The following is a 57,671-nucleotide window of genomic DNA, read 5'->3' on the forward strand; positions in this document are numbered from 1 at the left end:
AAACGAGTCAATTAAGCATTAAAGCGAAGCGTAGACGAATATGGATGAAAACCCAATTTTTGGAGCGAGTATTACAGGCGGGTTTTGCTAATGTGAGTGATATTTAATCATTCATGCGGTTGCCCTGTAAGATTACCCAACACATAACTTAAAGAGAGCATTATATAGGTGTAACCAACATATTTTTCTGGTAATCCCATAGCTGTAAGAATAAATGGAGATTCAATCAAATAAGAAAAATATGCCGTATAAGCGAAGCAAGGTATTGCTGCATAGTAAAGAAACTCTTTATTTATTATCACTTGGTAAGTACTAACCAATACATTTTTAATACTTAATTTTTTGCGTTTATTTATTGGTAGTGATTCTTTCAGAACTAGCAAGCACAATATAAGCGTGACTGTTATAAATAAAATAAGAAATAAAAAACAGGATTTCCAGCCATAATATTCACTTAACATACCGCCGATCATTGGTGCGATAGCGGGTGACATTCCCACAAAAGGGAAAATAATCAGATACAAATTGGCTGCCTCTTCTTTCTCCATCAGATCACTAATAATGGCACGACTTAATGTAATACCAGCACAAGCGCCTATTCCCTGGAATAAACGCAATAATAGTAACTCACTAATATGCGTACTGTAAAAAATACCGATTGTTGAAATCAACCATATAATCATCCCAGAAATAAGAACCGTTTTTCTTCCTAAACAATCACTTAATGGTCCATAAATAAGTTGAGAAAAGGCTATACCAAATAGAAATATAGTTATTGTACTTTGTATACTAGATTCGCTAACGTGATAATAGTTTCCCATTTTACTCAAAGCGGGTAGGAATATATCCGATGAAACCAGCCCCCCCATAGAAAGAAAAGCCATTAAAACGATAAATAATAAAGATTTATTTTTCATGGACCATAACCAATCAATATAATAAACATTATCCCAGAATAAATTATGTATAAAAACCACGCGCCAATTAAATTTATATTAAATGCATACAATCACTTATTTAATGAAAAGATCAAGATCTTGCATGTGAAAAGGTAACAAATTAATTTGCATATCACCTTGTGCTGCAAGAATTGAAAGATTTTCATAACAACATGAAAATTAAATCCCATTTACGCTTTAGATTAATAATTTTTTACTCTATAAATACCCCCTCCAAATATTGAGATACTTTTACACAACTTCTTTAAGAATTAACTTTTACAAAAATAAATTCATGTAAATATTAATTAAAAAAATAGTAACACTAACATCACTTTTAGCAAACAAAAAAACATAGAATTTAAGTTCAAAAATGAATAAAAAAAATACAAAACACAACATATAATACTAAAAAAATCATTTTGAGATTCCAGCACGAACATGTACTTGCCCTTTTTGTACCAAGCACAATGCTGTCTGGACATCATTCGTCAGTGCGGAGTAGTGCCTGTTGTCATCAGTCAAATTAACGGTCGCGATTATGCCGTAGTTAACGTCAATACCTTTGAAGACGTTGACTCTGCGCTGCTTAAATATTTCCTGAATGAATTCGCATCTTGCCGTACAATCCTTCCCTTCCCATCTTATTTTATTACCGGAAGAACGAATGGACAGACGATTTGTTCAATCCCATAAAGAAGCACTTTGGGCCGTGTTCCTAACGCTTGCTTATCTTATTGGCTGGCTATTGACAGCCTATTTACCCAGTGATGCTCCCGGTGTCACCGGCTTACCTCGCTGGTTTGAAATGGCATGTTTGTTACTACCAGTTGTATTCATTATCCTCTGCTGGTTAATGGTGAAGTTTATTTTCAAAGAAGTCCCGCTGGAGGATGAGAATGCAAAGTGAAGTTATCTTACCTCTGCTTGGCTATCTTGCATTGGTATTTCTCCTGTCAGTTTACGCTTATCGACGCCACCAGAAAGGCACCTTCCTGACTGAGTATTTCCTTGGCAACCGTTCAATGGGCGGCTTTGTATTGGCAATGACCATTACTGCCACCTATATCAGTGCCAGCTCATTCATCGGCGGGCCAGGAGCAGCCTATAAATATGGTTTGGGATGGGTATTACTATCGCTGATTCAGTTGCCAGCAATATGGCTTTCCCTGAGTGTGTTAGGTAAAAAATTTGCCATTCTTGCCCGTCGCTATAATGCCGTCACCCTTAATGACATGTTATATGCCCGTTATGGCAGTCGTTTTCTGGTTTGGTTTGCCAGCCTAAGTCTTTTAGTCGCTTTTATTGGCGCGATGACCGTTCAGTTTATTGGCGGCGCACGCCTGCTGGAAACTGCTGCGGGTATCCCTTATGGCACTGGATTAATGATTTTCGGTATCTCTATCGCTCTCTATACCGCATTTGGGGGGTTCAGAGCGAGTGTTCTCAATGATGCCCTACAAGGGCTGGTAATGTTGCTAGGCACTGTTCTACTGCTGGTGGCGATTATCTATAAGGCAGGAGGTCTGTCAGAGGCGGTCGCCACATTACGAACAATTAATCCTGAGCTGGTTTCCCCACAAGGCGCAGGCCATATCCTTAGCGGACCTTTCATGGCATCGTTCTGGATACTGGTCTGTTTTGGGGTAATTGGATTACCTCATACTGCCGTTCGTTGCATCTCCTACCGCGATAGCAAAGCTGTTCACCGTGGGATCATCATCGGAACCATCGTCATGACGATCCTCATGTTTGGTATGCACCTAGCAGGCGCAATTGGTCGAGCCATTATTCCTGATCTGACCATTCCCGATCAGGTGATCCCAACATTGATGATCACTGTATTGCCACCATTCGCTGCTGGAATTTTTCTAGCCGCACCGATGGCCGCCATTATGTCCACAATTAATGCACAACTGCTGCAATCTTCTGCAACAATCGTCAAAGATCTCTACCTAAACCTGTTTCCACAACAAATCGTACAGGAAAAAAGACTCGCCCGAATTTCCAGTTTTTCTACCCTGATTCTTGGTTTGTTGCTACTTTTAGCCGCCTGGCACCCACCCGAGATGATTATCTGGCTGAATCTATTGGCCTTCGGTGGCTTACAGGCCGTATTCCTCTGGCCATTAGTACTGGGCCTGTATTGGGAAAAAGCCAATGCCTATGGCGCTGTCAGTTCGATGATTACAGGGGCAACAAGCTACACTCTGCTCGCGAGTTTCAATATCCATCTATTGGGCTTCCATCCGATCGTGCCATCGCTGCTACTCAGCCTGCTAACTTTCTGGATGGGCAATACCATCAGTCAGCGATTACCGCTAAAAGCGGCCAGACCACACTAAGTCGGTTTCTTTACCCTATTTTTTCAATTAAGGAAAATTTTTTATGCCTTGGATACAACTTCGATTAAATACTACAGGACAGCTCGCTGAATCCCTTGGAGATACTCTAATGGAAAATGGAGCAGTATCAGTCACCTTTCAAGATAGCCACGATAATCCCGTATTCGAACCCTTACCAGGCGAGACTCGTTTATGGGGAGATACAGATGTCATCGGGCTTTATGATGCTGAAACGGATATGAAAGCAGTTATCAGCCAACTCGAACAAGTTCCTCAGTTGGGTGAAGGATTTATTCATAAAATTGAGCAGTTGGAAGACAAAGACTGGGAACGTGAATGGATGGATAACTTCCACCCAATGCGTTTTGGCAACCGCTTATGGATCTGTCCAAGCTGGCGCGACATCCCTGATCCAGATGCTGTCAACGTTATGCTAGACCCTGGACTGGCTTTTGGTACAGGTACTCACCCAACTACATCGTTATGCCTGCAATGGCTAGACAGACTCAATCTGGAAGGTAAAACGGTTATCGATTTTGGTTGCGGCTCCGGCATACTCGCAATTGCTGCGCTAAAGCTCGGTGCAACGCACGCTATTGGCATAGATATCGACCCACAAGCTATTCAGGCCAGCCGAGACAACGCAGAACGTAATGGCGTTCTGGAGCGTTTAACGCTATATTTGGCGAAAGATGCACCAACTGATCTTGAATCTGATGTAGTAATTGCTAATATTTTGGCAGGCCCTCTACGTGAACTCGCCCCTGTAATTGGTGCATTACCAAAACCGGGTGGCCTGTTAGGTCTATCGGGCATTTTAACGAACCAAGCAGAAAGTGTTATTCAGGCTTATACAGATAAATTTGTAATCGATCCTGTTGCGGAACAGGAAGAATGGTGCCGGATATCTGGGGTAAAAATAACAACAAATTAGAATTATTTTATTTTGTTATAATTTCAAGTGCAAATTTTGATCGCTTATTGATGATAATCCGTGCTGTCAGCAAACTTGCTGGTAGAAAAATCCTAAGTGATAAACTTTACCAATAACATATAACACCATGTTATTTATGAATAATTATATTTACCACAGAAGAGAAGCTGGAAAAAAGTTGTGACAAATGACGATTTGCTCAAAGTTTGGCCTTTCATATTTTGCGAAAAATGCGTAATATACGCGCCCTTGCAGTCACAGTATGGCCACTCTTTCTTCGTCTATGCGTATCGGACAATACCAGCTGAAAAACTGTCTTATTGCGGCCCCAATGGCTGGCATAACTGACCGCCCGTTTCGGTCACTATGTTACAAAATGGGTGCAGGTATGACAGTATCGGAAATGCTTTCTTCCAACCCACAGGTCTGGAAGACAGACAAATCCCGGCTACGTATGGTTCACAGTGACGAACCGGGAATTCGTTCCGTGCAAATTGCTGGCAGTGATCCCAATGAAATGGCAGCGGCAGCGAAGATCAACGTCGCTAATGGTGCTCAGATCATTGATATCAACATGGGGTGTCCAGCCAAGAAAGTGAATCGTAAGCTAGCAGGTTCGGCTTTACTACGTTACCCTGAATTGGTGGAAAAAATTCTTTCTGCCGTTGTAAACGCAGTAGATGTTCCTGTTACGCTGAAAATCCGCACTGGATGGTCGCCAGAAGAACGAAACTGTGTAAAGATTGCCCAATTGGCCGAGCATTGTGGTATCCAAGCTCTGACGATCCACGGCAGGACTCGTGCCTGTTTGTTTAACGGAGAGGCAGAGTACGACAATATTCGGACAGCTAAGCAGACTGTTGCCATCCCGGTTATTGCCAATGGTGACATTACTGACCCGCTTAAGGCCAGAGCAGTGCTTGAATACACCGGGGCTGATGCCCTGATGATAGGCCGCGCTGCTCAGGGAAGACCCTGGATCTTCCGGGAAATCCAGCACTATCTGGCAACAGGAGAACTGCTGTCACCGATGCCGATTGGCGAAGTGCAGCATTTAATGAACGAGCATATACAGGAATTGCACGACTTTTATGGTCCAAGCAAAGGAGCCCGTATAGCACGTAAGCATGTATCCTGGTATCTCCGGGAACATGCTCCTGATGACCAGTTCCGGCGCACATTCAACACCATAGAGGATGCCAGCGAACAGCTGGAGGTGTTGGGGGCATATTTCGAAAATTTTGCGTAATATAAAGAAAAGAGCTGACAGAACTATGTTCGAACAACGCGTAAATTCTGACGTACTAACCGTTGCTACTGTAAATTCACAAGATCAGGTAACCCAAAAACCTTTACGTGATTCAGTTAAACAAGCACTGAAGAACTATTTTGCTCAATTAAACGGTCAAGATGTTAATGATCTGTATGAGTTGGTATTGGCTGAAGTGGAACAGCCATTGTTGGACATGGTGATGCAATACACCCGTGGCAACCAAACGCGCGCTGCCCTGATGATGGGCATCAACCGTGGCACACTGCGTAAGAAATTGAAAAAATATGGCATGAACTAATTAATTAACCGTTAGTTCATTAAAAAAGGCGCTGTACCTCTTGGTAAAGTGCCTTTTTTGCCAAATTCACCGGTAGAGGATTGATGCTACTGGAATAACAGCATTGCAATGCTCTTTAGCCATTGCATGAGGCTATATTGATAAAATATAACTTAGAATCTAACGCTTTCCCTTGTGCGTGGTAGCGATTTCACCATCTTTTTCAAGAAAATGACCGATCGATCCCCAAGAGAATATATGTCTGCTTATAGGGAACGTCGTTATTGAGGTAAGTCGTTATTGAGATAATATACAAAAATTGCCAACATCAAAATAGCTATTCATCAAAAGAACTATCCACCATATGAACATAGACGTCGGCAATTGCATCAAATAAAGAAGATAGCTAATAACATTCTACGTACATAAATATACCTTGTTAAAAGCTATTATTTTTCATCATCATTTATCAACTGATAAGATACAGCAATATTTGCTGCCTGACCAGCTAATGGGTTGTAATCACTGGACAAATATATCCCTGCAATATAGTGGCTTTCACCAACATAAAACTTCCTATATCGAGATGTTCCAGGCGAGCCCAATGACAATGAACGACCATCATTTAAAGTAAAGACCGCTTGATCAACAGCACCATTTCCCCATACTTCCAAACTGGTAATTCGACTACCATTCAGAGAAATAGATGACGTCTCACCAGATATTGTACCTAATTGATGGCGATTACCATCATCAAATACAACTGTCAGCCCTCCTACCCTCGCAGCCCCTCCAATACGCACAATATGTCCCGTTAACGAATCTATCTTTCTTCTTTTTCCTCCATTAAGAGCCGGTTTGAGAGGTGGAGTCATATCTTTCTCTGGAGTCAATGCCTGAATTCTGGCTTTTGCTGTTTGACGGTCAAAGAAAGTAGAATAACTTAAAACATCAACATAGATTTTATTATTTACCGACTCAGCTTCACTTAATTTATCCCAAATACTGATATATTCAATCCCATGTAAACGACAGTGACCATGAACAGACATAACATTATTTGCAACAGTGTCAGCCGTCGAGTTATTAAGAGCATCATTAAGCTCTCTATCATATATATTGTTAATATAACTATTAGCCTGTTCTACCGTCTTTTTAATTAATCCTCGGACTTTTTCAACATCAATATTACTAAGCCCAATTTCATCTTTTCTCTCTAAACCAGCAACCCAATATGTTATCTGCATCATAACCGTAGTAGAAAACATGGGTAATATCTGATAATTAACATCATCCGAAAAATTACTAAACTTTTTGTGATAGCCATCTATATTTTCTGCCAGGTTATTAAAAGCACTCCTCGCTTCTTCTGATCCTGGATGCTTATCAAGAAGATCAGCAACGGTTGCCATTCGTTCTTGTATATATGCAATATCACCAGCAAGGATACCTTTAATCGTCTTTAACGCAGACTCCTCTATCATCCTTTCAATTTGTTTGACAATCCCTTCCCATATATTTTCTTTCGATTGAGGCCAGAATAAACCGACTAAAAAAGATATAGCGGGACCAACCGAAGGGATAAAGGATATTCCCCCTATGATTGCATTTTTTACAATATCAGTAACATCCCACTCTAATGCACTCGTTTTTACAGCATATTCATTAGCCACAATGGTTCTTATGTCTAAAACATTTTCTGTATGCATAATGGAACCCTTCAATTAAAATAAGATGCTTAAACCAAATTTGCCGTCACATAAGCAACTTTGTCCGTGTTATTATAGATAACAAATTTACTATAATAAAAAGAGTTGCTAGGCACGTTTAACACCTTCTCTTCTCCTAATCCTACATCTATAGAACCAGACTCAAACCATTCAGAGGTAAAACTATGAGACCAGTAAAATTTAGCCGTAACACTATTTGATAGCCCTGTATTTACAACTCTCAGAGAGCTTCTGGATTCTGGAATTACTGGTGTATCTATTCTAAACACTTCCACACTGGCATGAGGTGATATAGTCACATCACTCAAAGGACCAACTGCATTTAAATCTTTATATACTGGAACAGGAGAATTAGAATAAAATTCTGCTTTCTGATCATCTGAATCAACAACAATGGTTATTCTAGACATATTTATTTTCCTCATTAAAATTTAAATAAAATATACTCAACTTGCATATAAATATTTTCAAAAACAGCATTACCACTTAATTAAAGATACTCTTTAACTATCATAGAACTACTATACCCGTCATCTTTCAAATTGCCTCTTTGTTGGCTGCACTCGCTCCCCCCGGTCACATAGTTACCTATGCTCCCAGGGATTCACTCCCTTGCCGTCGCGATCCATCTTGAAATCCATAGGGTATATTACCTTTGAAAATTAATTCCCCAATATATTACGTGGACTTTACATACCACAATAACTCATCAGAATATTAATATATCCATATTATAAGTAAGTTATTAATGAGACATATCTAAAAAAATCACAATAATATAAAAACTATAGCAGAGATAAAGTTCATGTCAATGCCCCTCTTCAATGAAATCACTATTATTTAAGAGTTAATAAAATTATATGAGATATAAACAACACATACAAAAATATTAAAATGGGAATTATTGGCATTACGTTATTCACCTGAGATTAATAATATGAATATTGGTTGCTATAGTACTATATGATTCTATTTTTATTTTCCAATTTCACCTTTATACAGTGACTGTAATAATTCACAAATTCACTCGCAATGTTAAAATGATAATAAATAAATCAACTTCATAATAACAAAATAATTTTGACTGTAGATTTTAGCTATTCAAATATGCTGAATACAATTAATTAACCTTCCATTACTCCACCAATAAACTATATCCGTTATCTTTCAAGTTGCCTCTTTGTTGGCTGCACTCACTCACCCCGGTCACATAGTTACCTATGCTCCCTGGGATTCGCTCCCTTGCCGTCGCGATCCATCTTGAAATCCATGGGGTATATATCGCTTAAAATATGACGAAAAAACACAGAAAAAAATAAGGGCAGATTTCAAAGCATTTGAAACCACACTCGTTGCCGCGCCCCCAGATAATACCAGACTTAAAGCGTTATTAATGGCATCCTCACCTTGGGAAAAACAACCTTCCCAGTACTACGAGGATAATCAACCATCTTAATTCCCTTCCTGTGAAAAAGAATACGCCTCTATCCTCCCAAATACGCATTTCTCACAGCTTCATTAACCAATAATGCAGACCCGCTGTCTTCTAGTACGATCTTACCGTTTTCCAATACATATCCTCGGTCAGCCAATTTCAATGCCTGATTTGCATTCTGTTCAACTAAAAAGATTGTCATCCCCTCTTCCCTCAACTGCTGTATAGTATCGAAAATCTGAATGATAACTATCGGTGCCAGTCCCAATGAAGGCTCATCCAGCAACAATAATTGTGGCTGGCTCATTAAAGCGCGGCCAATTGCCAACATTTGCTGTTCACCACCGGACATCGTTCCAGCCCGCTGGTTACGTCTTTCCTGTAAACGCGGAAATAAATCATAAACCCGCTCAATGCGCCGCTGATACTGAGTCTTATCAGCAAAAAAGCCGCCCATTGCCAAATTCTCTTCCACTGTCATACGAGCAAACACTCTGCGACCTTCAGGAACAATCGCGATGTCCTCACGCATAATACGAGATGTCGACCATTGGGTGATATCCTGACCACGAAAAATAATGGAACCTTCAGTTGCTCTGGGTTCACTACATAAGGTGCTGAGCAATGTTGTTTTTCCTGCGCCATTTGCACCAATCAGAGTGACAATTTCTCCCTGCTGAATATTCAGGCTAACCTGATGCAACACCTGAACTTCCCCATAGTGGGCGGATACCCGCTTAAATTCCAACATAATTAATACACCTCGCCCAGATATGCCCGGATAACATCCGGGTTGTTACGAATCTCTTCTGGCCTCCCTTGCGCCAAAGACATTCCCTGATTAACAACATAGATACGATCTGAAATTCCCATCACCAATTTCATATCATGCTCAATCAGCAATACAGAAACTTGATGATGTTCCCTTAGTTCAGCAATTAAAGCATTAAGCTCTTCTGTCTCTTTCGGATTCAGACCCGCAGCAGGTTCATCCAGCATCAAAATTTCCGGGCGAACCACCATGCAGCGAGCAATCTCCAAACGCCGTTGCTGACCGTATGCCAGATTACCTGCCTGTCTGTTTGCCAGTGGTAATAAACCAATCCGTTCTAACCAAGTTATGGCCCAATCTACGGCCTTAGATTCTGCCCGGCGGAATGCCGGCGTTTTAAAAAGGCCGGCAAAAAGGCCCCTTTTAAGATGCTGATGCTGCGCCACTAATAGATTCTCAATCACCGTCATCTCTCGGAATAACCGCACATGCTGGAATGTTCTGATAACACCCATACGAGCAATAGCCTGCCCAGATAACCCTTCCAGATGTTTTTCCCGCAGCTTTATCGTACCGCTTGTCGGACAGTAAAATCCTGTCAGACAATTAAAGATCGTGGTTTTCCCTGCTCCATTAGGGCCAATAAGAGAAACAATTTCACCCTGATTTAGCCTCAGGGCAACGTTATTAACCGCCAGCAAGCCACCGAAGCGCATGGTCAGATCGGAAACTTGCAATAATGGTGTTGTACTCATGCTTGCTTTCCTCCCTGTACCTGTCGTTCCAATTTGACATGACGGCGTTTTGTCGGTAGCAACCCTTGCGGACGCCAAACCATCATCAATACCATCATTGCCCCTAGCAGCAACATACTATAGGCATTCAGATCACGCATCATCTCACGGGAAACCACCAACAAAATGGCGGCTAGAATCACCGCAGTCTGTGAGCCCATCCCTCCGAGTACCACAATCGCCAGCACAAAAGCAGATTCAGAAAAAGTGAAGGACTCTGGGCTGACGAAACCCTGCCGGGCAGCAAATAAAGTACCCGCAAAACCGGCAAATGCCGCACTGATAGTAAACGCAGCCAGTTTAATACGGGTTGGACTCAGGCCAAGAGAGCGGCAAGCAATCTCATCTTCACGCAGCGCTTCCCATGCGCGACCTAATGGCATACGCAGTAGTCGATTAATAATAAATACTGTCAGTATTACCAACAGTAACGCCACCAGATAAAGGAAGATGACCCGATCACTGGGATCGTATTTCAAGCCAAAGAAATTGTGGAAAGTATCCCAACCACCCTCTTTCACACTTCGGTTAAATTCCAGCCCGAAGAAAGTCGGTTTTGGGATCTGGCTGATACCATTCGGGCCACCGGTTATTTCAGTATTATTCAACAGTAGAATGCGAACAATTTCACCAAAACCAAGCGTAACAATTGCCAGATAGTCACCTCGCAATCGCAATACCGGAAAGCCCAACAACAACCCCGATAAAGCAGCCGTTAACCCCGCCAGCGGCAAACTCTGCCAAAACCCTAATCCGTAATAGTGACTTAGCAAAGCGTAGGTATAAGCACCGATAGCATAAAAACCTGCATACCCAAGCACCAGCAACCCCGACAAACCAACCACGACATTCAAACCCAACCCTAGCATGACATAAATTAACGTCAGTGTAGCAATATCAACACTACCACGGGAGACAATAAACGGCCAGAAAATTGCAGTAATAATGACCAATATTGCCAGTAACTTTTGTCCTTTGGTTGAGCCATCGAAATCCGGCAACGACCAGCTTTTAATCGGTACTTTCTTCATTATCTGCTGAACAACCGGACGCAATAGCTGGAACAGAAAAACAACCGCACAGCCAATACCAATCCATAACCATCGCACTTCATCGGCACGATGGACGACCAACTTCGTACCCTCCAGCGACAACTGCATCCCCATCATAAAGGCAGACAACACAAATAAAGCGACTGAGGCGATAATGGCATTCACCCAATTAGCATGTTTCATACCTTTTCTACCTCTGGACGGCCTAAGATTCCAGTCGGCATAAACAACAGCACAACAATGAGCAGAGCAAAAGAAACGGCATCTTTATATTCTGTGCTCAAGTAAGCAGAAGTTAAGGCTTCAGAAATTCCCAAAATCAAGCCACCAATCATCGCCCCTGGAATACTGCCAATTCCTCCCAATACTGCTGCGGTGAAAGCTTTCATGCCTGCCATAAAACCGATATACGGATTTATTACACCGTAGAACTGCCCCAACAAAACACCGGCTATTGCAGCCATAACTGCACCGATAACAAAGGTTAAGGAAATCATTCGGTTAGTATTGATCCCCAACAAACTGGCCATTTTCAGATCTTCCGCACAAGCACGGCAGGCACGTCCCATACGGGAGTAGCGAATGAATACTGTCAATATCAGCATGGTAAGAAATGTCACTATCCAGATGGTCAGTTGCATTGCGCTAATACTGGCAGAAAATCCATCACTTTCGCCTAATACCCACTGCCCGGTAATCAGGCTAGGCAATGCCAGATCGCGAGAACTTTGTGACAGACTGACATAGTTTTGCAAGAAAATAGACATCCCAATCGCCGAAATCAGCGCAATCAAGCGTTTGGAATGACGAACTGGCCTGTAAGCCACTCGCTCAATACTCCAACCATAAGCAGCAGCAATGACAATTGATGTTAAAAAAGCCGCAGTAATCAGCAACCAGCCCAAATCAACGCCCATCATGATCAGAGCCGCAATCACAATAAAGGAGACATAGCTACCAATCATGTAAACTTCACCATGAGCGAAGTTAATCATCCCGATAATGCCATAAACCATCGTATAACCAATGGCAATCAATGCATAAGTACTACCCAGAGTCACTCCATTTAACATCTGTTGTAAAAAATAGAGAAATTGCTCTGACATACCTTGTACCTCTGGAATAACAGCTCCTGACAAACAGAAGCTGACGACTGTTCTGATGACTTTACTTCACAGAAGTAGAAGAACCATCTGCATGCCATTCAAAAATACCAAATTCGAACCCTTTTAGATCGCCAACGGCATTCCAGCTTAGTGTTCCCATTACGGTATCTACTGGATTCGCTTTCAGGTCTTTCACCAAATCAATCGGTTCCATACTACCGGTACGGTTCATTGCCGCAGCCAGAGATTGCAGAGCAGCATAGGTTGTCCAGACGAACGGACCTGTCGGATCACCTTTCTTACCTTTGATCGCCTCAACAATAGCTTTGTTCACCGGTACCTGATCGTAACGCTTAGGGAGGGTGACTAACATTCCTTCAGAAGCAACTCCGGCGATATTAGATAGCGAGGAGTTACCTACACCTTCCGGTCCCATAAAACGAATATTCAGACCAGCCTGTTTAGCTTGACGCAGAATTTGCCCCATTTCAGGGTAGTAGCCACCAAAATAGACAAAATCCACATTCTCTTTTTTCAGGCGGGCAACCAGAGCCGAAAAGTCTTTGTCACCAGCAGTAACGCCTTCAAACAAGACAATATTGGCTCCCGCTTTTTTCAATTTATCGAGAACAGATCGAGCCAACCCTTCACCGTATTGCTGTTTATCATGAACAATAGCTATACGCTGAGGTTTAATCTTTTCAGCAATATATTTCGCTGCCGTTGGTCCCTGATCAGAATCCAGCCCGGTAGTACGCATAATCATTTGGTAACCACGAGTTGTCAGATCGGCATTGGTTGCTGCTGGTGTAATCATAATGACACCTTCATCTTCATAGATGTCAGATGCCGGTTGAGTAGAGGAAGAGCATAAATGGCCGATAACATAGCGAATGTTGTCATTAATCACTTTATTCGCGACAGCGACAGCCTGTTTCGGGTCACACGCATCATCATATTCAACCCCCACCAGCTTATTACCATTAATACCACCATTAGCATTGATATCTGCAATCGCCTGACGTGCGCCAGTAAATTCCATATCACCATATTGCGCAACTGGACCAGACATTGCCCCCACAATCGCCACGTTGATCTCTTGTGCCCACAGTGAGTAACTCATCATCATGACAATACAGCCGGCTAATAGGTTTTTACCTGTTATGACTTTCATTTTATTTATCCCCGTGTCGTTATTGGTCTAATTTATTGTGTTTACCTTTTAGATCTCCGATTATCTAATGGGATAACCGTGATCTTTTGTGATCGCTGATTAGATAAAGTAATTTTTATGAATAAGATTTTATTTTTCATGCTATTAAAATAGCATTTCATGCTTAAAATCAAATTAACAAGGTAGATAAAAGCATTAATTACAGCATAAAATACCGCCAAAGTTGATTGGAATTTAGACAAAACATAGTGTGATATTCTGGTTAAATATTAGTAAAGCAATCTTTAACTCGAAATATCGATCATGTTAAAAACATTTTTCCAGTAACGTATAAAAGCGGTTACGCGACACTCCACTCTATCGATCTATGCAACTAAAATTGATATGGAAAAACCATGAAGCTAACTATTGAACAACTTACTGTTTTGTCCGCACAAGATATGATTGATCTGAAAAAAATCTGGCCTCAGCAAATACCTGAACAGTGGCAAATCCATCTAAAAAACGGAAATAAACTGTTCGCTGCTCGTTTTAATGATAGATTACTGGCCGCAGTAAAAGTGACTTTCAGTGATCAATCCGGCCTGCTTAAAGATTTATGTGTCCGTGAAATAACACGCCGCCGGGGAGTGGGTTTATATCTGATAAATGAAATAAAAGCTCAGCATCCCACCATTAACCAGTGGAAGTTAAGCCTTGAAGGGTTCTCCGATGCTAACGAACCAGCATTAAAAGGTTTTATGAGTGCCTGTGGTTTTTACTACGATCCCAAATCAAATTCTTATTCTAGCTGACCCATTTTCCAGACCGCAGCCACATTGCGGGCAGTCACCCTCAAATTCTCATGCCCGCAAGCAAGAGCGTCAGAAAGAGAACAAACGCCGGGCATAATTGAGAAAACGGCATCCAATCCGTGCTCATGAACGATGCTATAGTTCTGACTTATACTGCCAACTAATGCAATGGTTGAAATAGCATACTTTTTGGCGATACGAGCAACACCAATCGGTGTTTTACCGTAAATAGTCTGGCTGTCCATTCGGCCTTCACCAGTAATAACCAGATCAGCGCCTTGTACTGCCTTTTCCAATTCCAGCGTGGAGATAACAATATCAATTCCCGGTTGCAATTTAGCGTCCAACCAACCAAGTAAAGGAACGCCCATTCCCCCTGCTGCTCCTGCACCCGGTACGTCAATGACCTTAATGCCGGTCAGTAACTCAATTTTCTCACCATAATGGCGCAAGGCTGCATCCAACTCTTTCACCATCTCTGGTGTCGCTCCTTTCTGTGGCCCGAAAATAGCAGATGCACCAAACTCGCCGCATAATGGGTTAGTCACATCACAGGCAACGATAATTTCAGTCCGACTCAAACGAACGTCCAAACCAGAAAGATCGATTTTAGCGAGCCGACTTAGCGCAGCCCCGCCAGCTTCCAACGCTTTACCATCAGAATCAAGCAAACAAGCCCCCAACGCCTGCATCATACCGGCACCGCCATCATTAGTCGCGCTACCACCAATGCCTAAAATTATCTTTCTGACACCTTGATCCAAAGCAGCCAACATCAGCTCGCCGGTACCATAAGTCGTGGTTATCAGCGGATTACGCTTTTCCATCGGCACCAGATGTAAGCCAGAAGCCGCCGCGATTTCAATAACAGCGGTTTCTCCATCACCTAGCACGCCGAAAAAGCTATCCACCGGCTGATTTAACGGACCAGTAACCGACAGGTGTACAACTCTCCCATTGGTGGCTGCAACCATCGATTCAACCGTACCTTCACCGCCATCAGCCATCGGCAATTTAATGTATTCTGCTTGTGGATAGATTTCCCGAAATCCTTGCTCTATCGCTTCAGCGGCCTGTAAGGCACTGAGACTTTCTTTAAATGAGTCAGGCGCAATAACAATTTTCATAGGATTAGATGACAACAATGAAAAATAAAACAAAAAAGGCGATAAACCATTATCGCCTTTTTAATTTATTCATTGCGAATGCATTAACGCAAAATCACTCTATTTATGCCTCAATGGCTACACGCAATTTTTTCATGGCATTTTTTTCAAGCTGACGTACACGCTCCGCAGAAACACCATACTTATCCGCCAGTTCTTGCAGGGTAGATTTATTGTCATCATCTAACCAGCGGCAACGGATAATATCCTGACTGCGCTCGTCTAAACTTTCCATCGCTACCGATAATTTATCAGCCGCATGGTTTTCCCAATTGTCCTCTTCAATGCCGTCTGCAAAATCAGATGCTTTATCCTGAAGATACAGCACTGGCGCAACCGGTTGACCTTCCTGACTATCATCATCGGCAGACATATCAAACGCCATATCCTGCGCTGACATACGAGATTCCATCTCACGCACATCTTTACTGGTCACACCAAGTTCTTTGGCGACCATTTCTACTTCGTCCTGATTGAACCACCCTAAGCGCTGTTTAGTTTTACGCAGGTTAAAGAACAGCTTACGCTGTGCTTTAGTTGTTGCAACTTTAACAATACGCCAGTTACGCAGTACATATTCATGGATTTCAGCTTTAATCCAGTGGACGGCAAAAGAAACCAGACGCACCCCTACTTCCGGGTTAAAACGACGTACTGCTTTCATCAGGCCAATATTCCCTTCCTGAATTAAATCCGCCTGAGGTAGCCCATAACCAGCATAGCTACGAGCGACATGAACAACGAAGCGCAGATGAGACAGAATCAGCTTCTTAGCTGCATCCAGATCTCCCTGGTAATGCAGCCTTTCAGCCAGTTCCTTCTCTTCCTCTGCTGTCAGCATTGGATAAATATTAGAGGCACGGATATAGCCCTCTAGACTTCCTTGAGGAACTAACGCTAAGGTTTGCATTTCTTTGGCCATTCAAATCCTCTCAAATAAGGCTCAAATCGTTAGTATGGATTAGATTACATCAGTGTATATGAGAACCTACGTTCAACATACAGCGGTACAGTCTATCACCAGAATGTGCATATTCAAGTTACAGATCCGTGGAAGAGTAATAATTTCAGTACCGACCATCCCGATAATGGGTCCACAGAACAAAAAATAACAGATAGTTTTATATTTATGCAACTACCTTTATTTGTACTATCCCCGACAAATATTAATCCCATTTCACAAAAGCGCCCGCCAGGTTCACCGGGAGAGTACAAGCACCTTTTTAATTAATTCTACACAGAAGAAAATCGAAAATTACCGTTTTATTCTGGCGTAAAATGACGCAAATGCTGAGTTGTCGCCAACCAAGCAGCGACCCAACCAATCATTGCGGAGAGCAAAACTAGCAGCAGGGACTCATCCCATGAAAGCCCATGTAAATTAAATGTCGTGCCAAATACACTGGCAACCTGTGTGACAACATCAGAAAGTTTCCACACCAACAGCGCAGACAAAATTAACGATAAAATTGCCCCCAAAGCCCCTAACAAAGCACCACCATTGAGGAACGGGCGCAAAATAAAGCCATCCGTTGCACCAATAAGCTTCATCACGTTAATCGTATCACGATGACTGAAGATGCTGAGACGCACACTATTACCGATGACCAAAAACAGCGCAACGATCATCAGAATACCGATTACTGTCACAATCTGACCGATAAGACCTGTCAGCGCCGCCAGACGAGCAAACCAGCTATCATCCATCCGAACTTCTTCAATACCTTTAACCTGAGAAACTCTATCACGCAGCGTGGTCAGCGTCTGTGAACTCTGAAAATCGATTTTCGGTGTGATAATAGCCACCGCGGGCAACGGATTCTCTTCCAGCATATCCAGTGCGCTACCAAAGCCAGACCAGGCGCGGAATTCTGTCATTGCTTCCTGACGTGAGAGATAGTTGACATTATCCACACCATCAAGTGCTTTCAGCTCACTTATTAATTTCTGAGCACTGCTATCATCCAGTGATTTATCGAGATATACCGTCAGTTGAGGGGAGGGATACCATGTCTCCGCAGCCTGGCTGACATTCTTCCACACAATGTAACAAACACTTGGTAATGTCAGGGAGATAGCAATCACCATCACGGTCAACAAAGTTGCCAACGGCTGACGCGACATATCTGTCAACGTATTCATCCAAGCATAGCGCCACTGCTCACGCCATCCTCCTTGTAAAACTTTACTTTTCGATCTTGTTACTTTCCCCGCTGCCTTACGCACATTTTTAACCATGATGCTCTCCCGCCATACGGCCTTGGCTCAGAGTCAGAATACGATATTTCCGTCTTTCAATCAGTGCCATATCATGGGTCGCTATCAGCACTGTCACCCCAACCCGATTAAATTCTTCAAACAGTCGTAAAATACCCTCTGACAACTCACCATCCAGATTACCGGTAGGTTCATCCGCCAACAAAACAGTCGGCTTATTCACAACCGCACGAGCAATGCCAACTCGTTGTTGTTCTCCCCCTGAAAGTTGAATTGGGAAATTTTTCGCTTTGTCCAGCAGACCAACCTTATCCAAAGCAGCGGAAGTCCGACGACGGATATCTTCAGAACTTGCACCTGAAATAATCAGTGGCATTGCCACATTATCGTATACCGTCCGACCCAACAGCAGATGATGATCTTGGAAAATCATACCAATCTGACGACGTAGAAAAGGTACCTCACGGCTTTTTAACCGGCTGATATCATGACCGGCAAACCAGATATGTCCGGCACTAGGCCGCTCAATGCCACAGATAAGTTTCAGCAAGGTACTTTTACCTGCCCCTGAGTGACCGATTAGAAATGCCATTTCCGCAGGGCGCAAATGAAAATCCACCCCTTGCAGGGCTTGCCGTCCCCCCAGATAAGCTTTACTGACCTGTTCAAAGCGAATCATAGGTAATTAATCCTCTCGGGCAAAAAGTGCCTCTATAAAGTCGTCTGCCTTAAATGGCCGTAGATCTTCAATTCCTTCACCAACCCCAATATAACGAATAGGAATTTCAAACTGATCAGCAATGGCGAAAATTACTCCACCTTTGGCAGTACCATCCAGTTTTGTCAATGAGATGCCTGTCAACCCAACAGCTTCATGGAATAGTTTAGCCTGATTTATCGCATTCTGACCGGTACTGGCATCCAATGTCAGCATAATTTCATGTGGAGCATTTTCGTCCAGTTTTTTCATCACTCGGACAATCTTCTTCAATTCTTCCATCAGATGAGATTTATTTTGCAAACGACCTGCGGTATCTGCAATCAGGACATCGACACCTTTGGCTTTAGCTGACTGAATAGCATCGAAAATCACAGAAGCGGGATCAGCGCCAGTATGTTGCGCCACTACCGGAATATGGTTACGTTCCCCCCACACCTGTAACTGTTCAACGGCGGCTGCACGGAAAGTATCTCCGGCTGCCAGCATGACAGATTTACCTTGTGCCTGAAATTGACGCGCCAATTTACCAATTGTCGTGGTTTTTCCAACACCATTAACACCAACCATCAGAATGACGTACGGCGTTTTTCCTTCAATGTCCAAGGGTTTATTCACTTTAGTCAGAATACCAGACATCTCTTCTTTCAGTTTGGCATACAACGCTTCTGCGTCTTTTAGCTCTTTACGGCTGGCATGTGTTGTCAAACTGCTAATGATTTTACGGGTAGTATCGACACCAACATCAGCAATCAATAACTGCTCTTCCAATTCATCAAATAGGTCATCATCGATCTTTTTGCCACTGAATAGACTAAGAAAACCGGACCCTAAATTCTGACGAGTTTTAACCAAACTGCGTTTCAGGCGAGAGAAAAAGCCCTCTTTAGTCGGACGCTCTTGCTCTTTTGATATAACTAGCTCTGTCTGTTCAGTTTGTACCTGCTCTGCCGCCAACCTTGCGGCTTCCTCGGCAAGACGCTGTTGTTCCGCCTGCTCCGCCGCCAATCTTGCGGCTTCCTCGGCAAGACGCTGTTGTTCCGCCTGCTCCGCCGCCAACCTTGCAGCTTCCTCGGCAAGACGTTGCTGTTCCGCCTGCTCCGCCGCCAATTGTTCTTCTTTTTGCTGCTCTTCCTGACGGCCACGCCCGAACCAGGAGAAAAAGCCTCTTTTTTTCTCTTTTGCCATTAGCCACTGCTCTCCTCAAGGTTAAATCATGGCGTTACAACAAGGAATAATAACGAAATTAGAAACAGTCTAACATTTTCGTAATAGCTCAACACATATCAATCATGAATTTCATGGTAAATTAATGCCTGTAAGTCTTAACAACTGTTACGCAAATTATGGCAAAGAAATCACAACGGCAATCGATGGGACAAATCCGCATTATTGGCGGAAAATGGCGAGGCCGAAAATTACCTGTACCGGATAGCCCTGGATTACGTCCAACGACAGATCGTGTCAGAGAGACGCTATTTAACTGGCTAGCCCCAGTTATTCAGGAAGCACACTGCTTGGATTGCTATGCAGGAAGCGGAGCACTTGGATTAGAAGCGCTTTCTCGTTATGCAGCCCAAGTTACCCTAATTGAATATGAACGTAATATAGCCAAACAGCTTTCCGCGAATTTGGATCTGCTCAGTACCCAAAACGCCGAGGTCATTAACGACAGTGCATTAACCTATTTATCCCAATCAGGAAAACCCTACGATGTCGTTTTCCTTGATCCTCCTTTTCGTAAAGGAATGCTTAGCGAAACTATAAAATTGTTGGAAGAGCAAAATTGGCTGGCAGATGAAAGCTGGATTTATGTTGAGGCTGAATCTGAATCAATGGCGATTGATGTGCCTGTTAACTGGCAACTTCATCGTGAAAAAGTCGCCGGACAAGTCGCATACCGGCTCTATATCCGTTACTTACCTGCATAACGCTTACTTTGGAGTATACACTGATGTTTATTCAATTGGGCAAACTGTTAATGATCTGCGTTTGGGGATTTCTGATCTTTAACCTGATCCATCCATTTCCAAAACCATTGAAGTATTTTATGGATGTCGCCATGATTTTCATGGTGGTCATGCATGCATTTCAAATGCTGCTTCTGAAAACCAGTCAGCCCAAAGACCAAAAACTCTCTAGCCTGATGCAAACCAAGATCTTCTTTTTTGGTGTTTTTGAACTACTGTCAATGCAGAAAAAACAACGGAAAGAGAAAAGCCATCACCTCAAATAGTAGACACACGCCCCAACACCCGGAAAGTATATATACCCGTCATCTTTCAAGTTGCCTCTTTGTTGGCTGCACTCGCTCACCCCGGTCACATAGTTACCTATGCTCCCGGGGATTCACTCCTTGGCCGTCGCGATGCATCTTGAAATCCATAGGATATACAATTATGTGAGGAATGATTCATTTCATTCCTCTTTCCGGTTATGAGGAGGGCGTTCAGAATTCTGTCTCAACACAACTTATTGCCTGCTTTCTTTGCTGAACAGATAAATCATTTCTTAATTTATTGCCTATTTCCGCACAGATACTTAAACCAATCTCTATTATTTAAGTCTATATTTTGATAGTAAAAGAGTAGAACCCTTATCCATTACTTATTTAAGGAACAAAGATGAGCTGGCCATTTATTGCAGTATTTCTTTCTGGTTGGTTGTATGTTGATGCAGCTTACCGTGGTCCAAACTGGCAAAGATGGCTATTCAGGCCAGTCACTCTGCTATTGTTGTTATTGTGGGCATGGCAAGCGCCTGAGCTGCATATTTCAGGTTATTTAATCTGTCTTGGGTTATTCACTGCTTTAATATCAGATGCTCTGCGCATGCTCCCCAGTAAGTATTCACTACTCTCCCTAAGCACATTATTCCTCTGTTATCTGCTCTACACGATAAGCTTTGTAATGCAGATGAATTTCAGTTTCTTCTTCCCGCTGCCATTAATTTTACTGGTTCTGGGCTCCGTTATTCTGCTGGTTATTTGGAATAAACTGGAGGAAATGCGCTGGCTAGTCGTTGCCTCAATTGTCATGCTCCTGATAATGGTGTGGATGGCAGGTGAACAATATTTCTCCCTTAATACAGCGTATGGTTTCTCCCTGTTAGCAGGCACTATCTTGTTGTTACTGTCACATAGTGTCTGGTTGATTAACCATTACCGTTTCCAGTTCAAATCTTCTAAGGCGATTGTAGCAACCTGTTATTTTATCGGCCATTTTCTGATTATTCGTTCTATTTATCTTTAATAAAAAGATTAAGTTGAAAATAGATATCAGCACTCAGTCGTACAATTTGACAACTTTATTTTTTCTTTTTATTGACTCTGGAGTAGGCTCCAAAGTGTAGAGTTTAATCATTATCTTTGAGTTAACTCTATTCAGGGGGAGTCCATGTACTCAAATTCAAACAAAAATAGTGCTCATCAACATAACCACCAGCATGGAAGCTGTTGCGCGACGACTACTTGTTCAGATCAGGCTAAACAAGTTAGTGAACATTTACATCATCATGAACATGAACATGGTAAGGCTTGCTCACATAAGCATCACCCTTCCCATGATACACAAGAGACACAAGCACCTGCGCTTTTGGCAAACCAACGTTTCAGTTGGGTGGTTAATGGTATGGATTGTCCAAGTTGTGCCCGTAAAATTGAAACCGCGGTTAGCAAAATTCCAGAAGTGAAACAAGCCAAGGTTCTATTCGCAACAGAAAAACTAGTTGTGGATGCGGATACCGATATACGTTCAGCCGTTATTCAAGCCGTTAATCAGGCTGGATTTACTCTACGCAATTCCGATTCAAGTCAGAAAGCAGAAAAAAGCAGCCGCTGGAAAGAATTTGCCCCAATCATCACTCTTTCACTGATGATGCTGATAAGTTGGGGAATCTCTCACATCAATCCCTCATTTGGCCGTATTGCCTTTATCATCACCACCGTGATTGGATTGGTACCTATTGTCACCAAAGCCTGGCAGCTCATACGATCAGGCACGCCATTCGCCATTGAAACATTGATGAGTGTTGCCGCCATTGGCGCACTGTTTATTGACGCCACCGCTGAAGCAGCAATGGTACTACTGCTGTTTATGCTGGGTGAAATGCTGGAAGCTTATGCTGCCGGCCGTGCTCGTCGAGGGGTTAGCGCATTGATGGCACTGGTGCCGGAAGAGGCTCTACTGATAAAAAATGGTGAAAAAAGAACTGTCCCAGTTTCAGACCTTCGCCCTGGCGATATCATCGAGATTGCTCCAGGCGGACGTTTACCCACTGATGCCGAATTACTCAATTCATTCGCTAGCTTTGATGAAAGTGCACTGACAGGCGAATCTATTCCGGTTGAACGAATGCAAGGAGAAAAAGTTCCGGCAGGTTGTTTATCCGTGGATCGTGCAGTCCAAATGAAAGTGCTGTCCGAACAGGGCAACAATGCCATTGACCGTATTCTGCAACTGATTGAAGAAGCCGAAGAACGCCGCGCACCGATTGAGCGTTTCATTGACCGTTTTAGCCGGATTTACACTCCGCTGATTATGCTGTTTTCTGCGTTGGTTATCATCATTCCACCTACTGTATTCAGCCAACCTTGGGACACATGGATCTACCGTGGTCTTACTTTGCTACTGATCGGTTGCCCTTGTGCTTTAGTGATTTCCACACCCGCCGCAATTACCTCTGCCCTTGCAGCAGCAACCCGCCGAGGTGCCTTGATTAAAGGTGGTGCGGCACTGGAACAACTGGGACTAATCACCACTATCGCTTTTGATAAAACCGGTACGCTGACCGCCGGTAAACCACAAGTCACAGATATACAACCAGCAGAAAACATCAGCGAATCTCAGTTATTAACTTTAGCTTCCGCAGTAGAAAGCGGCTCCCACCACCCACTGGCTAAAGCCATTTTGCAATATGCAGAAAGTAAAAACGTTAGTATTACCGAAGCTGAACACCGTAAAGCGCTGGCGGGTGTTGGTGTTGAAGGTCAGTTGGACGGTAAACGTATTCTCGTCAGTGCGCCCGGAAAACTGCCAGCAAACACGTTATCTGAGCATTGGAAACAAAAAATTGTTCAGTTAGAAGATTGCGGTAAAACCGTTGTTGCCGTGATGCATGATGAACAATTTGCTGGCCTTATCGCGATGCAAGATACGTTACGTCAAGATGCAATTGATGCTATCCGTTTACTGAAAGATCAAGGTATTAAATCGGTGATGTTGACAGGGGATAACCCACGTGCAGCAACTGCAATTGCCGGTCAGTTAGGGATAGATTTCCGCGCCGGGTTAATGCCAGAAGATAAAGTCAAAGCGGTCATTGCATTGAATAAAGATCACAGCACAATGATGGTCGGTGACGGCATCAATGACGCACCCGCAATGAAAGCTTCCAGTATCGGTGTAGCGATGGGAAGCGGTACCGATGTCGCTCTGGAAACCGCAGATGCAGCATTGACTCACAACCGTCTGACAGGTTTGTCGGAAATCATCACCCTTTCCCGCGCAACGCACAATAATATCCGTCAAAACATTGCTATTGCCTTGGGGCTAAAAGGGATCTTCCTTATCACTAGCCTATTGGGTATTACAGGCTTGTGGATGGCAGTACTGGCGGATTCTGGCGCAACCGCTCTTGTGACGGCAAACGCAGTAAGGTTATTGAGGATTAAGCTGAAATAACGAAAATTGCCTAGCTATACCCTATGGATTTCAAGATGCATCGCGACGGCAAGGGAGCGAATCCCCGGGAGCATAGCGAACTATGTGACCGGGGTGAGTGAGTGCAGCCAACAAAGAGGCAGCTTGAAAGATAACGGGTATATTAAGGATATGAGTCTTATTTCCAGCTCATATCCTGTGCTATAGCAAGATAAATTCAGTGGTGAAAACTCATTGACGTTCGAAGGCATGGTAAAAAGTAAAAGCGTTCATTTCTCAACTTGGCTGTTATATTCAATTCAGAGTTGACTCTCTTTTTTCCGAACCAGATAGCGGTAAGGCATTTGTTCCGTTTCTTGCGCAATCAGTTGATGCTCCATAAAATGGCAGAAACTGGGAATATCACGCGTAGTTGCCGGATCATCAGCAAGAATTAATAACATCTGCCCTGCTTCCATATGACGCACAGTTTTCCGCACCATCATTACTGGTTCAGGACAGCGAAGCCCTTGTGTATCAAGGGTCTGGTCTGGATGAGTAAACACATCGGGCATAACTTATCTCTACAATTTCAGTCAGTCTATTAGACCGAATTATATTATAAAAAAGCCAGCAAAAATTAACTTTACATACCGGCATTTTGAATTCGTGCACAACCGACGTATCATGTGAGGTGCCGTCAGTTAAAACGGCAGATCTTTCATTGGGTTCCCTCACCCCATATTCCAAAAAGGTACAATATGTTTTTATCAACTACGATTACACAACAGCGTGCTATCGCTTTAATTTGGCTTTCGTTATTCCACATTCTGATTATTATTTCCAGTAATTATCTGGTGCAGCTACCCGTCTCTATTTTCGGTTTTCATACCACTTGGGGAGCCTTTACTTTTCCATTTATTTTCCTTGCAACAGATTTGACGGTTCGTATCTACGGCGCACCACTGGCAAGGCGGATCATTACCACCGTTATGATCCCCGCATTGCTGATCTCTTATATAATTTCTGCCCTATTTTTCCAAGGAGAGTGGCAAGAGTTTACCGCGCTACTTGAATTCAATCTCTTTGTTGCCCGTATTGCCTGCGCCAGCTTTATGGCTTACTTCCTTGGGCAGATATTGGATGTATACGTCTTCAATCGTCTGCGCCGGAGACGCAATTGGTGGGTCGCTCCCGCAGCGGCGATGTTCTTCGGCAACTTACTTGATACCCTAGCCTTTTTCTCTATCGCTTTCTATCGCAGTACCGATGCTTTCATGGCCGCTAACTGGATCGAGATTGGGTTAGTCGATTACTGCTTTAAGCTATTAATTTATTTAATCTTTTTCTTGCCAGCTTACGGCATTTTGTTGAACCTGATTCTCAAGTACTTCTTTAACTATCAAATTAATAATAGCCACATTCAAGTTCGCTGATTTTTATACACCCAACCGATAGCTGTCTCTTAATCAGATCGCCTGATTAAGAGATCGGTAAAGCAATACCTGCCACTCTGTCCGCTTTTTACCTGTCCAACCCACTAGCTTCCCCAAACGCAGCTATGAAGAAAAAGGGCCTGTTCCAGTACAGAGATCCGGGTATAGATCAAAAAAACACACATTTCCCACGACAAAATGGGCATAACAACTTTATTTATCCATAACCAACCATTAATTTTTATAGATGGTGTTAGTCTGTGAAGTAATTTAAGTACTTTTTTCATCCGAAGATAGTTTACCAGTCTGTCACATTTTGCTCCTTGTTCATTAGGAAAATTGATGCGACAAACAGACATTGAGTTTCCACAAAAGGAATATTCTTATGCTGAAAATTATTCAATCCCCATCCAAATATATTCAGGGACCTGATGCCCTGCTCCATATTGGTAAATACACAAAAACTATCGCCGACCACGTTTTGGTTATCATCGGTAACTCCGCGATGAAATTGGTGGGAGATACTGTTCATAGCAGCCTGGAACAGCATGAAATCACTCGTCATTTTGAAGTGTTTGGCGGCGAATGTAGTTGGAATGAGATTAAACGCCTGTCTGACATTCTTAAACAACATGAATGCCAAGCCGTTATTGGTATCGGTGGCGGCAAAGTACAAGATACCGCAAAAGCGGTCGCTTACGAATCCAGATTGCCGGTTCTGATTGCTCCCACTATCGCTTCCACTAACGCCCCAACCAGTGCTCTCTCTGTTATTTACAGCGATGATGGCAAATATGAAGACTATCTGTTTCTCCCAACAAACCCAGATATTGTCCTAATCGATACCAACATTATCGCTAAAGCCCCAACCCGTTTTTTCATTGCCGGAATTGGCGATGCGCTGGCAACTTACTTCGAAACCCGCATTTATGGAGTCGGCCATAAACCTCGAATGACAGATGGTGCGATATCCCGTACCACAATAGCCCTCGCTCATCTCTGTTACGAAACTTTGTTAGAAGAAGGCTATAAAGCAAAATTGGCTGTTGAAACAGACGTCAGTACACCTGCGGTGGAAAATGTCATCGAAGCTATTACTTACTTAAGCGGCCTGAGCTTTGAAAATACGGGTGTAGCCGCCGCTCATTCCGTACACAATGGCTTTACCGTATTGGAAGAATGCCACCACATGTACCACGGCGAAAAAGTCGCCTTCGGGGTATTAGTTCAACTAATACTGGAAAATAGCCCAAATGAAGAATTGGACACTTTCCTTGATTTCTGTGTACAGATGGGACTACCGGTTACTCTGGATCAACTTGGAGTAAAAGATGGTGAAAAACTGAAAGAAAAAGTGATGGCAGTGGCAAAAGCAAGTTGTGCCGAGGACGAAACCATTCACAACATGCCTTTTGAAGTGACACCGGAAAAAGTGTACGCCGCTATTATGGCTGCTGACCGGATGGGACGCGACTGGCTGTATTAAGTTTGACAAGAGCGGGCAAATTGCCCGCTCAAATTGTTGGCAAGGCACTGATTTTTATCCAATTATTTGTTTTAATGAAGTCTCGTTCATCAAACGGAACCTGCCGCCATATTAAGAATTCTGCCTTCCCAAATTTTTCTTCCTGAAAAGATCTCACTTAAGTACTAGCAGGTTATCCCAAAATATAAATTTACTATTCTGATTTTTTCAATTTAATAACATCACTCCAATTATTAATAAGAAATGTGCATTCATGACACCCAATTTGGCTTCCTTTATTAAAATACTCTTTTGCCTTATTAAAATCTTGATTTACACCAATCCCATTTAAATAATTTGTTCCAATAGTGCGATAGCCCTCAAAATATCCACTTTTTCCAGCCAATTCGAAAAGTTCTCTCGCATCTGAGTATTTATTTTCATCCTCGAAAATAAACCCCAAATTAACCATAGATCTTAACTTATATTTATCATTTCTTGATATAGATAACTTATATCTTTCACTGGCTTCTTGACGATAACCTTCTGTTTGTTGTATTACAGCGAGCATCCAGTTTGCATCTACATTCCCATTATTTGCTTTCTTTATTAACGCATAATATTCATTTTCATTTTTAGGCATTGGAATAGAGAATTCTGATAAAAAATCATCTGAATGATTAAAGACAATCGATGGGATATCTTGTATGTTCATGTCTGAACTCTGAACAATAAAAGAAAAAAAGAACACTGAGTAGAGAAAATATTTCTTATTTTTTACAAAAAAATTACTCATAATATAATCTCGCTAAAAGTATCATTTATCCCTATTATGTCAACATTTGAATTTAGTGACTCCATCGGTATGTTTTTATCCACAGTAAAAAACACATCCACTATCTTAGTCGTATTCCCATTATTCCAGAGCACTGAGCTTTCCAATCCATGAATGTTACCATTGATATCCTTGAATCCATTTTCTTTATAGGTAAGATTTATAGCAAAGATTCCTGATTCACTTAATTTATACAATTCTCCATTATCAGTTATACCATCTTTATTGGCATCAATCCATAACTCTAATGAATTCCATAGACTATCATTTTGATCAAAAATACCATCAAAATTATCGTCAAGATCTGCTAATGCAGCAAACCCATTTGCTGATTTGATTCCATTTTTTAATATAGAATTATTCCCGAACAACTCATTTCCGTTATTTATTTTTCCATCTCCATTTTTATCCCATACCAGAAATGCATTATTGGCTTCTATCCATCCTGAACTTTCAACAATACCATCATTATCATGATCAAAATGTATAGAACCATTTTCCGCTATGGTAATAATACCATCGCCAGTTAAATCAATAATAAGTGGTGTTTCTATACTTTTCTGATCTTCAACAATTTCTTCAAGATTATCTAATACGGCATTTGGACTCATTCCTCGTAATTCCTGAATGAAATCTATACCATGTTTATCATTATCATAATGTGAAACTCGAAGAATTGAGTTTACAAAATCTATACAGTTATTAGTAAGGAGGTTATAATTCGGCTTAAAATCATAGAAATTTCCATTTTTTAAATCAGAAATGTAATTTCTCATATTATGAACCACACTTTCTGAATATATTGGATATGTAACACTGGAAACTTTTGATTTATCGTATGCAATTGAATCTCTAAAAGTTATGTTCTCAACTCCTCCTACTTGCTTATTATCACCCAAGCCCCATCCGATTGATTCACCCTGAAATTCAACCCATACATGTCCAAAAGTAGATTTGCTAACGTCTCCTGACGCATTAGCATATTTAGTACCTGAAGGCGCTATTTTTACTGTTATTGTTTCTACATGCATTCCTTTAAAATTTTCGTTAAAAACTTTATCAACTAACCCATAGTCTTTACTTGGCATAGTTATTTCCTTATTGAAAACTTCCATGATTATCTTTGATAAATTAAAGAAAATACAATTTACTGCAAATAGAAATAATTATCAATATCACTACCGAAATTTTATAAATTTATATAAAAAAATCAAATTAATAATTTGCTAATATTTTATCTTTATTATTATATTTTTCGATAAGAAATTAAAACTATTAGCATTTTCCTTCCGTTACTATTTTGGCTCCTACTGTTGCCTTGAGTATAGCCACAGCGATCACAATGAATTTTTCTGTAATTATTGATACGACAAAGGTCATTAAAATGAAAAAGGATAATCTTGGCTAATCCAATGAGTATCCACCGAAAAAAGTAATTTCTGTTAATACTGCTTGCAATGAAGTGAGAATCAATCACCCGAGTTGTTGAGCAACGAGAAAACGCACTGTTCAAAATCAGTGCGTTAAAAAACAAATTTATCGAGTCTATTCAGGCCAAAAATTTTCATCCATTATTTGCTCAAATGTCCAAGGGCAAGTTTCAGGAAATACACTACGCCTAATATTAGTTTCCCTCTCCGCTGCAATAATGGCATCACCATAAGCATCAGAGAAAATTTCACTAAGTTCTGACTTTAAGCTGGGATTTTTTTTAAGACGACGGGCTATTTTTCTTCTCTGCTCTTCAATCGTAAGCTTCCAGCTCCGACCTTGCCGTTCAGATTGGAATTGCCATTTTAGGAGGTGAAGAAACAGTACCTCAAGACGAGATTCCAGCTCATTTCTTTGGCTATTTCCCATACTTTCTATTTCCTCCGAAAGGTTTTCCCTGTCCAACTGGCTCAAATCACCGGAACGAAGCAAACCTGCCTGCTCCTGCGTCCAACCATAAAAGTCGCTGTCATAACGTGTCGTCATGGTTCCTCCACTGGGTATATACAACTGTACAAATTATGAGTCTGGCAGATTATTGGCATACCGTCAAAACAGTGTGTTTATCGTTAAAATCGATTAACAGCCCATTCACCATATACCCTATGGATTTCAAGATGCATCGCGACGGCAAGGGAGCGAATCCCCGGGAGCATAGATAACTATGAGACCGGGGTGAGTGAGCGCAGCCAACAAAGAGGCAACTTGAAAGATGACGGGTATAAATTGAGAAGATCCCTTCGTCTAGAAGGATACATATAGAATAACAAATAGAAGATGTATGAAAACTGTGGTTTTTGTTTGATAAAGAACAAAAACGAACCAAAAACGCTCACCAACAATTAAGTAAAGCTCGTTATTGTGACAATGGTCACAATTTCATTGGTAAAGCACATTTCAAAAAGTTAACAAATCACTCAGAATTACCGCTAGGGCAAAACAACTTTAACAACTGAGTGTTGTTTCACAGACTAGGTTGAGTGATTTCGACTATCATCATTTTCGTTATGGAAAATAACCACTTACAAAACCTTTCATTTTCCCATCCGGTGGCATTAGTCAACCGGCAAGCTGTTTATAAAACCAAAAATGCCATCGGAGGCAAAATATGTTAAGTATTTTCAAGCCGGCACCTCATAGGTCCCGACTGTCAACAGAACAGATAGATCCAGTCTATCGTCGCTTACGTTGGCAAATTTTTATGGGGATCTTCTTTGGTTACGCGGCTTACTATCTGGTAAGGAAAAACTTTGCACTTGCAATGCCTTATCTGGTTGAGCAAGGTTTTTCCAAAGGTGAGCTCGGTTTCGCACTCTCAGGGATCTCTATCGCATACGGCATCTCCAAATTCATCATGGGCTCCGTATCCGACCGTTCTAACCCACGAGTCTTCTTACCTGCGGGTCTGATCCTCGCGGCTATTGTTATGCTGTTTATGGGTTTCGTACCCTGGGCAACGTCCAGTATCACTATCATGTTCGTACTACTGTTCTTATGTGGTTGGTTCCAGGGTATGGGTTGGCCTCCTTGTGGACGTACCATGGTGCACTGGTGGTCACAGAAAGAACGTGGCGGTATCGTTTCTATCTGGAACTGCTCACACAATGTGGGTGGTGGTTTACCACCATTGCTATTCCTGTTGGGCATGGCGTGGTTCAATGACTGGAAAGCAGCACTTTACATGCCAGCTTTCGCCGCCATTCTCCTTGCATTGATTGTATTTGCCCTGATACGTGATACACCGCAATCCTGTGGTTTGCCACCAATCGAAGAGTATAAAAACGACTATCCTTCTGATTATACAGATAAAAATGAAAATGAGTTGACAGCTAAACAGATTTTCATGCAGTACGTGTTACCGAACAAACTGCTGTGGATGGTTGCTATGGCTAACGTATTTGTTTATCTGCTACGTTACGGTATTCTTGACTGGTCACCAACCTATCTACGTGAAGCCAAGCATTTCGCACTGGATAAATCTTCATGGGCTTATTTCCTGTACGAATATGCCGGTATCCCAGGCACGCTACTATGTGGTTGGATGTCAGACAAAATATTTAAAGGTAACCGTGGTGCAACCGGTGTGTTCTTTATGACACTGGTCACTGTCGCAACTATCGTATTCTGGTTGAACCCACCAGGTAACCCCACTGTAGATATGGCTTGCATGTTGATTATTGGCTTCCTTATCTACGGCCCAGTGATGCTGACTGGTTTACATGCCCTTGAGCTGGCACCAAAGAAAGCCGCTGGCACAGCCGCCGGCTTCACTGGCTTATTTGGTTACTTAGGCGGCTCTGTTGCTGCAAGTGCTATCATCGGCTACACCGTTGACTTTTTCGGTTGGGACAGCGGCTTTATGGTAATGATTGGCGGTAGTATCTTGTCCGTTATTCTATTGCTAATCGTTACGATTACCGAAAAAAAACATAAACAAGAAATCGCCCAACAACATGGCTAACCTCTGTCATTAAACTGTGATATATCACTGATAATATTAATTAAGCCACAGCATTATATATGCTGTGGCTTTTTTTAGCCTCTCAATTAAGAGATTATGTCAGTACGTGTTATTAACACAACCAAACTCACAGTTTAATGAGATAGATTTTATCTCATCGCTAAAACGGGGAAACACACATGCAAACTCCAATTAAAACAATGATAATGGGTATCATTTTAACTTCATCAATGTCAGGCATCACGCAAGCAGCAGATAAGATTGTTATCGCCCATCGGGGCGCAAGTGGATACTTACCTGAACACACTCTGCCGGCTAAAGCGATGGCTTATGCCGAAGGTGCTGATTATCTGGAACAAGATCTGGTCATGACTAAAGATGATGAACTGATAATCTTACATGACCATTACCTTGATCGTGTAACTGACGTTGCCAATAAATTCCCTAGCCGTGCTCGCCAAGATGGACGCTACTATGCCATTGACTTCACCTTGTCCGAAATCAAGTCACTAAAATTCACGGAAAGCTTCGATATTAAAAATAATCAACAGATACAAAGCTACACCAATCGTTTCCCAATGTGGAAATCTGATTTCCGAATCCACACTTTTCAGGAAGAGATTGAATTTGTTCAAGGATTAAACAAATCTACCGGCAAAAACATCGGTATTTATCCTGAAATCAAAGCACCGTGGTTCCACCAACAAGAGGGAAAAGATATTTCTACTAAGGTACTAGCCGTGCTAAAAGCGTATGGTTACACCAAGAAAAGCGACAAAATTTATCTGCAATGTTTTGATACCAACGAACTCAAACGCATCAAAAACGAATTGGAACCTAAGTTAGGCATGGATCTGAAACTGATTCAACTTATCGCCTACACCGATTGGAATGAAACTTATGAAAAACAATCAGACGGCAAATGGACAAATTACAGCTATGACTGGATGTTCAAACCCGGTGCGATGAGAGAAGTGGCACAATACGCTGATGGCATCGGCCCTGATTATCATATGATTGTGGCGGAGTATTCCACACCAACCAATATTAAGCTAACTAGTCTGGTAAAAGAAGCTCACACCAACAATCTGGAAGTCCATCCATACACGATTCGAGTTGATCAACTGCCTAAATACGCCACCAGCGGCGATCAACTGTTCGATATTATGTATAACCAAGCGGGCGTAGACGGTGTATTCACCGATTTTCCTGACTTGGGTGTGAAATTCCTGCAAAAACAGCATCAACATAAATAAGATGCAAACAGGGTGCCTTAATCAGCGCCCTGTTGCTTAATAATTACGCCTTACTTATCGAAAAGGCCATAACATCACTGAGCTTTTCAGCCCCCAAAGCCAACATCACCAAACGATCGACACCAATCGCCACACCTGCACACTCAGGCATTCCTTGTTTCAGGGCGCCAATCAGGTTTTCATCAATTGGTCGAACAGGTAAACCCAACGCTGCACGTTTACGGTTATCCCGTTCAAAACGCTGGCACTGCTCATTGCCATCAGTCAGCTCACGGAAGCCATTTGCCAATTCAACGCCTTTAAAATAGACTTCAAAACGCTCTGCAACTCGATGATCTTCTTTGCTGATTTCCGCCAAAGAAGCCTGAGAAGCCGGAAAATGGTAGATAAAAGTTGGTTTTTCAGTACCAATGTGCGGTTCAACACCAACAGCAAACAAAAGTTGTAATAAAGTATCCCGATCCTCTTCTATATCAGCAATATTACTCAGATCCAGCTTGGCGGCGATTTCACGCAGCTTTTCTTTCTCTGCTGATAGCGGATCAATATCCAGATAACGCAGGAAAGCTTGTTGATAAGAGAGTGATTCTGCACTTTCACAGTCAAGGATTTGTTGAAGTAAATCATCAACTTCATTCATCAAACGATACATATCATAGTGAGGCCGATACCATTCCAACATGGTAAATTCAGGATTATGATAACGACCCGCCTCTTCATTACGGAAACAGCGACCGAGCTGATAAATAGGGCCACTTCCTGCTGCCAGTAAGCGTTTCATGTGATATTCCGGACTTGTCATCAGATAAAGAGTCATACCATCTGCGGCACCTGGACCAACAAACTCCGTCTGAAAAGAAAACAATTGGATATCAGTCACTGTAAACTGACCTATCGCAGGTGTTTCAACTTCCAATACCCCACGATCTGCGAAAAAGCGCCGTATTCCTGCTAAAATAGTCGCTCGTTTCAACAAGTTGGCGATAGGTGCACTTGGCTGCCAGTTTGCTGTTTCGCTCATGTAAATGACTCCAAAATAAAACAAAACGTGCAGTCTACCTGCATCACACATATCAGACAAATTATTACCGCCTGATCATCCCGGAACAACTTAGCTTGTCTTATACTCGTTATCTTTCAAGTTGCCTCTTTGTTGGCTGCACTCGCTCACCCCGGTCACATCGTTATCTATGCTCCCGGGGATTCACTCCCTTGCCGTCGCGATCCATCTTGAAATCCATAGGGTATATATCACAACAAAGCCAATACCAGACAAAATCACTATTTACTCTAACAGAGTTATCAATCTAAAGTGGCAAAATCCGTCTATATTGGTTTTATCAGGCTTAATATAATTAATACCTTTTATACTAAGCCTAGTCAGATATTTTCCATTATCTGCCTTTAGCGCTATTACATTATCGTCAACATCTTCTACAGTAAACGTAGAAGAAGCATCAACATTCAATGCCGCCGCTTCAATATAATTACCACCAGGCCGAACAACCCGACTCAAATAGAGCCCATTGTCTGCCCGAAGTGCTATCGTATAAGCATCAAATAGCGTCACTACATATCGGGAAGAAGTACCAAGTGTATATCTTCCAGCCTGAATATAATTAATCTTTCCTTGACTGAATCGACTCAAATAAAGTCCATTATCTGCCATCAATGCGATAGTATGCTCTGATAATGCCATCATACTCTCCGTTTAAATATATACCCGTCATCTTTCAAGTTGCCTCTTTGTTGGCTGCACTCACTCACCCCGGTCACATCGTTATCTATGCTCCCGGGGATTCACTCCCTTGCCGCCGCGATGCATCTTGAAATCCATAGGGTATAATTAATTATAGAATACCATTTAAACCTCATATCGACTCTCTATGCCCATAGAAATAAAACTCCCTTGTTGAATATATACTACTACCGTTAAACAATAAAATGTATTCTCTCTTTATTATGGATGACATTGCCAATTATCACTTATAATTATTAAATGACCAGAAGCAATTATCATATTTAGATTAAAAGTAAGATATTATAAAGAAACTGAAAAATAATTTAAGATGATAATTATAATATGACCAGTCATACTAAAAATACATTATTAATCAAATTATTATTAAATATAATTAATATTTTATCTGGTGTATTAAGTGACTAATCCTATTTTAATAGTAAAAATAGTGGTCAGGTAAAATTGACCACCATAATATGATGTCAGCAAAGATCACAATTGTCTAATTACAGTTTTATAACTTTAAACTGGCAATATATATCTAGGTCGTATTTATCCGGTTTATACTCAAGATACTTCAAAGTGCATGTTTGAAAAACAATTATGTTGTTGAATTTAAATGTTTTTATATCTGACAGCTCAAGCATCTTGAAGTTCATTCGGTATATACAAGCAATACGATTATTAAACACCAAAATATATTTTGGTGTTTATTTTAAGTAATATAATTATTTAAGACTTAATTATAATATTCATTAAACACGAATAACTTTCACATTTAAATTATAAAACCATAAACTATAAATAAAATAAAAATCCATTTAAAATTATTAACTGCAACATTACCAAAGTAAAATAAAAATTTTAAATCTCGTTGCATTTAAATAATTTCTAATATCGACAAAAAAAATACCAAGCAAGCCAAATTCATATTGTATGGCTTTGATAATCAGCTCCACAAGTGATTCCCCTCTAGGTAATAGCTCTGTCGGTCAATGATAAATTAAAGTTACTAATTCCTGTCTTAGATCAAGTTTTAGTGATCAAATCCGACAAAATACCCTTTCATATCAAATTTATCTCACTTAGAACCCGTTATACTTAATTCAATACAAACAGTAATAAACAGCTTCCCTTGATCGTTAAAACACCGGATTTTACCTACAGAATGTTGTATATGAAAAATAACAACATTTAGGAAAGTTACGACGATTTTGCTTACTAATTAATTTCACTTAAACAATGGAGAAGCACAGTGCAAATCTTTAATGCCGATCTCGCGATTATCGGAGCCGGAGGCGCAGGTCTACGTGCCGCAATTGCCGCCGCTGAGGCTAATCCTCAGATGAAGATTGCTCTGATCTCAAAAGTTTACCCAATGCGTAGCCACACTGTGGCAGCGGAAGGTGGATCAGCAGCAGTCACCCAAGCTCACGACTCCTACGACTTCCATTTCAACGATACCGTATCCGGTGGTGACTGGTTATGCGAGCAAGATGTTGTTGAATATTTCGTCGAAAATTGCCCGACAGAAATGATCCAACTAGAACAGTGGGGCTGTCCGTGGAGCCGTAAAGAAGATGGTTCCGTCAACGTGCGTCGCTTTGGTGGTATGAAGATAGAGCGCACCTGGTTCGCTGCGGATAAAACTGGCTTCCACATGTTACATACACTATTCCAAACCTCCCTTAAGTATCCTCAAATTCAACGCTTTGATGAGCATTTTGTCCTCGATATTCTGGTAGATGAAGGACAGGTGCGTGGCCTAGTTGCGCTGAATATGATGGAAGGTACCAAAATTCAGATCAGGGCTAATGCCGTTATTATGGCAACTGGTGGCGCAGGCCGTGTATATCGTTACAATACCAACGGCGGTATCGTGACCGGTGATGGCATGGGTATAGCATTCCGTCACGGCGTACCACTGCGTGATATGGAATTTGTTCAGTATCATCCAACCGGCCTGCCGGGTTCCGGTATCCTAATGACAGAAGGTTGTCGTGGTGAAGGTGGAATTCTGGTCAACAAAGATGGCTACCGCTATTTACAAGATTATGGCCTCGGCCCCGAAACGCCATTAGGCAAACCTGAAAACAAATATATGGAACTAGGTCCCCGTGACAAAGTTTCTCAGGCTTTTTGGCATGAATGGCGGGCCGGTCGTACTATCTCAACTCCACGTGGCAATGTGGTTTATCTGGATCTACGCCATTTGGGGGAGAAAAAATTACTTGAACGCCTCCCCTTCATCTGTGAATTGGCAAAGGCATATGTTGGTGTTGATCCAGTTAAAGAGCCCATTCCGGTCCGGCCTACTGCACATTACACTATGGGTGGTATCGAAACTGACCAGAAATGTGAAACCCGCATTAAAGGGCTGTTCGCTGTTGGTGAATGTTCTTCCGTTGGCCTGCATGGTGCAAACCGCCTTGGTTCCAATTCTCTGGCTGAATTGGTGGTCTTTGGCCGTCTGGCTGGTGAAGAAGCAGTAAAACATGTTCAACAAACCAAACCCGTTAATGACCGCACATTGGATGCCCAGGCACGTGATGTAGTCGCACGTTTGAACAACTTACTGAAACAAAAAGGGACGGAAAGTTGGTCGAAGATCCGTGATGAAATGGGTATCTCGATGGAAGAAGGCTGCGGTATCTATCGCACCCCTGAACTCATGCTAAAAACGATCGATAAGATTGCTGAACTAAAAGATCGCTTCAAAAGGGTGAAAATTACCGATAACACCAATGTGTTCAACACTGATCTACTGTACACCATTGAGCTTGGCTTTAGCCTGGATGTGGCTGAATGTATGATTCACTCTGCGATAAACCGTAAAGAATCCCGTGGCGCTCATCAACGCCTGGATGAAGGTTGTACCGAACGTGATGATGAAAACTTCCTAAAACATACGCTCGCTTTCTATAACCCTGAGAGTGTTCCTCGCCTAGAATACAGTGATGTGAAAATCACCAAATCCATACCCGCAAAACGTGTATATGGCGGTGAAGCCGCGGCACAAGAGAAAAAGTATAAGGAGCAGGAGAATGGTTGATATGAACACCCTGAAAATGGAGGTCATGCGCTATAACCCGGAAAGTGACCATAAACCCCATTTTATCACCTATGAGATTCCTTATGATGAGCAGACTTCTCTACTCGATGCCCTAGGTTACATTAAAGACAATCTCGCTCCCGATCTCTCTTACCGCTGGTCTTGCCGTATGGCTATCTGTGGTTCTTGCGGCATGATGGTTAACCGTGTGCCGAAACTGGCCTGTAAAACCTTCTTGCGTGATTATCCTCAAGGAATGAAAGTTGAAGCGCTGGCTAATTTCCCTATTGAACGTGACCTGGTAGTTGATATGACCCACTTCATTGAAAGCCTGGAAGCCATCAAACCATACATCATTGGGAATGACCGTAGACCTTCTGAAGGCCCAAATATTCAAACTCCAGCACAGATGGCAAAATATCATCAATTTTCCGGCTGTATCAACTGTGGCTTATGTTATGCCGCTTGCCCTCAGTTTGGTCTGAACCCTGAATTTATCGGCCCGGCGGCGATCACGCTAGCTCACCGTTACAACCTCGACAACCGCGACCACGGTAAGAAAAAGCGTATGCCCCAACTTAATAGCCAGAATGGGGTATGGAGCTGTACATTCGTTGGTTACTGTTCTGAGGTCTGTCCGAAACATGTCGATCCAGCAGCGGCTATCCAACAAGGCAAGATCGAAAGCGCGAAAGACTTCATGATCGCCATGCTAAAACCACAATAGGGGGAGAAAGAAAGCAATGACGACTAAACGCAAACCTTATATCCGCAGCATGACTCCCAACTGGTGGCAGAAACTGGGCTTTTACCGCTTCTATATCCTGCGTGAAAGTACCGCAGTTACGACTATGTGGTTCAGTATCTTACTGATATACGGTCTATTCGCTCTAAAAGGCGGCACCCAAAGCTGGGATGAATTTGTCACGTTCCTGCAAAATCCCGTCATCCTGCTGATTAATATCATTACTCTGCTAGGTGCTCTGCTGCATACTAAAACCTGGTTTGAGCTAGCGCCGAAAGCAGCTAACGTCGTGATAAAAGGCGAAAAGATGGGACCTGGGCCAGTAATCAAACTGCTATGGGCCGTCACTATTATCGTCACCACGATTATCTTAGGTATAGCCTTACTTTAACCTCAAGGAGGATCTAATGAATCAAATACCTAAACGTTCCGATGAACCGATTTTTTGGGGATTATTTGGTGCTGGTGGTATGTGGGGCGCAATTGTGGCTCCAGCCATTATTTTACTAGTAGCCATCCTTTTACCATTGGGAGTAGCACCGGAAGCGTTAAGCTACACACGAATTCTAGCTTTCTGTCAGAGCCTTATTGGTCGTACGTTCCTATTACTGATGATTATTCTACCACTATGGTGCGGTTCACACCGTATCCACCACGGTATGCATGACCTGAAAATTCATATCCCTGCGAGTAAATGGATTTTCTACGGCCTGGCAGCGATTCTGAGTGTTGTCGCTATCATCGGCGTTTTTACTCTGTAGTCGAATAGCAGCGAGCTGAACACTATTTCTGCAATGCAGCGGCATCTGGATAAGAGGCATGAAGCTACGACAAAAAGTCGGTATTTCTTGATAAAGAATATCCCATATAGAAGCTGCACTGCCAAAATGTGAAACCTTTGGAGTGCAGTTCACTATTAACTGGACAATTTCAGACCGATAATACCGGCGATAATCAGAGCAAAACTTAAAATCCTGGCAAAACTTGCAGATTCACCAAACACTATAATGCCAAAAATAGCGGTACCCACTGCACCTATTCCAGTCCACACCGCATAAGCTGTACCTATTGGTAAGCCTTTCATTGCATAAGCAAGCAATCCCATACTGAGCGCCACAGCACCGGCTGTAATAAGGCTCGGTATCAACCGGGTGAAACCATGAGTATATTTCAGGCCAACCGCCCAGACGACTTCAAATAAACCAGCAATAACAAGAACAAACCAGGACATATCAACGCCCCATAATAGTGTTGTGGAGTCGTCTCCAGAAAACGGCAGTATATCCAGGTCGTCCCGGATAACCATTAGAAACAGTGATAAATTATAGTTGTGTAAAATGGCAATATCAATAACACAATATTGTGAGCTCAAAAGACATAAATAGCTATGCCCTCTGTATAATCACCAATAAAGAAAACCACAGCCTGCTTCCAGAACTGCGGCTTTTATCAAATACCGTCGGTAATTATTTTACGCGAGAAACGTATTCACCAGAACGGGTATCCACTTTAATCACTTCACCAATTTGAACGAACAGAGGTACTTTAACTACAGCACCTGTGCTCAAGGTTGCTGGTTTACCACCCGTACCTGCGGTATCACCTTTTAGACCTGGATCAGTATCAGTAATTTCTAATTCAACAAAGTTTGGTGGAGTCACAGAGATAGGCTGACCATTCCACAGCGTCAGGATACACTCAGCTTGTTCTACTAACCATTTCGCATTATCGCCAACTGCTTTTTCATCAGCCGCTAACTGTTCGAAGGTTTCGTTATTCATAAAGTGCCAAAACTCACCATCGTTATATAGGTAAGTCAGGTTCATATCCATCACGTCAGCAGATTCTACAGAGTCAGTAGATTTGAAGGTCTTTTCCAGCAGTTTACCGGAAATCAGCTTACGAATACGAACACGGGCAAACGCCTGACCTTTACCCGGCTTCACGAATTCACTTTCAAGAATAGCGCACGGCTCACCATCTAACATGATTTTAAGACCTGAACGGAATTCATTGGTACTATAAGTAGCCATGGAGATCCTCTTTTAAACAAAATGGCTTAGCCAAAAAATGGCGCACATTATAACCCCAAAGATCATCATCAGAGAAGACTGGTTGAAACAACTTACAGATGTTATTACCGATCCTGATGAATTATTACAATTATTATCTTTAGATAAACACCCGAACTTGACCAAGGGGAGCGGCGCACGTCGCCTGTTTCCACTACGGGTACCCAAGGCTTTTGTTGCGCGTATGCAAGTAAGCGATCCTAATGATCCGCTGTTACTTCAGGTCATAACGACACCCGAAGAATTCACGCTTACGCCGGGTTTTTCTACCGATCCTCTGGATGAACAGCGCAGTGCTGTCCCCGGTCTATTACATAAATACCGTAATCGCGCACTGTTGCTGGTTAAAGGAGGATGTGCAGTTAACTGCCGTTATTGCTTCCGACGTCATTTCCCATACGAAGATAACAAAGGTAATAAACGCAATTGGCAACAAGCGTTAGATTATATTCAGCAACATCCTGAACTTGATGAGATTATCTTCTCCGGCGGCGATCCTTTAATGGCAAAAGATCACGAACTTGACTGGTTAATCAGCAATCTGGAAAAGATTTCTCATATTAAACGACTGCGTATTCATACTCGTCTGCCTGTGGTTATTCCTGCCCGGATCACAACAACGCTTTGCGATCGACTGGCACAATCGAGATTACAGGTGATCATGGTGACACATATCAATCATGCTAATGAGATCGACCAATCCTTACAGAACAGTATGATGTTGCTGAAACAAGCAGGTATTACGTTACTAAATCAAAGTGTGCTGTTACGCGGTATCAATAATCATTCTGATACTCTGGCTGACCTGAGCAATGCTCTGTTCGATGTAGGTATCCTACCTTACTACATTCACGTGCTGGATAAAGTACAAGGAGCCTCTCATTTTATGGTCAGTGATGAAGAAGCCAAGGCGCTTATCCGGGAATTGCTGACAAAAATTTCAGGTTATTTAGTACCACGTCTCGCAAGGGAAATCGGCGGAGAACCGAGTAAGACACCTCTTGATTTGGGATTAAGACAAAACTAACAAAAATTCATGCCCGGATACTTTTCAGCCGGGCATATCATTCAAATTCTGAATGCCATTACTGGCATTTATAAACTTGACCAATCATTTTACTGTCCAGTGGCGCAAAGCTCGATAACAGACTTTCACTCGGACTGGTGACGCCATAAATCACATTTCCCCCCATGACTGCGGCTTTATTGCGTAAATCATTGGCTGCCCCACGCATTGAGCTGCTTTCATTACTTACACCAGTCATCCAATTGCTTTGAGTACCTGTTACTTCACCTAATAACTGGCACTCGCTACCTGGCTTAGTATCAACAAATCGAACCTGTGAACCACCAGAAGTTAATTGGTTAGTAGTTGTACACCCTGCCAATAGTAACAATACTGAAGCACTGAGCAAAACTTTAATTCGCATGTTTTTCCTCACCCATTGTTGGAAATTCGACAATTAGTCATCAATATACCTTGTTGTACACCAATGTCGCAAAAAATAATTTATAAAGTCATCCTTCAGTAAAATGTTTAGGTCAAAAATATTTTATGCCAAGGTGAATGCAGTAAGAAAACAGAGAAAAATAATCGAATAAATAATATGAATAAGTTTGATAAATGCTTTATCTTCAAAAAACATCACTCATTAATCAATACATAAATTATTTATCAAAAAAGCCTTTTATCCATGATATTGACTACCAGATAGAGCACTAAAAATATTATTATATGCAATACTAAAAGTCATAATGTAAATATTTAACTAATTCATTAACCTCCTTACAGCAAGATCTTGAATAAACTTATAATAATCATCTGACATATATTTCCCGTTGGCATATTTATATTTATTTTTCTATCTGATAAATTCAATTCCCATGTTGCGAATGATATTAAACTTAAACCATCTCACTCAAAATACTATTAAAATATCTATCGACAGTTTTGATTTGATAATATCTCACGACAATTCTTTATTGAGCAATTATCTGACGTTATATCCCATAAAAATTCCACATATTAATAGGATTAAGAAATTATACTTATACCCGTTATCTTTCAAGCTGCCTCTTTGTTGGCTGCACTCACTCACCCCGGTCACATCGTTATCTATGCTCCCGGGGATTCGCTCCCTTGCCGTCGCGATCCATCTTGAAATCCATAGGGTATATATGAATTTCATGTGGATTTTGTTGTGTGTAAATAATGATACTTTTTTAACATGGATGCAAAAAACTGTGCCCCATTTGGATAGAAATACCTCCATTGATACCACGATAATGGGCCATCAAACATTTTCGTGGCATCATATTTTCCGACTATCACCATCCATCACCAATGTGAATACGCTCTGTCAGATAGTCCAGAAATACCCGTATCCGTGATGGGAGTTGCCTACCTTGGCCGACAAAAACTGCATATATTTCTTCCTTATCGCCAGGATTATAGTTCTCAAGTACAGGTAGCAACAAACCGTTCCGAATATCAGCATCCACATGGAAACGAGCTAATCGTGCTAAGCCAAGTCCTGCTATTGCAGCTTTACGCATGGTTTCTCCATCACCAAGTAGCAAGTTCCCTGAAGGCAATTGTTGCCCACACTCTTCCGAATCGATGAAAGGCCAAGCTTTCATATGACGGGTAAAGCCAAAACCAAGTCGATTGTAGCGCCCCAGATCGCTAGGCATAGAGGGTATCCCCATCCTGTCAAGGTACGAAGGAGATCCCACCACAACCATTCGACTTGCCCCCAACTTGCGTACCATGAAGCATGAATCGTCCAGAGGACCGGTACGAATCGCCACATCGCTACGATCATCAAGTAAATCCACTATCAAGTCACATAATGAGATATCGAGAGTGATCTCTGGGTAGCGTTGCAGGAAATCCGGTAGTAAAGGCATCAAGCAATGTTTTCCAAACGCAACATGACAATTCACACGTATCCGTCCACGTAGCGCGGTTCCCTGATTTGCTTCTTGTTCTGCGGCTATGATGTCCTCCAAAATTCTGACACTACGTTCATAGAAAACAGAACCCTCAGCCGTTAATTGAAGTTTACGTGTCGTTCTATTCAACAGCCGTACACCAAGTCGCATCTCAAGCCGATTAATAAGCTTACTGACTGCTGATGGCGTCATGTCGAGCTTGCGAGCAGCGGCAGAGAGACTCTCCGACTCAATGACCTGAACGAATACAGCCATTTCGGTAGATCGATTAAATTTGTGCATAGATATTTGAATTATTTTCCAAAGTCCTATGAATAAATGAATTTTAGTCTAATAAACTCATTTTTTCTAAGTTTAAGGAAATATTTTTTTCCTTAAGAATTTCCCCTATGCCAAATCATCTTTATCACTTACTTACGCTTTTTAAGCTAATGAAGAGAACAATCACTTTGTAAAGCCATAGTTTCACATGGAGCAGGAGCAGAGTTGAACAAATTTTAACCACGGGTATAGCAGCACTACAGAAGGAAACAGAAGAAGAGAACGTTTAGCAAGAACAGTCTCTTGTATCGTTCATTGGAACATCAGCAAAAATAAAGTTGACGGGAAAGCACTTCAGCTATCCTAGTAGACTTATCACTTGGTAAACACGATGCCGTTTCATCACAATATTGGAGGCAACATCACTTCAACGTACATTTTTCATGAATATTACGGAAATACAGGCTTTCACCCCTATCTGAAATCAGACCCGGAGACCGATATCCAGGCTTGAACCTCAGCCCGGATATCGGATTTTTTTAAATGCTATTTTAGCGGGGTGGGAATATTCACCACGATATTAATCGATGGCCACTATTAATCCGGTGACCACTATTAATCGATGACCACTATGGACGTAACCCGCTCGGCTAGCGACCTACGCGGCTATTACATCATGCCGCCCATACCGCCCATGCCACCCATACCGCCTGCTGCACCTAAATCAGCTTTATCATCTTTAGGCAGATCAGTGATCATACATTCAGTGGTGATCATCAGACCAGCGATAGATGCTGCAAATTGCAGTGCAGAACGGGTCACTTTGGTTGGATCCAAAATACCCATTGCGATCATATCGCCATACTGTTCAGTCGTTGCGTTATAACCGTAGTTGCCTTCACCTGCTTTCACGCTGTTTGCGATAACAGATGGCTCTTCACCTGAGTTATCAACGATCTGACGTAAAGGAGCTTCCATCGCACGCATTGCAACACGGATACCTACGTTTTGATCTTCGTTATCGCCTTTCAGACCAGCAATAGCCGCTGCAACGCGAACCAGTGCAACACCACCACCAGCGACTACGCCTTCTTCTACTGCTGCGCGAGTTGCATGCAAAGCATCGTCAACGCGAGCGCGTTTTTCTTTCATTTCAACTTCTGTTGCAGCACCAACTTTGATAACAGCAACACCACCAGCCAGTTTAGCTAGGCGCTCTTGCAGTTTTTCACGGTCATAATCAGAAGTGGACTCTTTGATCTGCTGATTGATCTGATTAACACGGCCTGTAATTGCAACTTCTTCACCAACGCCATCAATGATGGTGGTGGTATCTTTGTTGATAACGATACGTTTTGCCTGACCCAGATCTTCCAGAGTTGCTTTTTCCAACTCCAAGCCAATCTCTTCAGAAATAACATTACCGTTAGTCAAGACAGCGATATCTTGCAGCATAGCTTTACGGCGGTCACCGAAGCCAGGCGCTTTAACCGCAGCAACTTTGACGATGCCACGCATGGTATTAACAACCAGAGTTGCCAGTGCTTCACCTTCAACATCTTCAGCAACAATCAGCAAAGGCTTGCTTGCCTTAGCTACACCTTCCAGAACGGGTAACAGTTCACGGATGTTGGAGATTTTTTTATCTACCAGAAGAATATATGGGTTTTCTAATTCAACAGAACCGTTTTCTGGTTTGTTGATAAAATAAGGAGAGAGGTAACCACGGTCGAACTGCATACCTTCAACGACATCCAGCTCGTCTTCCAGGCCAGTACCTTCTTCAACGGTGATTACACCTTCTTTACCAACTCTATCCATCGCTTCCGCGATCAATTTACCCACAGTTTCGTCGGAATTCGCGGAGATAGTACCTACCTGAGCAATAGAGGTGGAATCTGAGCAAGGTACGGATAGCTTTTTCAGCTCTGCCACTGCTGCAACTACGGCTTTATCGATGCCACGTTTCAGATCCATTGGGTTCATGCCAGCGGCTACGGCTTTCAGACCTTCAGTAACAATAGACTGGGCCAATACAGTTGCAGTCGTTGTACCGTCGCCCGCAGCATCATTCGCTTTAGAGGCAACTTCTTTCACCATCTGAGCACCCATGTTTTCGAACTTGTCTTCCAGTTCAATTTCACGAGCGACGGTAACACCGTCTTTGGTGATTGTAGGAGCACCGAAAGATTTATCCAGCACAACGTTACGGCCTTTAGGGCCAAGGGTTACTTTTACTGCATCAGCAAGAATATTCACACCACGTAGCATCTTAACGCGAGCGTCGCTACCAAATTTTACGTCTTTAGCTGCCATTGTTTCTTTCCTTTAAATTCGTTCAGTTAAGAAGATCTAAGCGCAACAATTACGCTTCAACAATTGCCAGAATGTCGCTTTCAGACATGATCAACACTTCTTCGTTATCGATCTTCTCTGATTTAACACCGTAACCATCGTTAAAAATAACGATATCTCCAACTTTCACACACAGTGCTTTTACATCACCGTTTTCAAGGATGCGGCCATTGCCCACAGCCAAAACTTCGCCACGAGTGGATTTACCCGCAGCAGTGCCAGTCAGCACAATACCGCCAGCAGATTTTGATTCAACTTCTTTACGCTTGACGATTACACGATCATGCAATGGACGAATATTCATTGATAGCTCTCCTATAAGAAAGTCCATATCAGGTAAGAGGATTGATACCAGTACGCTTTCATTAAACCAGTATCATAATAAATTAAATGGGGACCTATTTATGATACTTCAAGGGCAGGCAAAAAAATATTTTACTTTTTTCTTGCCCACAGAAAAAAACCGATGATTAAACCAAACATTCAGAAAATGACCGCTTATCAATGAGGCTTATGCTCGTCGTCATCGGGTTTATGGTCTTTCAACGTTCGGGAGGGGTCATCCTGCTTACGCTCGTATTCCCCCTCAAAAGTATTACTATCCCGTCTAAACCCACCACTATTATGAGGACGATAGAAATTGATATGTGGCATCAGTTTCATCACTAATGTTTTTTGAACCGGTGGCAATAACAACAACAATCCAAGAAAATCCGTAAAAAAACCGGGGAGGAGTAACAGGAAACCCGCCAGTAAAAGAGAGACGCTTTTTATCATTTCCGCAGCCGGACTCTCCCCATTAATCAGCTTCTGCTGGATCTGAATAAAATTCTTTATGCCCTGACTGCGTACCAAAGAGATACCGATACAAGAAGTAAACAACACCAGTAACAGAGTCAACAGTACACCTAGTTCAGAGGCAACACGCACAAATAAGGCTGACTCGATATAGACAAGCAAAAATATCAGGATAAATGGCAACCAACGCACTTGGTGCTCCTTCAATTGATTTGGATGAACAGGTTGTATCCTGAATAAATCATATCAACAAAATCCAAGGGACAACCAAATTAATATTTTTTCAGTTTATTAAAGATATAATTGGGGTCACAGCTATCGTTTTCAATCCGCTGAAAATCCTTCTAATTAGATACAAAATTGTGATAAATATCACATATATCAAATCAGACCAAACAAATACCACTATAAAGTGATCCAGATTCAATGCATTTATTGCTAACCAGCATATGATCACGCTGGCAATCCGGTGATAAAAAGTTCATATCATAACTATTGCAGTTGGCAACATAATGATTTAATGAACGCATAATTAGACAGTAAAAACGTCATCTAATAAGAAGGTTCTCATGTCAAACAACATTCGTATCGAAGAAGACCTGTTAGGTAAACGAGAAGTCCCTGCTGAAGCCTATTATGGTATTCACACCTTACGTGCGATTGAAAACTTCCATATCAGTAACAACACCATTAATGATGTACCCGAATTCATCCGTGGCATGGTGATGGTAAAAAAAGCCGCAGCCTTAGCTAACAAAGAGCTACAAACTATTCCTAAAAAAATTGCAGACATCATCATCAAAGCATGTGACGAAGTGCTCTATACCGGTAGATGCATGGATCAATTTCCGATCGATGTGTTTCAAGGCGGTGCCGGTACTTCACTCAACATGAATACCAATGAGGTTCTGGCAAACATTGGTCTGGAACTGTTAGGCCATAAAAAAGGCGAATATGAGTACCTGAATCCCAATGACCATCTGAATAAAAGCCAGTCAACTAACGACGCCTACCCAACTGGCTTCCGCATTTCAGTTTATAACTCCATCCTGAAACTGATCGAGTCTATTGAACTGTTAATTGTAGGTTTCGATAAAAAAGCCAAAGAATTTAATGATATCCTAAAAATGGGTCGTACCCAATTACAGGATGCTGTTCCCATGACACTGGGGCAGGAATTCAACGCATTCTCTATCCTGTTGAAAGAAGAAGTTAAAAACCTCAACCGAACCTCTGAATTATTGCTGGAAGTTAACCTTGGTGCTACTGCTATCGGTACCGGCTTGAATACAGCACCCGGTTATCAGAAATTGGCGGTTGAAAAACTGGCGGAAGTTTCAGGTTTACCTTGCGTACCAGCCGAAGACCTGATTGAAGCCACCTCTGACTGTGGGGCTTATGTTATGGTCCACGGTGCTCTGAAGCGCTTGGCTGTCAAACTGTCTAAAATCTGCAACGACCTGCGTTTACTTTCTTCTGGCCCTCGTGCTGGCCTGAATGAAATCAACCTACCAGAATTACAGGCAGGCTCTTCTATTATGCCGGCAAAAGTGAACCCAGTTATTCCAGAAGTTGTGAATCAGGTTTGCTTCAAAGTTATTGGTAACGATATTTGTGTTACTATGGCATCCGAAGCAGGCCAGTTACAGCTCAATGTAATGGAACCTGCTATCGGTCAGGCCATGTTTGAATCTATCTCCCTGCTAAGCAACGCTTGCCGCAACCTGGTAGAAAAATGCGTTAATGGCATCACGGCTAACAAAGAAGTTTGCGAAAATTTCGTATTCAACTCGATCGGTATCGTGACATATCTGAACCCATTCATCGGTCACCACAATGGTGACATTGTTGGTAAAATTTGTGCTGAAACCGGTAAAAGTGTTCGTGAAGTTGTGCTGGAACGAGGTCTACTGACCGAAACTCAATTGGATGACATCTTCTCTGTAGAGAACCTAAAATGCCCATCTTACAAGGCAAAACGTTTTGACGATTAAGTTGTTGAATATAATAAAAAATAGCTCTTAGCAACAAGGCACGCAACTCCAACTGGATAGCGTGCCTTTTTACTTCCCTACATGCACAAAGTATTAACCTAAAATTTTCAAATTTTTAATTATTTCAAGGAGTCACTATTATGTTAGCCGTAGAATTGATTATCGTTCTGCTGGCCATCTTCCTGGGTGCAAGATTAGGGGGAATTGGCATTGGATTTGCCGGTGGTCTTGGCGTTCTGGTGCTGGCTGTAATTGGCGTTAAACCAGGGCATATCCCATTTGATGTTATTTCCATCATTATGGCCGTTATCGCCGCTATCTCTGCAATGCAGGTTGCCGGAGGTCTGGATTATCTGGTTCAGCAAACTGAGAAACTGCTGCGTAAAAATCCAAAATACATCACGATACTCGCACCTATCGTTACCTATTTCCTGACACTGTTTGCAGGTACAGGTAACATCTCTCTGTCAGCGCTACCTGTTATTACTGAAGTTGCGAAAGAGCAAGGCATTAAGCCATGCCGTCCACTTTCCACTGCGGTTGTAGCGGCCCAAATTGGCATCACCGCCTCACCAATTTCCGCGGCGGTTGTTTATATGTCTTCTCTGATGGAAGGCCACGGCGTTAGCTATATCCATCTGTTAATGGTGCTATTACCATCCACTTTCGCCGCTATCGTTCTGATGTCTTTTATCATCTCCTGGGCGTTTAATTCCAAGTTGTCTGATGACCCTGTTTACTTAAAGCGCTTGGAAGATAACCTGATAACTCTGCGTGGCAGCAAACAAATTGAGATTAAACCAAGGGCTAAAACTTCCGTTCTGTTATTCCTGTCCGGTGTTATCAGTGTTGTTATTTATGCTATCTTCAATAGCCCAAGCATCGGTCTGGTTGAAGAACCCCTGATGAACACCACTCACGCCATCCTGATCATTATGCTGAGTGTCGCAACTATCACGACGATGTTCTGTTCAGTTGATACTGACGCCATTCTGAACTCCAGTACCTTTAAAGCGGGTATGAGCGCATGTATCTGTATTCTAGGTGTTGCATGGCTAGGAGATACTTTTGTACAGGCGAACATGGATTGGATTAAAGGCACCGCTGGAGACTTAATCCACTCTCAACCTTGGTTGCTAGCGATTATTTTCTTCTTCTGTTCCGCCCTACTCTATTCTCAGGCAGCCACCGCAAAAGCGTTGATGCCGATGGCTTTGGCTCTGAACGTCACTCCATTGACTGCCATTGCCTCTTTCTCCGCAGTTTCTGGGTTGTTTATTCTACCTACTTATCCAACCTTGGTTGCCGCAGTTCAAATGGATGACACCGGTACGACCCGTATCGGCCGTTTTGTATTTAATCATCCATTCTTTATCCCTGGCACCATTGGGGTTGCTCTAGCTGTTGCCTTCGGTTTCCTATTCGGCAGTATGATCCTTTAATTCTGCCTGCCAATAACCACTTAATATAGGGGCGTATATCATACCGCCCCTGCATACTCTCTTCTGCCAAGCGATATATTTTCTCTGAAAACCTTCAATAGCTGTCTTAATCTTAACCAGAACACTTTCTGGTCTGGCCGCCTTCGGTTATAGTGCTGAATCTGTTTCATTCGATTAGCGATCATTATCTTTATGATTAAACGTACTCTGATGCTATTTTTGCTGCTTTGCAGCCCCCTCCTTACCCCAACGGCAGCAAATGCGCTGTTTGAACAGCCGGGGCAAAACCCATATTTGCCAGTAGATCAGGCATTCATGTTTGATTTTCAGCAAAAAAACGACAAATTGACGTTAGACTGGCAGATCAAACCGGGTTATTACCTTTATCGCAAACAACTTCATATTGAGCCGCAACAGGCCACACTACGTAAAATCACGTTGCCACAAGGTACAGCTCATCGAGATGAATTCTTTGGTGAAACTGAAGTTTATTTCCAACAACTCATCGTCAATGTTCCTGTTACAAAGGCGAACAACAATTCTAATATCGTTGTCACTTATCAAGGCTGTGCCGCCGCAGGATATTGCTATCCACCAGAAACCCGCCTTGTTCCATTGAGTGCAGTTATTCCATCAAAAACAACTGACGCCATACCTGCTGAACCTGTTCACAAAACGCCAGAAAGTGCATCGAATGACCAACAACATTTACCATTCTCACCACTCTGGGCAATTTTGATTGGCATCGGTATCGCCTTTACACCTTGTGTACTACCGATGTATCCATTGATTTCCAGCATTATTCTTGGTAACCAACGCCCTAAAAGCCTGAGACAGATATTTTGGTTAGCGCTAAGCTATGTTCAAGGCATGGCAGTCACCTATACGCTACTTGGATTGATTGTAGCGGCTGCCGGTCTACAATTTCAGGCCGCACTGCAACATCCGTATGTACTGATCGGCTTATCAGTATTGTTTATTCTGCTGGCACTGTCGATGTTCGGCCTCTATTCTCTGCAACTGCCTTCCGCTGTTCAGACGCGCTTAGTCAACTGGAGTAACCAGCAAAAAAACGGTTCACTTTTCGGTGTATTCGCTATGGGTGCGTTAGCGGGATTAATTTGCTCTCCTTGTACTACAGCGCCTTTAAGTGCGATTCTGCTCTACATTGCTCAAAGTGGTAATACCGTGGCAGGTGGCCTAACCCTTTATCTTTACGCTTTGGGAATGGGATTACCGCTCATTGCTGTCACCCTATTTGGTCACAAACTCCTGCCACGCAGTGGGCCTTGGATGCAGTATGTTAAAGAAGCTTTTGGCTTCATTATTCTTGCGCTACCCGTTTTCCTGCTGGAAAGGGTTATCGGTGATGCATGGGGAATACGATTATGGAGCCTACTGGCAGTCAGTTTCCTGGGATGGGGATTTGTTCTGACGATTAGAAGCCAAAACGGTTGGGTACGAGTCATACAACTGATATTGTTAATTCTGATGCTGATAGCTACCCGCCCATTACAGGATTGGTTTTGGGGCACAACGGTTACACAACAGCCGCAACACAGCCTAAATTTCCGCCAGATAAATAATTGGCAGGAATTAGAACAGATAATGACACAAAACAGCCGTAAAACCGTTATGCTTGATTTCTATGCTGACTGGTGCACCGCTTGTAAAGAATTTGAAAAATATACTTTCAGCGATCCACAAGTTCAGTCACAACTAGGTGATACCTTACTGTTACAGGCCAATGTCACGAACAACAGCCCGCAACAGAAGCAGCTTTTAGAAAAACTTAGCGTTCGGGGATTGCCGACTATTTTGTTTTTTGATTCTCAGGGGAAAGAGATCCCCGATTCACGGGTAAATGGTTTTATGGATGCAACCCGCTTTAATGAGCATTTGCAACATCTGCCAAAATGATTCAGAAGGAGAACACCATGCAACGAGAACAAGTTCTTAGTCATGCCTTAAACTTACTGGAGCAACATGGCTTATCCATCACAACTGAGGTACTTTTTGGCTCGCTTAACATGGATATCGAATATCTCAAGCAGTTCTGGCCCGATCGGGAAGCTCTACTTTATGACTGCCTACGTTATCACGGCCAACAGATTGAAGTCTGGCAGCGACAGATATTACTGGATGAAACTCTGACACCAGAGCAGAAGTTACTGGCTCGTTACACAGCCCTTGATGAAAAAGTAAAGGAGAAACGCTACCCAGGCTGTCTATTTATCGCGGCCTGTAGCGCATTCCCTGAATCTGACCACCCTATCCATCAATTAGCTGAATTACAAAAACAGAGTTCTTCCCGTTACACCACCGAGCTATTACATCAACTAGATATTGAAGATTGCGAACTCGTTGCTAAACAGATGGAACTGATTCTGGAAGGTTGCCTGAGTAAGCTACTACTCAAACGGGATATTGGTGATATCACTACGGCAAAACTGCTGGCAGAAGATGTTTTAGCTATTGCCTTATGCCGCAAAAATGGTGCGTTAAGTTAACAAAAATCAGCCTAAGATAAACAACCACATAAATTCCGAGCAAAAAGAAAGCAATCAATCCGCTTTTATCATTTTTTATCAGAAAGGCATTGACGACTTAGGCTGAATACGGTTTAATGCGCCCCGTTGCCCGGATAGCTCAGTCGGTAGAGCAGAGGATTGAAAATCCTCGTGTCGGTGGTTCGATTCCGCCTCCGGGCACCAATTCAAAGTGCGCTTGTTGGGAGATAAAAACTTAACGGGCGACCAATACAAGAACCCGAATATATAACTGTAGTTAGTTTAGCTTTTCAGTATTTCGATATTGAATTGAACATAAGGGTTACCAAGCTAGGATGCCTAAAAATTTAAGCGTCCTTTTTTTGCTGGAACGCAATACTTACAAGTTCTATTGCAGCAGTCAATCCATCCAAACTAAAATCAATGAATTAATTAACACGATGTTGTTTATTATTGGTTGCTCAGCTTTCTTATTATTAATAAGAATAGGGTTAGTTATAAAAGATTGCCTCAGTTCAAAAAGATTCCCCATCTTGTAACAAGGAATTTATGTAGAAAAGACAGGTTCAGCATCGATATACAACATCAACTCACACTCCAACAAATGCGCAATCTTACTATTCCAAGTAACACCTTTCAGCCCGACCTGATGCAACACATATCCACGCAATGCCAGTACCTGCTGGCGGATCACTTAAGCAGGCCGATTGTTCACATCTGAAAACATCAGGAATGTATTCGCCACCTTGCAATAACTTGACCGTAAGCCTTCGATGGGTTTGATCATGATCTGCTTCTACTACAAGAGAAATGATTCGACCAGAGTCCGGAGACAGGAAGGGCTTTGCGCCCCTCCTGTGGTTTCTCCTGCTAACTCAAGACAGCGGTGGCACCAGCACCGCCTGCATAGCCTGACGGTTTTGCGGCAGGTGCTCGCGGGCACCTCCGATATCAGGGAACGAGGCCATAGCCCCGCTCAGCTTCGCTAGGCTCGGCCCCTCCGTGTCCGGGACAGCAACAACGGAATGAATCTCATGAAGCATGATGACGGGTTGTCTACTGGCCCAAGACAGCTCTACCAGCCCCCCTTTGGCGTAACTCCTCTGAGTAAAGTTCTTGGCCAGATGGTCCACTCTCATCACCAACGAAGAACCTTCCAGCTCGATTTGCAAATGCTGGTGCGTCATCGCCTGGCTACCGAACACCTTGCGCATCACCAAGGTCGTGCCATTAGCCGAGTCAGTCAGCATCAAATTATCATCATGGCGGCTCACGAGGATTTTTTCCGCATCAGCCACCGGCATGATCAAGCGGTCCAGGGCCTGGCCCGGGTCATCGTTGTCAATGATAACCGTGCGGTAATGCGACCACATCTCTTGGCTGAGGCGGTAGGTATCGTTATCGGCACTGCCATGCAACACCACACTGTCAACACCGGCGATCAGCGGTGGGGTCAAGTCGTCCCGGCGACCATCCGCGCCCCCGCCCCGAATCAACAGCGACGAACCAATACGCTCGACACTAGTGTAATGACTCAGCTTCTGCACATCATCGTCCTTGACCCGGTACAGTGCTTGGTTCGTTGGGCTGTACACATACGCGCCCTTCTTCCCGGCAGCAATTCCGATGAAACGCAGATTGTCTTTAGCCTGGATGCTACCGCAGGAGAACACTTGACCGCTGCCGACATCGAACCAGCCTTGTGTGTCATCGCCTTGCAAGGTCAGCACGCCTTTGGCTCGCCACTTACCAGCGATCTTAGCAAGTGCCTGTGGCAGACGAGCGAAGTTGTCCTGTTGCCAGCCTTTGTCGACGGCAACCAGCTGCAATTTGCCGTCATTGGTTCGCAATAGGATCTCGCCTTTGACGGTGGTCAGGCGTAGCCCGGCATCGACTTGCTCCGCCGCCTTGAGGTACAGTCCAGACTCCAGCTCACTGGCGGCGGGAAGCTGTGGCGAAACTTCAAGCACCTCGTCGGTACCAAACGCGGCAGCCAGCGCATCGGCAGTCATAGGCGGCTGACGATACAACTTGCCGCTGGCGGGTTCTAACAGTCGCGCACCGGAGCCATCCGCTTCAAAACCCAAGAACTGCAAACGCTTGTCTTGCAGGGGGGCCGAAGCCACGACTACCTGACCGTTGTGGTACCACACTGGCAGCAGGCTCTTGCCGTCGGTACCCTTGACCCCGAACACTGCCAGAGTAGCTCTGCCGTCAGCGACGCTAGCCAGGTCCTGCCACCAGTGGGTACGTCCCTTGAGCCAATGCTCGTTGACCGCTTCGTAGCTAAGCTGCCCCAGTGCATCGAGCCGGGCCACACGCCCATCCTCAGTGATGGCAAGCAGGCTGCCGTTCAGATTGACCAGGTTGGCTAACGCTGGAGTACTGATACGTAATGCTGTGGGATGGCTGGCGTCGAGAACAGCCTGCCCGGGACCTTCCTGTCGGAACAGGGCCTTTTGCTCTTTACTGTAGAAGAAAAACACTTCCTTGCCGCCGGGCTGCGACATGCTCCCCGCTAACACCAGGTCGGCCGGGATCGGCCAGGCACTGCGGGTTTGTTCGTACTCTTTAAAGTGCGAGGTCTGATCTGCCAGTGGCGCCAGATTCGGCTTGATCAGTGTCCCGTCGCCGGGACGTATCCAGTAGCGGTGCGCCACGCCAGCCGCATCCACGCCGAACACAGTGACCAGCGCCGCACTGGTCGGCTGGATCAGCCGTGCGCCTAATATATACGTCGGAGTCTCACGCTGTATACTTTTGCTCTCGTAGTAGCCCTTGAGTATAGTCTTGAGCTCATCACTATGCTGGCTAGTACGTGCTAAAAGCTGGAGCAGCGCATCATCACCCACCGCACTAACCAACTCCATTCGATCATCGAGGATCCGATAGCACAGCTCAGCTTCCTTCTCTAGTTCAGCCTCCTTCTCTTTTAGTCGATAACGGCGTGCCAGGTAGACCGCATCCCCCTCCTGCCATAGCCGACTGATCTTACCCGCATTTTGATTAAACCATGGCTCAAACTGCGCATCGACCTGTCCGGTGGCGATGTCTACCCGCCACGCCGCCGCATTGTCGGCGTCGTAGAAATAGGCATAGTCCCCCATCACCACACCCAATTGGGCATGTCTGGTCTGTTCGTGGGTGGTGTTGGTGAACAACATCCGCTCCTTGCCTACATCGTAAAACGCTCGACCAACATCTCGCCCGTTGTGGCTGTAGTTCTCCACCACTACGTACTGCCCGTGCAACTGATGCGCTTTGGCCAGATCACTCAGGTGCTGCTCAATTTGCTGGCCGGGCACCTGCCACTTACTCGCATCTTCGCTTACCACCTGAGTTGTCAGGCCAGCAAAGTCAACTTCGCGCACCTCTCCCTTGCCGTTGACCACCAATACCTGCCCGTTCTGGGTCGGATCGAGTTCAACTACCACCCCGCCGACCACCAGTTGGTTCTTCGACACGCTGATGCTGTCACTGGCGAGCTGACTGCTATCGATGATCCAGCGCGACAATGCACTGGCGCTATCGCTCGTGAGCTTAACTTGGGTGCCTTCGTTGAGGCCGATCAGGTACTCGCCACCCGCTCCCTTGATCTCGTAGCGCAAAAAGCCGTGTAGCTCTTTGGGTAGCTCGGGCACCACCAGTTGCCGGTTGCGCTGATCGAGTATCACCTCGATTGGGGTGTCGACGTACTCATGATGAATCCTGCGGATTGTCTCCTCCCCCGGAAAGATATAGAAGTCGTAGTCAAACCGCTTGTCTTCCTCTAGCCTGCGTATCACGTCGAAACCAGCATCATGGCGTGTGGTGGCGCCAGGGAGCAACATGTATTCGTAGCTGATGTAGGACTTAGGTGTGCCCGGCAGGATCACGACATTGCTGTCGCCGTGTTCAAGAGGCCGGGAGATATCCTTGTAACCAATACCGCTACGCACTTCGATAGCCTGACCACGATCGTGGACCATTCGCGGAAAGTCACCGACCCAGAAGAAGTAATTGATTTTCCCCGAACCGGTAGATCCCGAATGGGTACGGTAGATGTACTGGCTGTCGAAGCTGATCTGGTTCCTGCGCAAGTCAAGGCTCTTGACTACCGCCCCGGCAAGAGGTACCAGCACCTTTTTCTCGTTGTCATATCGATAGCCATTGCCTTTGTACGCCTTGTCGACCGTATCAAAGTAACGGCCTACCGCCTTGGCATCCTCGGCGACTGCACCAAAGGCTTGAGCCAATGCCGTAAAGCCCACAGCGAGCCCGCCAAGGATCACGCTGGCTCCACCGAGTACCGCCCCGGCCGTCGAAGCACCGACCAAACCAGCCCCCACCCCGGCTGTACCAGTGACGAAGCTCGCCGAGTCGAACGCTAGCTGGGTACCGAACACCGCCTTCTGCACATCGTTCTCAGCGTAGGCCAGTTCATAAGCATCCAGACCGA

53 protein-coding genes and 1 tRNA gene (1 of these 54 running past the window's edge) are annotated in these 57,671 nt (G+C 43.2%); 25 read left to right on the top strand and 29 right to left on the bottom strand.

Going from position 1 to position 57,671, the window contains the following annotated elements; genetic code table 11:
• Nucleotides 1-107: 107 nt before the first annotated feature.
• The gene (locus AAC155_RS18835) at nucleotides 108-917 is read right to left on the bottom strand and encodes an MFS transporter (RefSeq protein WP_240002850.1); all 810 of its coding nucleotides are present in this window, start codon (nucleotides 915-917) and stop codon (nucleotides 108-110) included.
• Nucleotides 918-1,605: 688 nt separating this feature from the next.
• Here AAC155_RS18835 and AAC155_RS18840 point away from each other — a divergent pair.
• The 5 genes from AAC155_RS18840 to fis all read left to right on the top strand — a co-directional run bounded on the left by AAC155_RS18840 (nucleotide 1,606) and on the right by fis (nucleotide 5,788).
• On the top strand, nucleotides 1,606-1,848 hold the full coding sequence (locus AAC155_RS18840; protein WP_112879754.1) for a YhdT family protein: 243 nt from the start codon (nucleotides 1,606-1,608) through the stop codon (nucleotides 1,846-1,848).
• Nucleotides 1,838-3,283: a sodium/pantothenate symporter gene (gene panF, locus AAC155_RS18845; RefSeq protein ID WP_113043702.1), complete on the top strand. Its 1,446-nt coding sequence runs from the start codon at nucleotides 1,838-1,840 to the stop codon at nucleotides 3,281-3,283. Before AAC155_RS18840 ends, panF begins: the two co-directional genes overlap by 11 nt.
• 43 nt (nucleotides 3,284-3,326) lie before the next feature.
• The gene (gene prmA, locus AAC155_RS18850) at nucleotides 3,327-4,217 is read left to right on the top strand and encodes a 50S ribosomal protein L11 methyltransferase (protein WP_113043703.1); all 891 of its coding nucleotides are present in this window, start codon (nucleotides 3,327-3,329) and stop codon (nucleotides 4,215-4,217) included.
• Nucleotides 4,218-4,500: 283 nt separating this feature from the next.
• Entirely contained in the window at nucleotides 4,501-5,466 is a 966-nt protein-coding gene (gene dusB / locus AAC155_RS18855; protein ID WP_113043704.1) for a tRNA dihydrouridine synthase DusB, read from the top strand.
• A 25-nt stretch (nucleotides 5,467-5,491) separates the two neighbouring features.
• On the top strand, nucleotides 5,492-5,788 hold the full coding sequence (gene fis, locus AAC155_RS18860) for a DNA-binding transcriptional regulator Fis (protein ID WP_010847912.1): 297 nt from the start codon (nucleotides 5,492-5,494) through the stop codon (nucleotides 5,786-5,788).
• Nucleotides 5,789-6,216: 428 nt separating this feature from the next.
• Here the strand turns inward: fis and AAC155_RS18865 are convergent, their stop codons facing one another.
• The 7 genes from AAC155_RS18865 to AAC155_RS18895 form a co-directional block, all read right to left on the bottom strand.
• Nucleotides 6,217-7,476: an insecticidal delta-endotoxin Cry8Ea1 family protein gene (locus AAC155_RS18865; RefSeq protein ID WP_113043705.1), complete on the bottom strand. Its 1,260-nt coding sequence runs from the start codon at nucleotides 7,474-7,476 to the stop codon at nucleotides 6,217-6,219.
• A 29-nt stretch (nucleotides 7,477-7,505) separates the two neighbouring features.
• Nucleotides 7,506-7,907 (bottom strand): hypothetical protein, encoded by a 402-nt coding sequence (locus tag AAC155_RS18870; RefSeq protein WP_113043706.1) that lies wholly within the window; start codon nucleotides 7,905-7,907, stop codon nucleotides 7,506-7,508.
• 1,074 nt (nucleotides 7,908-8,981) lie between these two features.
• A complete protein-coding gene (gene livF / locus AAC155_RS18875; RefSeq protein ID WP_113043707.1) occupies nucleotides 8,982-9,683 on the bottom strand; it encodes a high-affinity branched-chain amino acid ABC transporter ATP-binding protein LivF in 702 nt (233 codons plus the stop codon).
• Nucleotides 9,684-9,685: 2 nt separating this feature from the next.
• Nucleotides 9,686-10,459, bottom strand: coding sequence for a high-affinity branched-chain amino acid ABC transporter ATP-binding protein LivG (livG, locus tag AAC155_RS18880; RefSeq protein ID WP_113043708.1), 774 nt, complete (start codon nucleotides 10,457-10,459; stop codon nucleotides 9,686-9,688).
• Nucleotides 10,456-11,733, bottom strand: coding sequence for a high-affinity branched-chain amino acid ABC transporter permease LivM (locus AAC155_RS18885; protein WP_113043709.1), 1,278 nt, complete (start codon nucleotides 11,731-11,733; stop codon nucleotides 10,456-10,458). Before AAC155_RS18885 ends, livG begins: the two co-directional genes overlap by 4 nt.
• Complete coding sequence (livH, locus tag AAC155_RS18890; protein WP_113043710.1) at nucleotides 11,730-12,656, bottom strand: high-affinity branched-chain amino acid ABC transporter permease LivH; 927 nt, start codon at nucleotides 12,654-12,656, stop codon at nucleotides 11,730-11,732. The genes AAC155_RS18885 and livH overlap by 4 nt, the downstream gene beginning before the upstream one ends.
• 61 nt (nucleotides 12,657-12,717) lie before the next feature.
• Entirely contained in the window at nucleotides 12,718-13,830 is a 1,113-nt protein-coding gene (locus AAC155_RS18895; protein ID WP_113043711.1) for a branched-chain amino acid ABC transporter substrate-binding protein, read from the bottom strand.
• 395 nt (nucleotides 13,831-14,225) lie between these two features.
• On the opposite strand from AAC155_RS18895, the gene panM reads away from it, so the two are divergent.
• The gene (panM, locus tag AAC155_RS18900; protein ID WP_113043712.1) at nucleotides 14,226-14,624 is read left to right on the top strand and encodes an aspartate 1-decarboxylase autocleavage activator PanM; all 399 of its coding nucleotides are present in this window, start codon (nucleotides 14,226-14,228) and stop codon (nucleotides 14,622-14,624) included.
• On the opposite strand, the gene AAC155_RS18905 is transcribed toward panM, so the two are convergent.
• The 5 genes from AAC155_RS18905 to ftsY all read right to left on the bottom strand — a co-directional run bounded on the left by AAC155_RS18905 (nucleotide 14,612) and on the right by ftsY (nucleotide 19,913).
• Nucleotides 14,612-15,751: a glycerate kinase gene (locus AAC155_RS18905; protein ID WP_113043741.1), complete on the bottom strand. Its 1,140-nt coding sequence runs from the start codon at nucleotides 15,749-15,751 to the stop codon at nucleotides 14,612-14,614. The two genes, panM and AAC155_RS18905, sit on opposite strands and share 13 nt — an antisense overlap.
• Before the next feature lie 103 nt (nucleotides 15,752-15,854).
• Complete coding sequence (gene rpoH / locus AAC155_RS18910; RefSeq protein ID WP_113043713.1) at nucleotides 15,855-16,712, bottom strand: RNA polymerase sigma factor RpoH; 858 nt, start codon at nucleotides 16,710-16,712, stop codon at nucleotides 15,855-15,857.
• A gap of 341 nt (nucleotides 16,713-17,053) precedes the next feature.
• Nucleotides 17,054-18,028 carry a permease-like cell division protein FtsX gene (gene ftsX / locus AAC155_RS18915; RefSeq protein WP_112878267.1) on the bottom strand — a complete coding sequence of 325 codons (975 nt, stop codon included), beginning with the start codon at nucleotides 18,026-18,028 and terminating at the stop codon, nucleotides 17,054-17,056.
• On the bottom strand, nucleotides 18,021-18,686 hold the full coding sequence (gene ftsE / locus AAC155_RS18920) for a cell division ATP-binding protein FtsE (protein WP_113043714.1): 666 nt from the start codon (nucleotides 18,684-18,686) through the stop codon (nucleotides 18,021-18,023). The genes ftsX and ftsE overlap by 8 nt, the downstream gene beginning before the upstream one ends.
• Nucleotides 18,687-18,692: 6 nt before the next feature.
• Nucleotides 18,693-19,913, bottom strand: a complete 1,221-nt coding sequence (ftsY, locus tag AAC155_RS18925) for a signal recognition particle-docking protein FtsY (RefSeq protein WP_113043715.1) — start codon at nucleotides 19,911-19,913, stop codon at nucleotides 18,693-18,695.
• A gap of 158 nt (nucleotides 19,914-20,071) precedes the next feature.
• Here ftsY and rsmD point away from each other — a divergent pair, with 158 nt between their 5' ends.
• From rsmD to AAC155_RS18950, 5 genes are all read left to right on the top strand, one after another.
• Nucleotides 20,072-20,656, top strand: coding sequence for a 16S rRNA (guanine(966)-N(2))-methyltransferase (rsmD, locus tag AAC155_RS18930; protein WP_113043716.1), 585 nt, complete (start codon nucleotides 20,072-20,074; stop codon nucleotides 20,654-20,656).
• Between the two features lie 23 nt (nucleotides 20,657-20,679).
• On the top strand, nucleotides 20,680-20,961 hold the full coding sequence (locus tag AAC155_RS18935; RefSeq protein ID WP_112878263.1) for a DUF1145 family protein: 282 nt from the start codon (nucleotides 20,680-20,682) through the stop codon (nucleotides 20,959-20,961).
• 388 nt (nucleotides 20,962-21,349) lie between these two features.
• Complete coding sequence (locus AAC155_RS18940; protein WP_113043717.1) at nucleotides 21,350-21,976, top strand: lysoplasmalogenase; 627 nt, start codon at nucleotides 21,350-21,352, stop codon at nucleotides 21,974-21,976.
• Between the two features lie 144 nt (nucleotides 21,977-22,120).
• Nucleotides 22,121-24,406, top strand: coding sequence for a zinc/cadmium/mercury/lead-transporting ATPase (locus tag AAC155_RS18945; RefSeq protein WP_113043718.1), 2,286 nt, complete (start codon nucleotides 22,121-22,123; stop codon nucleotides 24,404-24,406).
• A gap of 6 nt (nucleotides 24,407-24,412) precedes the next feature.
• Complete coding sequence (locus AAC155_RS18950; RefSeq protein WP_158536604.1) at nucleotides 24,413-24,592, top strand: hypothetical protein; 180 nt, start codon at nucleotides 24,413-24,415, stop codon at nucleotides 24,590-24,592.
• 92 nt (nucleotides 24,593-24,684) lie between these two features.
• On the opposite strand, the gene tusA is transcribed toward AAC155_RS18950, so the two are convergent.
• On the bottom strand, nucleotides 24,685-24,939 hold the full coding sequence (gene tusA / locus AAC155_RS18955) for a sulfurtransferase TusA (protein ID WP_113043719.1): 255 nt from the start codon (nucleotides 24,937-24,939) through the stop codon (nucleotides 24,685-24,687).
• A 186-nt stretch (nucleotides 24,940-25,125) separates the two neighbouring features.
• Between tusA and AAC155_RS18960 the strand changes: the two genes are divergently transcribed.
• Together AAC155_RS18960 and AAC155_RS18965 are read left to right on the top strand one after the other, a co-directional pair.
• The gene (locus AAC155_RS18960) at nucleotides 25,126-25,800 is read left to right on the top strand and encodes a 7-cyano-7-deazaguanine/7-aminomethyl-7-deazaguanine transporter (protein ID WP_113043720.1); all 675 of its coding nucleotides are present in this window, start codon (nucleotides 25,126-25,128) and stop codon (nucleotides 25,798-25,800) included.
• A gap of 385 nt (nucleotides 25,801-26,185) precedes the next feature.
• Nucleotides 26,186-27,286 carry a glycerol dehydrogenase gene (locus AAC155_RS18965; protein ID WP_113043722.1) on the top strand — a complete coding sequence of 367 codons (1,101 nt, stop codon included), beginning with the start codon at nucleotides 26,186-26,188 and terminating at the stop codon, nucleotides 27,284-27,286.
• Between the two features lie 193 nt (nucleotides 27,287-27,479).
• On the opposite strand, the gene AAC155_RS18970 is transcribed toward AAC155_RS18965, so the two are convergent.
• The 3 genes from AAC155_RS18970 to AAC155_RS18980 form a co-directional block, all read right to left on the bottom strand.
• A complete protein-coding gene (locus AAC155_RS18970; protein WP_229015681.1) occupies nucleotides 27,480-27,980 on the bottom strand; it encodes a tetratricopeptide repeat protein in 501 nt (166 codons plus the stop codon).
• Between the two features lie 77 nt (nucleotides 27,981-28,057).
• Nucleotides 28,058-29,188 carry a hypothetical protein gene (locus AAC155_RS18975; RefSeq protein ID WP_229015680.1) on the bottom strand — a complete coding sequence of 377 codons (1,131 nt, stop codon included), beginning with the start codon at nucleotides 29,186-29,188 and terminating at the stop codon, nucleotides 28,058-28,060.
• Between the two features lie 457 nt (nucleotides 29,189-29,645).
• Nucleotides 29,646-30,077: a DUF29 domain-containing protein gene (locus AAC155_RS18980; RefSeq protein WP_113043725.1), complete on the bottom strand. Its 432-nt coding sequence runs from the start codon at nucleotides 30,075-30,077 to the stop codon at nucleotides 29,646-29,648.
• A gap of 622 nt (nucleotides 30,078-30,699) precedes the next feature.
• Here AAC155_RS18980 and glpT point away from each other — a divergent pair.
• Nucleotides 30,700-32,052 (top strand): glycerol-3-phosphate transporter, encoded by a 1,353-nt coding sequence (gene glpT / locus AAC155_RS18985; RefSeq protein ID WP_113043726.1) that lies wholly within the window; start codon nucleotides 30,700-30,702, stop codon nucleotides 32,050-32,052.
• A gap of 179 nt (nucleotides 32,053-32,231) precedes the next feature.
• On the top strand, nucleotides 32,232-33,308 hold the full coding sequence (glpQ, locus tag AAC155_RS18990) for a glycerophosphodiester phosphodiesterase (RefSeq protein ID WP_113043727.1): 1,077 nt from the start codon (nucleotides 32,232-32,234) through the stop codon (nucleotides 33,306-33,308).
• Between the two features lie 43 nt (nucleotides 33,309-33,351).
• Here glpQ and epmA read toward each other — a convergent pair whose 3' ends face one another.
• On the bottom strand, nucleotides 33,352-34,329 hold the full coding sequence (gene epmA, locus AAC155_RS18995; protein ID WP_113043728.1) for an elongation factor P--(R)-beta-lysine ligase: 978 nt from the start codon (nucleotides 34,327-34,329) through the stop codon (nucleotides 33,352-33,354).
• 264 nt (nucleotides 34,330-34,593) lie between these two features.
• Nucleotides 34,594-35,007, bottom strand: coding sequence for a fascin domain-containing protein (locus tag AAC155_RS19000; protein ID WP_113043729.1), 414 nt, complete (start codon nucleotides 35,005-35,007; stop codon nucleotides 34,594-34,596).
• A 1,297-nt stretch (nucleotides 35,008-36,304) separates the two neighbouring features.
• Here AAC155_RS19000 and frdA point away from each other — a divergent pair.
• From frdA to frdD, 4 genes are read left to right on the top strand one after another with little or no spacing between them, the layout of a single operon-like run.
• Complete coding sequence (gene frdA / locus AAC155_RS19005) at nucleotides 36,305-38,101, top strand: fumarate reductase (quinol) flavoprotein subunit (RefSeq protein ID WP_113043730.1); 1,797 nt, start codon at nucleotides 36,305-36,307, stop codon at nucleotides 38,099-38,101.
• On the top strand, nucleotides 38,094-38,828 hold the full coding sequence (locus AAC155_RS19010; protein WP_113043731.1) for a succinate dehydrogenase/fumarate reductase iron-sulfur subunit: 735 nt from the start codon (nucleotides 38,094-38,096) through the stop codon (nucleotides 38,826-38,828). The genes frdA and AAC155_RS19010 overlap by 8 nt, the downstream gene beginning before the upstream one ends.
• Before the next feature lie 16 nt (nucleotides 38,829-38,844).
• Nucleotides 38,845-39,237, top strand: coding sequence for a fumarate reductase subunit FrdC (gene frdC / locus AAC155_RS19015; protein WP_113043732.1), 393 nt, complete (start codon nucleotides 38,845-38,847; stop codon nucleotides 39,235-39,237).
• A gap of 16 nt (nucleotides 39,238-39,253) precedes the next feature.
• Nucleotides 39,254-39,607, top strand: a complete 354-nt coding sequence (frdD, locus tag AAC155_RS19020; protein ID WP_113043733.1) for a fumarate reductase subunit FrdD — start codon at nucleotides 39,254-39,256, stop codon at nucleotides 39,605-39,607.
• Nucleotides 39,608-39,762: 155 nt separating this feature from the next.
• On the opposite strand, the gene sugE is transcribed toward frdD, so the two are convergent.
• The gene (gene sugE / locus AAC155_RS19025) at nucleotides 39,763-40,077 is read right to left on the bottom strand and encodes a quaternary ammonium compound efflux SMR transporter SugE (protein ID WP_112895611.1); all 315 of its coding nucleotides are present in this window, start codon (nucleotides 40,075-40,077) and stop codon (nucleotides 39,763-39,765) included.
• A gap of 235 nt (nucleotides 40,078-40,312) precedes the next feature.
• A complete protein-coding gene (efp, locus tag AAC155_RS19030; RefSeq protein ID WP_036776062.1) occupies nucleotides 40,313-40,879 on the bottom strand; it encodes an elongation factor P in 567 nt (188 codons plus the stop codon).
• A gap of 37 nt (nucleotides 40,880-40,916) precedes the next feature.
• Here efp and epmB point away from each other — a divergent pair, with 37 nt between their 5' ends.
• The gene (epmB, locus tag AAC155_RS19035) at nucleotides 40,917-41,945 is read left to right on the top strand and encodes an EF-P beta-lysylation protein EpmB (protein WP_113043734.1); all 1,029 of its coding nucleotides are present in this window, start codon (nucleotides 40,917-40,919) and stop codon (nucleotides 41,943-41,945) included.
• A 58-nt stretch (nucleotides 41,946-42,003) separates the two neighbouring features.
• On the opposite strand, the gene AAC155_RS19040 is transcribed toward epmB, so the two are convergent.
• From AAC155_RS19040 to AAC155_RS19065, 6 genes are all read right to left on the bottom strand, one after another.
• The gene (locus tag AAC155_RS19040; RefSeq protein ID WP_011148248.1) at nucleotides 42,004-42,348 is read right to left on the bottom strand and encodes a DUF4156 domain-containing protein; all 345 of its coding nucleotides are present in this window, start codon (nucleotides 42,346-42,348) and stop codon (nucleotides 42,004-42,006) included.
• 561 nt (nucleotides 42,349-42,909) lie between these two features.
• A complete protein-coding gene (locus AAC155_RS19045) occupies nucleotides 42,910-43,107 on the bottom strand; it encodes a hypothetical protein (RefSeq protein WP_146748124.1) in 198 nt (65 codons plus the stop codon).
• Nucleotides 43,108-43,246: 139 nt separating this feature from the next.
• Entirely contained in the window at nucleotides 43,247-44,128 is an 882-nt protein-coding gene (locus AAC155_RS19050) for a LysR family transcriptional regulator (RefSeq protein ID WP_228900959.1), read from the bottom strand.
• A 675-nt stretch (nucleotides 44,129-44,803) separates the two neighbouring features.
• Nucleotides 44,804-46,450, bottom strand: a complete 1,647-nt coding sequence (gene groL, locus AAC155_RS19055) for a chaperonin GroEL (protein WP_113043736.1) — start codon at nucleotides 46,448-46,450, stop codon at nucleotides 44,804-44,806.
• A 49-nt stretch (nucleotides 46,451-46,499) separates the two neighbouring features.
• Entirely contained in the window at nucleotides 46,500-46,793 is a 294-nt protein-coding gene (locus AAC155_RS19060; RefSeq protein WP_036809429.1) for a co-chaperone GroES, read from the bottom strand.
• A gap of 197 nt (nucleotides 46,794-46,990) precedes the next feature.
• Nucleotides 46,991-47,479, bottom strand: coding sequence for an FxsA family protein (locus AAC155_RS19065; RefSeq protein ID WP_011148252.1), 489 nt, complete (start codon nucleotides 47,477-47,479; stop codon nucleotides 46,991-46,993).
• A gap of 377 nt (nucleotides 47,480-47,856) precedes the next feature.
• Here AAC155_RS19065 and aspA point away from each other — a divergent pair, with 377 nt between their 5' ends.
• The 5 genes from aspA to AAC155_RS19090 all read left to right on the top strand — a co-directional run bounded on the left by aspA (nucleotide 47,857) and on the right by AAC155_RS19090 (nucleotide 53,437).
• The gene (aspA, locus tag AAC155_RS19070; protein WP_113043737.1) at nucleotides 47,857-49,281 is read left to right on the top strand and encodes an aspartate ammonia-lyase; all 1,425 of its coding nucleotides are present in this window, start codon (nucleotides 47,857-47,859) and stop codon (nucleotides 49,279-49,281) included.
• A gap of 140 nt (nucleotides 49,282-49,421) precedes the next feature.
• Entirely contained in the window at nucleotides 49,422-50,723 is a 1,302-nt protein-coding gene (locus tag AAC155_RS19075; protein ID WP_113043738.1) for an anaerobic C4-dicarboxylate transporter, read from the top strand.
• A 192-nt stretch (nucleotides 50,724-50,915) separates the two neighbouring features.
• Nucleotides 50,916-52,643 (top strand): protein-disulfide reductase DsbD, encoded by a 1,728-nt coding sequence (locus tag AAC155_RS19080; protein ID WP_113043739.1) that lies wholly within the window; start codon nucleotides 50,916-50,918, stop codon nucleotides 52,641-52,643.
• Between the two features lie 17 nt (nucleotides 52,644-52,660).
• Nucleotides 52,661-53,233, top strand: coding sequence for a division control transcriptional repressor DicD (dicD, locus tag AAC155_RS19085; RefSeq protein ID WP_112878239.1), 573 nt, complete (start codon nucleotides 52,661-52,663; stop codon nucleotides 53,231-53,233).
• A 128-nt stretch (nucleotides 53,234-53,361) separates the two neighbouring features.
• Nucleotides 53,362-53,437 (top strand) — tRNA-Phe (locus AAC155_RS19090).
• A gap of 343 nt (nucleotides 53,438-53,780) precedes the next feature.
• Here the strand turns inward: AAC155_RS19090 and AAC155_RS19095 are convergent.
• Both AAC155_RS19095 and mcf read right to left on the bottom strand, forming a co-directional pair.
• Nucleotides 53,781-53,927 (bottom strand): hypothetical protein, encoded by a 147-nt coding sequence (locus AAC155_RS19095; RefSeq protein WP_228900957.1) that lies wholly within the window; start codon nucleotides 53,925-53,927, stop codon nucleotides 53,781-53,783.
• A gap of 181 nt (nucleotides 53,928-54,108) precedes the next feature.
• On the bottom strand, nucleotides 54,109-57,671 hold the final stretch of the coding sequence (gene mcf, locus AAC155_RS19100; RefSeq protein ID WP_113043740.1) for an insecticidal toxin MCF. 5,431 nt of this gene lie beyond the right edge of the window; 3,563 of the gene's 8,994 nt are visible here — the last part of the coding sequence; the start codon falls outside the window, past its right edge; it ends in the stop codon at nucleotides 54,109-54,111.

The sequence above is a fragment of the Photorhabdus sp. HUG-39 genome (assembly GCF_963878365.1).
Classification (GTDB): domain Bacteria; phylum Pseudomonadota; class Gammaproteobacteria; order Enterobacterales; family Enterobacteriaceae; genus Photorhabdus; species Photorhabdus kayaii.

Coding starts and splice junctions, on each gene's coding strand:
- AAC155_RS18835 (WP_240002850.1), bottom strand. CDS start 917: ATGAAAAATAAATCTTTATTATTTATCGTTTTAATGGCTTTTCTTTCT.
- AAC155_RS18840 (WP_112879754.1), top strand. CDS start 1,606: ATGGACAGACGATTTGTTCAATCCCATAAAGAAGCACTTTGGGCCGTG.
- panF (WP_113043702.1), top strand. CDS start 1,838: ATGCAAAGTGAAGTTATCTTACCTCTGCTTGGCTATCTTGCATTGGTA.
- prmA (WP_113043703.1), top strand. CDS start 3,327: ATGCCTTGGATACAACTTCGATTAAATACTACAGGACAGCTCGCTGAA.
- dusB (WP_113043704.1), top strand. CDS start 4,501: ATGCGTATCGGACAATACCAGCTGAAAAACTGTCTTATTGCGGCCCCA.
- fis (WP_010847912.1), top strand. CDS start 5,492: ATGTTCGAACAACGCGTAAATTCTGACGTACTAACCGTTGCTACTGTA.
- AAC155_RS18865 (WP_113043705.1), bottom strand. CDS start 7,476: ATGCATACAGAAAATGTTTTAGACATAAGAACCATTGTGGCTAATGAA.
- AAC155_RS18870 (WP_113043706.1), bottom strand. CDS start 7,907: ATGTCTAGAATAACCATTGTTGTTGATTCAGATGATCAGAAAGCAGAA.
- livF (WP_113043707.1), bottom strand. CDS start 9,683: ATGTTGGAATTTAAGCGGGTATCCGCCCACTATGGGGAAGTTCAGGTG.
- livG (WP_113043708.1), bottom strand. CDS start 10,459: ATGAGTACAACACCATTATTGCAAGTTTCCGATCTGACCATGCGCTTC.
- AAC155_RS18885 (WP_113043709.1), bottom strand. CDS start 11,733: ATGAAACATGCTAATTGGGTGAATGCCATTATCGCCTCAGTCGCTTTA.
- livH (WP_113043710.1), bottom strand. CDS start 12,656: ATGTCAGAGCAATTTCTCTATTTTTTACAACAGATGTTAAATGGAGTG.
- AAC155_RS18895 (WP_113043711.1), bottom strand. CDS start 13,830: ATGAAAGTCATAACAGGTAAAAACCTATTAGCCGGCTGTATTGTCATG.
- panM (WP_113043712.1), top strand. CDS start 14,226: ATGAAGCTAACTATTGAACAACTTACTGTTTTGTCCGCACAAGATATG.
- AAC155_RS18905 (WP_113043741.1), bottom strand. CDS start 15,751: ATGAAAATTGTTATTGCGCCTGACTCATTTAAAGAAAGTCTCAGTGCC.
- rpoH (WP_113043713.1), bottom strand. CDS start 16,712: ATGGCCAAAGAAATGCAAACCTTAGCGTTAGTTCCTCAAGGAAGTCTA.
- ftsX (WP_112878267.1), bottom strand. CDS start 18,028: ATGGTTAAAAATGTGCGTAAGGCAGCGGGGAAAGTAACAAGATCGAAA.
- ftsE (WP_113043714.1), bottom strand. CDS start 18,686: ATGATTCGCTTTGAACAGGTCAGTAAAGCTTATCTGGGGGGACGGCAA.
- ftsY (WP_113043715.1), bottom strand. CDS start 19,913: ATGGCAAAAGAGAAAAAAAGAGGCTTTTTCTCCTGGTTCGGGCGTGGC.
- rsmD (WP_113043716.1), top strand. CDS start 20,072: ATGGCAAAGAAATCACAACGGCAATCGATGGGACAAATCCGCATTATT.
- AAC155_RS18935 (WP_112878263.1), top strand. CDS start 20,680: ATGTTTATTCAATTGGGCAAACTGTTAATGATCTGCGTTTGGGGATTT.
- AAC155_RS18940 (WP_113043717.1), top strand. CDS start 21,350: ATGAGCTGGCCATTTATTGCAGTATTTCTTTCTGGTTGGTTGTATGTT.
- AAC155_RS18945 (WP_113043718.1), top strand. CDS start 22,121: ATGTACTCAAATTCAAACAAAAATAGTGCTCATCAACATAACCACCAG.
- tusA (WP_113043719.1), bottom strand. CDS start 24,939: ATGCCCGATGTGTTTACTCATCCAGACCAGACCCTTGATACACAAGGG.
- AAC155_RS18960 (WP_113043720.1), top strand. CDS start 25,126: ATGTTTTTATCAACTACGATTACACAACAGCGTGCTATCGCTTTAATT.
- AAC155_RS18965 (WP_113043722.1), top strand. CDS start 26,186: ATGCTGAAAATTATTCAATCCCCATCCAAATATATTCAGGGACCTGAT.
- AAC155_RS18970 (WP_229015681.1), bottom strand. CDS start 27,980: ATGAACATACAAGATATCCCATCGATTGTCTTTAATCATTCAGATGAT.
- AAC155_RS18975 (WP_229015680.1), bottom strand. CDS start 29,188: ATGCCAAGTAAAGACTATGGGTTAGTTGATAAAGTTTTTAACGAAAAT.
- AAC155_RS18980 (WP_113043725.1), bottom strand. CDS start 30,077: ATGACGACACGTTATGACAGCGACTTTTATGGTTGGACGCAGGAGCAG.
- glpT (WP_113043726.1), top strand. CDS start 30,700: ATGTTAAGTATTTTCAAGCCGGCACCTCATAGGTCCCGACTGTCAACA.
- glpQ (WP_113043727.1), top strand. CDS start 32,232: ATGCAAACTCCAATTAAAACAATGATAATGGGTATCATTTTAACTTCA.
- epmA (WP_113043728.1), bottom strand. CDS start 34,329: ATGAGCGAAACAGCAAACTGGCAGCCAAGTGCACCTATCGCCAACTTG.
- AAC155_RS19000 (WP_113043729.1), bottom strand. CDS start 35,007: ATGGCATTATCAGAGCATACTATCGCATTGATGGCAGATAATGGACTT.
- AAC155_RS19010 (WP_113043731.1), top strand. CDS start 38,094: ATGGTTGATATGAACACCCTGAAAATGGAGGTCATGCGCTATAACCCG.
- frdC (WP_113043732.1), top strand. CDS start 38,845: ATGACGACTAAACGCAAACCTTATATCCGCAGCATGACTCCCAACTGG.
- frdD (WP_113043733.1), top strand. CDS start 39,254: ATGAATCAAATACCTAAACGTTCCGATGAACCGATTTTTTGGGGATTA.
- sugE (WP_112895611.1), bottom strand. CDS start 40,077: ATGTCCTGGTTTGTTCTTGTTATTGCTGGTTTATTTGAAGTCGTCTGG.
- efp (WP_036776062.1), bottom strand. CDS start 40,879: ATGGCTACTTATAGTACCAATGAATTCCGTTCAGGTCTTAAAATCATG.
- epmB (WP_113043734.1), top strand. CDS start 40,917: ATGGCGCACATTATAACCCCAAAGATCATCATCAGAGAAGACTGGTTG.
- AAC155_RS19040 (WP_011148248.1), bottom strand. CDS start 42,348: ATGCGAATTAAAGTTTTGCTCAGTGCTTCAGTATTGTTACTATTGGCA.
- AAC155_RS19045 (WP_146748124.1), bottom strand. CDS start 43,107: ATGAAATTCATATATACCCTATGGATTTCAAGATGGATCGCGACGGCA.
- AAC155_RS19050 (WP_228900959.1), bottom strand. CDS start 44,128: ATGGCTGTATTCGTTCAGGTCATTGAGTCGGAGAGTCTCTCTGCCGCT.
- groL (WP_113043736.1), bottom strand. CDS start 46,450: ATGGCAGCTAAAGACGTAAAATTTGGTAGCGACGCTCGCGTTAAGATG.
- AAC155_RS19060 (WP_036809429.1), bottom strand. CDS start 46,793: ATGAATATTCGTCCATTGCATGATCGTGTAATCGTCAAGCGTAAAGAA.
- aspA (WP_113043737.1), top strand. CDS start 47,857: ATGTCAAACAACATTCGTATCGAAGAAGACCTGTTAGGTAAACGAGAA.
- AAC155_RS19075 (WP_113043738.1), top strand. CDS start 49,422: ATGTTAGCCGTAGAATTGATTATCGTTCTGCTGGCCATCTTCCTGGGT.
- AAC155_RS19080 (WP_113043739.1), top strand. CDS start 50,916: ATGATTAAACGTACTCTGATGCTATTTTTGCTGCTTTGCAGCCCCCTC.
- dicD (WP_112878239.1), top strand. CDS start 52,661: ATGCAACGAGAACAAGTTCTTAGTCATGCCTTAAACTTACTGGAGCAA.